The sequence below is a fragment of the Halomarinibacterium sedimenti genome (assembly GCF_019312585.1).
Taxonomy (GTDB): Bacteria; Bacteroidota; Bacteroidia; order Flavobacteriales; family Flavobacteriaceae; genus Halomarinibacterium; species Halomarinibacterium sedimenti.
Genome location: NZ_JAHWDP010000001.1, coordinates 230,687 through 288,357 on the forward strand (window position 1 = coordinate 230,687; position 57,671 = coordinate 288,357).

Annotated in this window: 54 protein-coding genes, 1 pseudogene and 2 riboswitches (2 of these 57 running past the window's edge); of the genes and pseudogenes, 9 read left to right on the forward strand and 46 right to left on the reverse strand. The window is 35.3% G+C overall.

Annotation, left to right across the window (positions count from 1 at the left end):
• The 10 genes in view from murC to mraZ are tightly spaced (at most 6 nt apart) and all read right to left on the reverse strand, a layout consistent with a single transcriptional unit that may run on beyond the window.
• On the reverse strand, window positions 1-868 hold the 5' portion of the coding sequence (gene murC / locus KXJ69_RS01150; RefSeq protein ID WP_219050503.1) for a UDP-N-acetylmuramate--L-alanine ligase. The gene continues 479 nt to the left of window position 1, outside the view; the window shows 868 of its 1,347 coding nt (coding positions 1-868); its start codon is at window positions 866-868; the stop codon falls past the left edge of the window.
• Window positions 869-870: 2 nt separating this feature from the next.
• Window positions 871-1,962, reverse strand: coding sequence for an undecaprenyldiphospho-muramoylpentapeptide beta-N-acetylglucosaminyltransferase (gene murG / locus KXJ69_RS01155; protein ID WP_219050504.1), 1,092 nt, complete (start codon window positions 1,960-1,962; stop codon window positions 871-873).
• Window positions 1,949-3,139: an FtsW/RodA/SpoVE family cell cycle protein gene (locus tag KXJ69_RS01160; RefSeq protein ID WP_219050505.1), complete on the reverse strand. Its 1,191-nt coding sequence runs from the start codon at window positions 3,137-3,139 to the stop codon at window positions 1,949-1,951. Before KXJ69_RS01160 ends, murG begins: the two co-directional genes overlap by 14 nt.
• A 6-nt stretch (window positions 3,140-3,145) precedes the next feature.
• Window positions 3,146-4,480 carry a UDP-N-acetylmuramoyl-L-alanine--D-glutamate ligase gene (murD, locus tag KXJ69_RS01165; RefSeq protein ID WP_219050506.1) on the reverse strand — a complete coding sequence of 445 codons (1,335 nt, stop codon included), beginning with the start codon at window positions 4,478-4,480 and terminating at the stop codon, window positions 3,146-3,148.
• 2 nt (window positions 4,481-4,482) lie between these two features.
• On the reverse strand, window positions 4,483-5,715 hold the full coding sequence (mraY, locus tag KXJ69_RS01170) for a phospho-N-acetylmuramoyl-pentapeptide-transferase (protein WP_219050507.1): 1,233 nt from the start codon (window positions 5,713-5,715) through the stop codon (window positions 4,483-4,485).
• Window position 5,716: 1 nt separating this feature from the next.
• Window positions 5,717-7,180 (reverse strand): UDP-N-acetylmuramoyl-L-alanyl-D-glutamate--2,6-diaminopimelate ligase, encoded by a 1,464-nt coding sequence (locus tag KXJ69_RS01175; protein ID WP_219050508.1) that lies wholly within the window; start codon window positions 7,178-7,180, stop codon window positions 5,717-5,719.
• The gene (locus KXJ69_RS01180) at window positions 7,177-9,177 is read right to left on the reverse strand and encodes a PASTA domain-containing penicillin-binding protein (RefSeq protein ID WP_219050509.1); all 2,001 of its coding nucleotides are present in this window, start codon (window positions 9,175-9,177) and stop codon (window positions 7,177-7,179) included. Before KXJ69_RS01180 ends, KXJ69_RS01175 begins: the two co-directional genes overlap by 4 nt.
• Window positions 9,178-9,180: 3 nt before the next feature.
• A complete protein-coding gene (locus KXJ69_RS01185; RefSeq protein WP_219050510.1) occupies window positions 9,181-9,498 on the reverse strand; it encodes an FtsL-like putative cell division protein in 318 nt (105 codons plus the stop codon).
• Entirely contained in the window at window positions 9,498-10,394 is an 897-nt protein-coding gene (rsmH, locus tag KXJ69_RS01190; RefSeq protein WP_219051776.1) for a 16S rRNA (cytosine(1402)-N(4))-methyltransferase RsmH, read from the reverse strand. The genes KXJ69_RS01185 and rsmH overlap by 1 nt, the downstream gene beginning before the upstream one ends.
• Complete coding sequence (gene mraZ / locus KXJ69_RS01195) at window positions 10,381-10,851, reverse strand: division/cell wall cluster transcriptional repressor MraZ (protein WP_219050511.1); 471 nt, start codon at window positions 10,849-10,851, stop codon at window positions 10,381-10,383. Before mraZ ends, rsmH begins: the two co-directional genes overlap by 14 nt.
• Before the next feature lie 244 nt (window positions 10,852-11,095).
• On the opposite strand from mraZ, the gene KXJ69_RS01200 reads away from it, so the two are divergent.
• Together KXJ69_RS01200 and yihA are read left to right on the forward strand one after the other, a co-directional pair.
• Window positions 11,096-11,860 carry an alpha/beta fold hydrolase gene (locus KXJ69_RS01200; RefSeq protein WP_219050512.1) on the forward strand — a complete coding sequence of 255 codons (765 nt, stop codon included), beginning with the start codon at window positions 11,096-11,098 and terminating at the stop codon, window positions 11,858-11,860.
• Between the two features lie 10 nt (window positions 11,861-11,870).
• On the forward strand, window positions 11,871-12,476 hold the full coding sequence (gene yihA, locus KXJ69_RS01205) for a ribosome biogenesis GTP-binding protein YihA/YsxC (RefSeq protein WP_219050513.1): 606 nt from the start codon (window positions 11,871-11,873) through the stop codon (window positions 12,474-12,476).
• Here yihA and KXJ69_RS01210 read toward each other — a convergent pair.
• The 3 genes from KXJ69_RS01210 to gldB are packed head-to-tail and all read right to left on the reverse strand — an operon-like array spanning window position 12,451 to window position 14,109.
• Window positions 12,451-12,816 carry a GTPase gene (locus tag KXJ69_RS01210; protein ID WP_219050514.1) on the reverse strand — a complete coding sequence of 122 codons (366 nt, stop codon included), beginning with the start codon at window positions 12,814-12,816 and terminating at the stop codon, window positions 12,451-12,453. The genes yihA and KXJ69_RS01210 overlap by 26 nt on opposite strands.
• A gap of 1 nt (window position 12,817) precedes the next feature.
• The gene (gene gldC / locus KXJ69_RS01215) at window positions 12,818-13,153 is read right to left on the reverse strand and encodes a gliding motility protein GldC (protein ID WP_219050515.1); all 336 of its coding nucleotides are present in this window, start codon (window positions 13,151-13,153) and stop codon (window positions 12,818-12,820) included.
• The gene (gene gldB / locus KXJ69_RS01220; protein WP_219050516.1) at window positions 13,150-14,109 is read right to left on the reverse strand and encodes a gliding motility lipoprotein GldB; all 960 of its coding nucleotides are present in this window, start codon (window positions 14,107-14,109) and stop codon (window positions 13,150-13,152) included. Before gldB ends, gldC begins: the two co-directional genes overlap by 4 nt.
• 104 nt (window positions 14,110-14,213) lie before the next feature.
• Between gldB and nadE the strand changes: the two genes are divergently transcribed.
• The gene (gene nadE / locus KXJ69_RS01225; protein WP_219050517.1) at window positions 14,214-15,005 is read left to right on the forward strand and encodes an NAD(+) synthase; all 792 of its coding nucleotides are present in this window, start codon (window positions 14,214-14,216) and stop codon (window positions 15,003-15,005) included.
• 154 nt (window positions 15,006-15,159) lie between these two features.
• Window positions 15,160-15,792 (forward strand): response regulator, encoded by a 633-nt coding sequence (locus tag KXJ69_RS01230; protein WP_219050518.1) that lies wholly within the window; start codon window positions 15,160-15,162, stop codon window positions 15,790-15,792.
• Here the strand turns inward: KXJ69_RS01230 and dnaG are convergent, their stop codons facing one another.
• From dnaG to KXJ69_RS01255, 5 genes are all read right to left on the reverse strand, one after another.
• Window positions 15,793-17,754, reverse strand: a complete 1,962-nt coding sequence (gene dnaG / locus KXJ69_RS01235) for a DNA primase (RefSeq protein ID WP_219050519.1) — start codon at window positions 17,752-17,754, stop codon at window positions 15,793-15,795.
• Window positions 17,755-17,873: 119 nt separating this feature from the next.
• On the reverse strand, window positions 17,874-18,923 hold the full coding sequence (locus tag KXJ69_RS01240; RefSeq protein ID WP_219050520.1) for a porin family protein: 1,050 nt from the start codon (window positions 18,921-18,923) through the stop codon (window positions 17,874-17,876).
• A 44-nt stretch (window positions 18,924-18,967) separates the two neighbouring features.
• A complete protein-coding gene (locus KXJ69_RS01245) occupies window positions 18,968-19,753 on the reverse strand; it encodes a hypothetical protein (protein ID WP_219050521.1) in 786 nt (261 codons plus the stop codon).
• Window positions 19,740-20,306, reverse strand: coding sequence for an RNA polymerase sigma factor (locus KXJ69_RS01250; RefSeq protein ID WP_219050522.1), 567 nt, complete (start codon window positions 20,304-20,306; stop codon window positions 19,740-19,742). The genes KXJ69_RS01245 and KXJ69_RS01250 overlap by 14 nt, the downstream gene beginning before the upstream one ends.
• A gap of 73 nt (window positions 20,307-20,379) precedes the next feature.
• Entirely contained in the window at window positions 20,380-21,357 is a 978-nt protein-coding gene (locus tag KXJ69_RS01255; protein WP_219050523.1) for a polyprenyl synthetase family protein, read from the reverse strand.
• A gap of 121 nt (window positions 21,358-21,478) precedes the next feature.
• Between KXJ69_RS01255 and KXJ69_RS01260 the strand changes: the two genes are divergently transcribed.
• On the forward strand, window positions 21,479-22,324 hold the full coding sequence (locus tag KXJ69_RS01260; RefSeq protein ID WP_219050524.1) for a T9SS-dependent choice-of-anchor J family protein: 846 nt from the start codon (window positions 21,479-21,481) through the stop codon (window positions 22,322-22,324).
• A 50-nt stretch (window positions 22,325-22,374) separates the two neighbouring features.
• Here KXJ69_RS01260 and rlmN read toward each other — a convergent pair whose 3' ends face one another.
• The 8 genes from rlmN to rsgA all read right to left on the reverse strand — a co-directional run bounded on the left by rlmN (window position 22,375) and on the right by rsgA (window position 29,595).
• On the reverse strand, window positions 22,375-23,415 hold the full coding sequence (gene rlmN / locus KXJ69_RS01265) for a dual-specificity RNA methyltransferase RlmN (protein ID WP_219050525.1): 1,041 nt from the start codon (window positions 23,413-23,415) through the stop codon (window positions 22,375-22,377).
• 86 nt (window positions 23,416-23,501) lie between these two features.
• Complete coding sequence (locus tag KXJ69_RS01270) at window positions 23,502-25,151, reverse strand: T9SS type A sorting domain-containing protein (RefSeq protein WP_219050526.1); 1,650 nt, start codon at window positions 25,149-25,151, stop codon at window positions 23,502-23,504.
• 119 nt (window positions 25,152-25,270) lie between these two features.
• Window positions 25,271-26,320, reverse strand: coding sequence for a tRNA preQ1(34) S-adenosylmethionine ribosyltransferase-isomerase QueA (queA, locus tag KXJ69_RS01275; protein WP_219050527.1), 1,050 nt, complete (start codon window positions 26,318-26,320; stop codon window positions 25,271-25,273).
• A gap of 80 nt (window positions 26,321-26,400) precedes the next feature.
• Window positions 26,401-27,633 carry a 3-phosphoshikimate 1-carboxyvinyltransferase gene (aroA, locus tag KXJ69_RS01280; protein ID WP_255571143.1) on the reverse strand — a complete coding sequence of 411 codons (1,233 nt, stop codon included), beginning with the start codon at window positions 27,631-27,633 and terminating at the stop codon, window positions 26,401-26,403.
• A 1-nt stretch (window position 27,634) separates the two neighbouring features.
• Window positions 27,635-27,868, reverse strand: a complete 234-nt coding sequence (locus KXJ69_RS01285; protein WP_219050528.1) for a hypothetical protein — start codon at window positions 27,866-27,868, stop codon at window positions 27,635-27,637.
• A gap of 1 nt (window position 27,869) precedes the next feature.
• Complete coding sequence (locus tag KXJ69_RS01290; protein ID WP_219050529.1) at window positions 27,870-28,196, reverse strand: nucleotide pyrophosphohydrolase; 327 nt, start codon at window positions 28,194-28,196, stop codon at window positions 27,870-27,872.
• On the reverse strand, window positions 28,196-28,648 hold the full coding sequence (gene dtd / locus KXJ69_RS01295; RefSeq protein WP_219050530.1) for a D-aminoacyl-tRNA deacylase: 453 nt from the start codon (window positions 28,646-28,648) through the stop codon (window positions 28,196-28,198). Before dtd ends, KXJ69_RS01290 begins: the two co-directional genes overlap by 1 nt.
• Window positions 28,645-29,595 carry a ribosome small subunit-dependent GTPase A gene (gene rsgA / locus KXJ69_RS01300; protein ID WP_219050531.1) on the reverse strand — a complete coding sequence of 317 codons (951 nt, stop codon included), beginning with the start codon at window positions 29,593-29,595 and terminating at the stop codon, window positions 28,645-28,647. Before rsgA ends, dtd begins: the two co-directional genes overlap by 4 nt.
• A gap of 82 nt (window positions 29,596-29,677) precedes the next feature.
• Here rsgA and KXJ69_RS01305 point away from each other — a divergent pair, with 82 nt between their 5' ends.
• Complete coding sequence (locus KXJ69_RS01305; protein ID WP_219050532.1) at window positions 29,678-30,130, forward strand: hypothetical protein; 453 nt, start codon at window positions 29,678-29,680, stop codon at window positions 30,128-30,130.
• A 23-nt stretch (window positions 30,131-30,153) separates the two neighbouring features.
• On the opposite strand, the gene KXJ69_RS01310 is transcribed toward KXJ69_RS01305, so the two are convergent.
• Window positions 30,154-31,254 carry a bifunctional 3-deoxy-7-phosphoheptulonate synthase/chorismate mutase type II gene (locus KXJ69_RS01310; protein ID WP_219050533.1) on the reverse strand — a complete coding sequence of 367 codons (1,101 nt, stop codon included), beginning with the start codon at window positions 31,252-31,254 and terminating at the stop codon, window positions 30,154-30,156.
• A complete protein-coding gene (locus tag KXJ69_RS01315; protein ID WP_219050534.1) occupies window positions 31,244-32,113 on the reverse strand; it encodes a prephenate dehydratase in 870 nt (289 codons plus the stop codon). The genes KXJ69_RS01310 and KXJ69_RS01315 overlap by 11 nt, the downstream gene beginning before the upstream one ends.
• A 243-nt stretch (window positions 32,114-32,356) precedes the next feature.
• Here KXJ69_RS01315 and gldA point away from each other — a divergent pair, with 243 nt between their 5' ends.
• On the forward strand, window positions 32,357-33,256 hold the full coding sequence (gldA, locus tag KXJ69_RS01320) for a gliding motility-associated ABC transporter ATP-binding subunit GldA (RefSeq protein ID WP_219050535.1): 900 nt from the start codon (window positions 32,357-32,359) through the stop codon (window positions 33,254-33,256).
• On the opposite strand, the gene KXJ69_RS01325 is transcribed toward gldA, so the two are convergent.
• The 11 genes and pseudogenes from KXJ69_RS01325 to KXJ69_RS01375 form a co-directional block, all read right to left on the reverse strand.
• Complete coding sequence (locus KXJ69_RS01325; protein WP_219050536.1) at window positions 33,243-34,004, reverse strand: GIN domain-containing protein; 762 nt, start codon at window positions 34,002-34,004, stop codon at window positions 33,243-33,245. The two genes, gldA and KXJ69_RS01325, sit on opposite strands and share 14 nt — an antisense overlap.
• A gap of 1 nt (window position 34,005) precedes the next feature.
• Window positions 34,006-35,115 carry an acyloxyacyl hydrolase gene (locus KXJ69_RS01330; RefSeq protein WP_219050537.1) on the reverse strand — a complete coding sequence of 370 codons (1,110 nt, stop codon included), beginning with the start codon at window positions 35,113-35,115 and terminating at the stop codon, window positions 34,006-34,008.
• 177 nt (window positions 35,116-35,292) lie between these two features.
• Complete coding sequence (gene metF, locus KXJ69_RS01335; protein ID WP_219050538.1) at window positions 35,293-36,249, reverse strand: methylenetetrahydrofolate reductase [NAD(P)H]; 957 nt, start codon at window positions 36,247-36,249, stop codon at window positions 35,293-35,295.
• Window positions 36,250-38,943, reverse strand: a complete 2,694-nt coding sequence (gene metH, locus KXJ69_RS01340) for a methionine synthase (protein WP_219050539.1) — start codon at window positions 38,941-38,943, stop codon at window positions 36,250-36,252.
• 1 nt (window position 38,944) lies between these two features.
• Window positions 38,945-39,886, reverse strand: a complete 942-nt coding sequence (locus KXJ69_RS01345) for a pyridoxal-phosphate dependent enzyme (protein ID WP_219050540.1) — start codon at window positions 39,884-39,886, stop codon at window positions 38,945-38,947.
• A complete protein-coding gene (locus KXJ69_RS01350) occupies window positions 39,883-40,893 on the reverse strand; it encodes a homocysteine S-methyltransferase family protein (RefSeq protein WP_219050541.1) in 1,011 nt (336 codons plus the stop codon). The genes KXJ69_RS01345 and KXJ69_RS01350 overlap by 4 nt, the downstream gene beginning before the upstream one ends.
• Before the next feature lie 65 nt (window positions 40,894-40,958).
• Window positions 40,959-41,068, reverse strand: a riboswitch (SAM riboswitch).
• A gap of 70 nt (window positions 41,069-41,138) precedes the next feature.
• Window positions 41,139-41,771, reverse strand: coding sequence for a phosphoadenosine phosphosulfate reductase domain-containing protein (locus tag KXJ69_RS01355; RefSeq protein ID WP_219050542.1), 633 nt, complete (start codon window positions 41,769-41,771; stop codon window positions 41,139-41,141).
• A 65-nt stretch (window positions 41,772-41,836) separates the two neighbouring features.
• A complete protein-coding gene (locus KXJ69_RS01360) occupies window positions 41,837-42,259 on the reverse strand; it encodes an RrF2 family transcriptional regulator (RefSeq protein WP_219050543.1) in 423 nt (140 codons plus the stop codon).
• 9 nt (window positions 42,260-42,268) lie between these two features.
• Entirely contained in the window at window positions 42,269-42,688 is a 420-nt protein-coding gene (locus tag KXJ69_RS01365; protein ID WP_219050544.1) for an OsmC family protein, read from the reverse strand.
• Window positions 42,689-42,691: 3 nt separating this feature from the next.
• Window positions 42,692-43,771 (reverse strand): annotated as a pseudogene (locus tag KXJ69_RS01370) (homoserine dehydrogenase family protein); the annotation flags it as partial.
• 71 nt (window positions 43,772-43,842) lie between these two features.
• Complete coding sequence (locus tag KXJ69_RS01375; RefSeq protein ID WP_219050546.1) at window positions 43,843-45,012, reverse strand: trans-sulfuration enzyme family protein; 1,170 nt, start codon at window positions 45,010-45,012, stop codon at window positions 43,843-43,845.
• A 124-nt stretch (window positions 45,013-45,136) separates the two neighbouring features.
• A riboswitch (SAM riboswitch) is annotated at window positions 45,137-45,246 on the reverse strand.
• A 246-nt stretch (window positions 45,247-45,492) separates the two neighbouring features.
• Here KXJ69_RS01375 and metK point away from each other — a divergent pair.
• Complete coding sequence (gene metK / locus KXJ69_RS01380) at window positions 45,493-46,749, forward strand: methionine adenosyltransferase (protein ID WP_219050547.1); 1,257 nt, start codon at window positions 45,493-45,495, stop codon at window positions 46,747-46,749.
• Between the two features lie 45 nt (window positions 46,750-46,794).
• Here the strand turns inward: metK and KXJ69_RS01385 are convergent, their stop codons facing one another.
• Window positions 46,795-47,445 (reverse strand): response regulator, encoded by a 651-nt coding sequence (locus tag KXJ69_RS01385; protein ID WP_219050548.1) that lies wholly within the window; start codon window positions 47,443-47,445, stop codon window positions 46,795-46,797.
• A gap of 73 nt (window positions 47,446-47,518) precedes the next feature.
• On the reverse strand, window positions 47,519-49,306 hold the full coding sequence (locus KXJ69_RS13760) for a tetratricopeptide repeat-containing sensor histidine kinase (protein ID WP_219050549.1): 1,788 nt from the start codon (window positions 49,304-49,306) through the stop codon (window positions 47,519-47,521).
• 416 nt (window positions 49,307-49,722) lie between these two features.
• On the opposite strand from KXJ69_RS13760, the gene KXJ69_RS01395 reads away from it, so the two are divergent.
• Window positions 49,723-50,910, forward strand: a complete 1,188-nt coding sequence (locus KXJ69_RS01395) for a T9SS type A sorting domain-containing protein (protein WP_219050550.1) — start codon at window positions 49,723-49,725, stop codon at window positions 50,908-50,910.
• On the opposite strand, the gene KXJ69_RS01400 is transcribed toward KXJ69_RS01395, so the two are convergent.
• From KXJ69_RS01400 to KXJ69_RS01420, 5 genes are all read right to left on the reverse strand, one after another.
• Window positions 50,907-52,790 (reverse strand): tetratricopeptide repeat-containing sensor histidine kinase, encoded by a 1,884-nt coding sequence (locus KXJ69_RS01400; protein WP_219050551.1) that lies wholly within the window; start codon window positions 52,788-52,790, stop codon window positions 50,907-50,909. The genes KXJ69_RS01395 and KXJ69_RS01400 overlap by 4 nt on opposite strands.
• Window positions 52,791-52,867: 77 nt before the next feature.
• Window positions 52,868-53,635: an MORN repeat-containing protein gene (locus tag KXJ69_RS01405; RefSeq protein ID WP_219050552.1), complete on the reverse strand. Its 768-nt coding sequence runs from the start codon at window positions 53,633-53,635 to the stop codon at window positions 52,868-52,870.
• An 11-nt stretch (window positions 53,636-53,646) separates the two neighbouring features.
• On the reverse strand, window positions 53,647-55,032 hold the full coding sequence (locus tag KXJ69_RS01410) for an MORN repeat-containing protein (protein WP_219050553.1): 1,386 nt from the start codon (window positions 55,030-55,032) through the stop codon (window positions 53,647-53,649).
• 447 nt (window positions 55,033-55,479) lie between these two features.
• The gene (locus KXJ69_RS01415; RefSeq protein WP_219050554.1) at window positions 55,480-56,208 is read right to left on the reverse strand and encodes a DUF6498-containing protein; all 729 of its coding nucleotides are present in this window, start codon (window positions 56,206-56,208) and stop codon (window positions 55,480-55,482) included.
• A 97-nt stretch (window positions 56,209-56,305) separates the two neighbouring features.
• Window positions 56,306-57,671, reverse strand: partial view of an outer membrane protein assembly factor BamB family protein gene (locus KXJ69_RS01420; RefSeq protein ID WP_219050555.1) — the 3' portion only. 494 nt of this gene lie beyond the right edge of the window; 1,366 of the gene's 1,860 nt are visible here — the last part of the coding sequence; the start codon falls outside the window, past its right edge; it ends in the stop codon at window positions 56,306-56,308.

Genomic DNA, 57,671 nt, shown 5'->3' on the forward strand with positions numbered 1-57,671 from the left:
CCGCAGAAATGGCCATACCCAAAGCTGTTACCGCATTATGCAGGTTATGATGACCAGGGATAATAAATTGCAAGTTTTTAATTGTTTCATTCGGTGTTTTTAGATCAAAAACATACGTTCCATTTTCAATTCGAACACGCTGTGCTTCAAAGTCGGCATCTTCTTCTATGGCCACGGTTTGACCATTTAATGGAAGTCCCTTTTTATGTAATAAATGGTCTTTGTTTTTAATTAATTTTGAAAATTCTTTGAAGGAATCTTCAATGGTGGAAGCATCTCCGTAAATATCCAAATGATCTGCATCCATCGAGGTAACACAAGCAATACTGGGTTGCAACTGAAGGAAGGAACGGTCAAATTCATCTGCTTCTACCACTGTGATTTCAGTTCCTTTGCTAATAAAATTAGAGTTGTAATTTTCGGCAATACCACCCAAAAATGCAGTCACAGGCATATTACATTCGGCCATTAAATGGCCTAAAATTGCTGAAGTTGTTGTCTTCCCATGAGTTCCTGCCACTGCTAAACACAAGGTATTTTTGGTTACTTCACCCAATAGTTTTGCTCGTTTAACAACCTCAAATCCTTCAATAGTAAAATGATTCAAAATAGCACTATCCTTTGGAATGGCTGGTGTATACACAATAAGTGAATTTTCTATCGTTAAACCTTTTGGAATTTCAGAAACAGCATCTTTAAACGTGATTTTCATTCCTTCTTTAAGTAGCTCATCCGTTAAATGGGTAGCAGTTTTATCATATCCAAATACATTTTTGCCCAATAATTTTACATATCGCGCCAAAGCACTCATTCCAATACCGCCAATGCCAACAAAAAAAACGTTCGATATGTTTTCTAAAGGTTTCAATTTTACTTTTTCAATAGTTTTTCAATTTCTTCAACAATAGCTTTTGTAGCATTAGGTTTTGCTAACTTTTTAATGTTCTCTGAAAGCTTCAATTGCAATTCTTTAGATTGAATGAGGTCTGAAAATTTAGTTTCAAAATCCGCATCCAAATCGGCTTCTTTAATAAGCATAGCAGCTTGTTGCTTTACAATGGAAAGTGCATTTTTGGTTTGATGGTCTTCTGCCACATTTGGTGATGGTATAAAAATTACTGGCTTTCCTACCAGGCATAATTCTGAAACAGATAACGCTCCGGCTCGAGAAATAATGATATCTGAAGCTGCATACGCCAAATCCATAGTATTTAAAAATGCATGTACTTGAACATTCTTGGAAGCTCTGTTTTTATAGGTTTCGTAATAATATTTACCACATTGCCAGATAACCTGCAACCGGTTCTCTTCAAAAAAAGGAAGCTCTTTTTCAATAAGTTGGTTTATTCTCCTAGCACCCAAGCTTCCACCTAACACCAAGAGGGTTTTCTTAGTTTTATCAAGTTTAAAATATGTTTGTCCTTCTTCTCTTTTTGAATGTATTTCTAATAAATCTTGTCTCACAGGATTGCCCGTTACTACGAGTTTTTCCTTCGGAAAAAATTGCTCCATTCCCTCATAGGCCACACAAATGGTTTTTACTTTTTTACTTAACCATTTATTGGTAATACCTGCGTGACTATTTTGCTCCTGAATCAATGAAGGAACTTTTCTTCGGGAAGCAACCCGAAGCAAGGGTGCACTTGCATATCCCCCAGTTCCAATGGCAACATTTGGTTTAAAGTCTTTGATGATTCTCTTTGCCCGAATAAGACTCGAAGCTAACTTTAAAGGAAACATCAAGTTGCTCACTTTCAAGTTACGCTGCAATCCTGAAATCCAAAGCCCTTCAATTTTATATCCTGCTTGTGGTACTTTCTCCATTTCCATACGGTCTTTAGCACCCACAAAAAGAAATTCGGCATTGGGATAGCGAACTTTTAATTCGTTAGCAATGGCTACAGCTGGGTAAATATGACCCCCAGTTCCTCCTCCTGATATGATAAATTTATAAGGCTTCACTTAAAATATCTAATGGATTTTCTTCTTCTTGTACTCTTATTTGAACTTCTCTTTTTGCACTTACACTTAAAATCATTCCCAATGCTAAACAGGTCATCCAAATGGACGTTCCTCCACTACTAATCAGTGGCAAGGTTTGCCCGGTTACAGGAAATAATTCCACCGCAACGCCCATATTGATAAGTGCTTGAAAAATGATGGGCAAGCCCACTCCTGCAACCAATAATTTTCCGAATAGCGATGTGCTTTTATAAATCACAATGATTAATCTGAAAAGCAACAACAAATACAAAAACAGTAATGTTAAGCCACCTGCAATGCCAAATTCTTCTACGATGACCGCATAAATAAAATCTGATGAGGACTGTGGTAAAAAATTCTTCTGTACACTTTTACCAGGTCCTAATCCTACCACACCCCCTGAAGCAATGGCAATTTTGGCTTTTTCTATTTGATAATCTGCTTCAGTATCTTCTTTATCTGCAAAGTTTTCAACTCTACTAATCCAAGTATCCACACGGTTAGGGAAAACGCCCGGAAATGCTTTCGCTGTTAAAACAAACAATGTTAAAAATAACAGACCAGCCCCAAGGATAATTCCGAGGTATCTAAGAGGATAGCCTCCTATAAAAACTAAGACAACCACCATAGCAAATAAAATTGCCGTGGTAGAGAAATTTGCCGGAAGAATAAGGGCTAAAACAATAAACACTGGCAACCAAAGAGGCACTAAAGTTTCCTTAAAGCTAACTTCTTTGTCTTTAATTCTGGATAAATATCGTGCTACATAGGTCATTAACACAACTGCTGCCAAAGCCGAAGTTTGAAACGTAACCCCAACAAAAGGAATCCGAATCCATCTACTTGCATTAGCTCCTTCTATTGTATTTCCTTGCGCTAATGTGATTAACAATAGGATAATAACGATGGGTAATGCAATAATTGAAAGCCCTCTAAAATAATGATACGGGATTTTATGCACGCCATATAAAATGGCAAATCCTAAAAGCAAATGGGCAAAATGTTTTAATAAAAACTGAATCGTATTTCCATTCCCATATAAATAAGCCAAATTACTACTGGCACTGTATACAGGTAAAAAAGAAAACAATGCTAAAAGGGCAACTACTGCCCATATAGCTTTATCTCCTTGTAAATATTGAAACACACTTTTCATTTTTAATTATAAATTTCTTACTGCTTCTTTAAATTGCCTTCCTCGGTCTTCATAATTTTCGAATAAATCGAAACTCGCACATGCTGGAGATAGTAAAACCGTATCCCCTTTTTCTGAAAGTCTATAGGCTACTTGTACTGCGTCACGCATACTTTCAGTCTCTACCATGATGTCGACCACATTTCCAAAGGCTTTTATTATTTTATCATTATCTACTCCCAAACAAATAATTGCTTTCACCTTTTCATTAACCAAGGGAAGTAATTCTTCATATTCATTGCCTTTATCTACTCCTCCCACAATCCAAACGGTAGGTGATTCCATGCTGTCTAAGGCATAAAACGTAGCATTTACATTGGTTGCTTTGGAGTCGTTGATGTACACCACATTGTTTATTTTAAGCACTTTCTCTAATCGATGCTCTACTCCCTGAAAACTCTCCAAGGATTGTCGAATTGTATCTTTACGTATTCGAAGTAGCGTAGCTACCGTAGAGGCTGCCATGGCATTTTTTAAATTATGATTTCCAGTTAATTGTAGATTTGTGATTGGCATGGTATGTGAGTTTATTTTTGTTTTTATAATGATATTTTTGTTTTCTATATATGCGCCCTCTTCAAGTTTTTTATCTATTGAAAAAGGCAATAATTGTGATTGAATTGGATATTCTGAAAGCCATTTTGTGATCACTTCATCATCTGCATCGTAAATAAAATAGTCTTCCTTTGTTTGATTCATGGCTATCCGAAATTTTGAAGCGATATACTTATTGAAATCATAGTCGTATCGATCTAAATGATCCGGTGTAATATTGGTTAAGACTGATATATGTGGTCTAAATGTTTCAATACCGTCCAACTGAAAACTACTCAATTCCAATACATAATTCTCGTATGTATCTTCAGCAACAAGTTGGGCAAAACTTTTCCCGATGTTTCCTCCCAAAGCCACATTCAACTCATCTTTCAGCAATGCATAAGTCAAACTAGCGGTAGTGGTTTTCCCATTACTCCCAGTTATTCCTATGATAGTGGCTTCAGTATATTCTGAAGCAAATTCGATTTCAGAAATTACCTTCAAGTTTGCCTCTTTCAGCTTTACTATCAAAGGTGCTTTTTCAGGAATTCCCGGACTTTTCATGACGACATCGGCCGATAGTATTTTAGCTTCGGTATGACCTTCGTCTTCCCATTCAATCTCATGATGTAAAAGAACTTTTTTATATATTTCTTTTATTTTTCCGAAGTCTGAAACAAAGACTTCAAACCCTTTTTTCTTTCCTAAAATAGCCGTTCCCACACCACTTTCTCCTCCGCCCAATATGACCAGTCTTTTCGCCATCTTTATCTAATTTTTAACGTCACAATGGTGATCACAGCGAGCACAATACCAACAATCCAAAACCGCGTAACAATCTTACTTTCGTGATATCCCTTTACTTGATAATGGTGGTGTAAGGGTGACATTCTGAAAATCCTACGCCCTTCTCCATATTTCTTCTTGGTGTATTTAAACCAACTCACTTGCATGACAACCGATAGGTTTTCCATTAAGAAAATTCCACAGAGAATAGGAATAAGCCATTCTTTTCTAATGGCAATCGCTATTACTGCAATGATTCCACCAATGGTTAAGCTTCCAGTATCTCCCATAAAAACTTGAGCTGGATAGGCATTGTACCATAAAAACCCAATAAGTGCCCCTACAAATGCCATAATAAAAATGGTTAACTCACCCGTATTGGGGATGTACATAATGTTGAGATAATCTGAAAAAATTACGTTCCCCGAAACCCATGCAAAAATGGCAAGGGTCACTCCTATGATTGCCGAAGTACCTGCAGCCAAACCGTCTATTCCATCGGTTAAGTTTGCTCCATTGGAAACGGCTGTAATAATGAAAATGACAATCGGGATAAAAACCAGCCAAGCGTAATCTTTGTATTCATCTCCTGCCCAAGTGACTAGTTTTTCATAATTGATTTCGTTGTCTTTAACAAAGGGAAGCGTTGTTAAAAGAGTTTTCTCCTCTGCATAAAAATCTTTATCTGCCTTTTGAGTAATTTCGGTTTGATTTGGGTTTTTATCTATTTTCTCTCTTCGCACGGTAATATCGTCATGAAAATACATGGTCGCCCCAATGATAATCCCTAAGCCTACTTGTCCAAAAACTTTAAATTTTCCTGGAAGTCCTGCTTTATCTTTTTTGAATTTTTTAATGTAGTCGTCAATAAACCCAATAGTTCCCATCCAAATAGTGGTAACCAATAACATGATGACATAAATATTCTCCAACTTTGCAAAAAGAAGTACTGGAATGATAGTGGCTAAAATGATAATGATACCTCCCATGGTTGGAGTTCCTGCCTTTTCATTTTGCCCCTCTAACCCCAAGTTTCTAATGGTTTCTCCTACTTGTTTTTTCTGAAGAAACGCTATGATTTTCTTACCATAGATGGTAGCGATAAACAGTGAAAGCATCACTGCTAAAGCCGCTCTAAATGTGATGAACTGAAAGAGTCCAGCACCTGGCAAGTCATAGGTTTTATCGATAAAATCAAACAAGTAATACAGCATCTTATTTATGTAAATCGGTTAGCATTTGGTTTACTATTTTAAAATCGTCAAAATCGAATCGTTCTCCTTTAATTTCTTGATAGGTTTCATGGCCTTTTCCAGCTATCAAAACAATATCTCCTTCATTGGCCATTTGACATGCCGTTTTAATGGCTTGCTTTCTATCTGTTATGGAAAGTGTTTTTTTATAATGCGCCGGGGAAACTCCTTTTTCAATGGCGTCAATGATGAGCTCGGGGTCTTCATTTCTTGGGTTATCGCTCGTAAAAATCACTTTTGTACTTAGTGTGGCAGCAATGTTTCCCATTTTAGGTCTTTTTTCAGCATCGCGATTTCCACCACATCCTACCACCGTAATTAATTCTTCATTTCCAGTTCTAATGGAATTAATGGTTTCCAATACATTTTTCAAGGCATCGGGTGTGTGCGCATAATCTACTATGGCTGTTATATTTTTTGAAGAAACAGCATATTGAAATCTCCCATCCACACTTTCCAAGGTACTTATCAACTGAAGTGCTTCCATAGTTTCCAATCCTAATAAATCGGAAGCGCCATAGATGGCTAATAAATTGTAGGCATTAAAATTACCAATGAGTTTTACCCACAATTCATGAGTGTTTATTTTGAGTAACAAACCTGTAAACTGATTTTCTAAAATCTGGGCCTTATAGTCTGCCATACTCTTCAAAGCATAGGTATATTTCTTAGCCACTGTGTTTTGAAGCATTACTGGACCATTTTTATCATCCACATTTGTTAATGCGAAAGCCGATTTTGGTAAAGCATCAAAAAAGGATTTTTTTACATCGCGGTATTCTTTAAAGTCTTTATGATAGTCTAAATGATCGTGCGAAAGATTGGTAAAAATACCTCCTTCAAAATGCAACGCCTTGGTGCGCTTTTGATGAATCCCGTGAGAACTCACCTCCATAAAACAATACTCTACCCCAGCATCGACCATTTCTCGTAAATACTTATTGATGGTAAGAGAGTCTGGTGTGGTATGCGTTGCAGGATAGGTTGTATCTCCCACTTTGATTTTTACTGTAGAAAGTAAGCCTGTTTCAAATCCTGCTTTTTTAAAAAGCTGATAAAGCAAGGTTGAAATGGTAGTTTTTCCGTTGGTTCCTGTAACTCCTACGAGCTTTAAATTTTCAGAAGGATTTTCATAAAAGTTCGCTGCCATAAAAGCAAGTGCTTGCTGAGAGTCCTTAACTTGAACATACGTGATGCCGTTAATGATCATTTCTGGTAAGATTTCACAAACAATAGCAATAGCTCCTTTTTCTGAAGCCATTTTAATAAAGTCGTGCCCGTCTGAAAGTGTTCCTTTAATCGCTACAAATACATCGTTAAGTTCCACTTTACGAGAATCGAATTCAATATTCGTGATGGCCACAGAGGTATTCCCCACAACTTTTTCGAGGGTTACTTTATACAATATGTCTTTTAACAAAATCACGATAGATTCAATATTATTTTTTTGCCTTTTTGAATTTTTTCACCCGACGGAATGGATTGTTCTTTAACCGTTCCATTGCCTTGAGTCACCACTTTTAACCCTAAATTTTCCAAAATGGATATCGCATCCATCCCCGTCATTCCAACCACATTTGGCACTTTTGAACCTCCTTTTTGTACTTTGGCATAATAGGTTTCAAAATCTTTTGAAACCAAAGGCGCTTTTGGGTTTTCTTCGTTTACTTCATCTATTAAAGGACTATCGGTAAATATTTTTTGTGCTATTCTTTTAAAAACAGGCCCTGTTACATCGGCTCCATAAAATCCCTTTTTGGTGCTAGGTTTATGAATAACGACTATGCAAGAATATTTTGGATTATCTGCTGGGAAATATCCAGAGAAAGAAGAAATATACTTTCGATCTTTATCCCAATTTGGAAGCCAGTATTCGGTTCTAGCGGTTCCTGTTTTCCCGGCCATAGAGAAATTTTCAGAATACAAGCTTTTCCCCGTTCCTCTCTTTACAATATTTTTGAGAATATCTCGAATTTCATCGAGCGTTTTATCTGAGCATATTTTAGGGTTAATAATTTCGGTATCAAAGACTTCCACTCCCTTATTCATCGTTCTTATTTCTTTGATAAATCGAGGCTTCACCATAACCCCATTATTTGCAATTGCATTGTAAAAAGTAAGGGTTTGAAGCGGTGTCATTTTTAAGTTATACCCATAAGCCATGGACGGCAATGCATTTTTACTCCATTTACTATGACCTGGCTCTGGAATCATAGGTTTCCCTTCTCCAGAAATAGGAATTCCAACCTTTTTGTTTAAATACCATTTTTTAAAATGGTCAATAAGCTTATTAGGGTTTTTAGCATAATGGTCATCTATAATGGATGCCAAGCCAATATTGGAAGATACTTCCAGTGCCTTTGCGGCAGAAATTTTTCCGTATCCACCACGCTTAGAATCGGTGATATTTCTACCGTAAAATCGTTTACTACCTTGTTTGGTATCGACTACCGTTGAAGTATCAATTGCCTTATCTTCCAAAGCTGCCATAAATGCCATCACTTTAAAAGTTGAACCTGGCTCATGGCTCTCACCCACAGCATAATTCAATTTTTCGTAATACGTCCCAACATCCGTTTTACCCAGATTTGAAATCGCTTTTATTTCGCCTGTTGTAACCTCCATGACAATAACACTTCCATGCTCCGCTTCGTAAAATTCCATTTGCTTTAACAAGGCATGATGTGCGATGTCTTGAATATTCACGTTGATTGTTGTTACAATATCATAACCATCCTGAGGTTCAATCTCATTTTCATCCGAAACTGGCTTCCATTGTCCCTGTGCTATTTTTTGTTTAAGACGTCTCCCATTTTTCCCTCTTAAAAATTCATCGAAAGCCCCTTCAAAACCTACTTCATACACTCCCTTTTCTTGATTTTTTTCATTTCCTACCAAGCGTTCACCAACTTTCCCCATAGGATGTTCTCGAACCGTGTTTTGCTCCACAATAATACCTCCGCGATAAGGTCCTTTATTAAACAATGGCATCCTTTTTACTCTTACGTAATCTGAATATCCCAATCCACGTGCAATTAGCAAGTATCTATTTTTATCGGCTCGAGCCTTTCTGAAAAGATTTTGATAATAGGCAGGAGATTTCCCAAAGAGCTTACTTAACTCTTTGGAAAGAGGAACAAGGTTTTTATCAAAGTCTTCTTTTGAAACCGTAACTGCATCGAAACGGATATCGTACTTTGGAACCGAAGTAGCTAATAAACTCCCATCATCTGCATACACATTTCCTCTATTGGCTTCAATGGTAAAGTTTTTTGTAGTGTTGTGTTCTGCAAGCTCACGGTATTTATCCCCTTCAATAAATTGAATACTCACCAACTTAAATACAATGAGAAGTCCGAAGATGAACATACCTCCGGCGATAAAGTAGAATCGGTTTAATATGTTCTTGTCCTCTACTGGCACGCGCTATTCACTTTTTTTAATGATGACTTTTTGCGGTGGGATTTCAGAAGGAAAAAGATCCCTACTTTCCATCGCTTTTATAATTTTACTTTCCATTTTAGTCTGCATTAATTGCATCCTAACATCTACATATTCACTTTTTAACTCCTTTACTTGATTACTCAATCGGGCTATTTGGTGTACTTTTTTATCGGCTTGGTGCGAGCTAGCAATCATCATTAATGCCAATGCCGAAAGAAAAATGATAAACCTCCAATTTTTAAAAGCATCGTCGCTTACTAAAAATTTTCCTTTGATGATATTGTAGAAGTTCTTTTTCATTATACTTTTTCAGCAATTCTTAATTTGGCACTTCGAGCTCTGCTATTTTTACGTATTTCTTCTTCAGATGGAATGATAAATTTCCCTACTAGCTTAAAGGGAACTTCTACCCTACCAAAAACATCTTTTTCTGGTTCTCCTTCAAAAAGCCCATTTCGCATAAATCGCTTTACAAGCCTATCCTCAAGAGAATGATAGGATATTAAACTAAGCCTACCTCCCGTTTTTAGAACTTCGGGAGTTTGTAAAAGAAATTCTTTTAAAACTTCCAATTCTTGGTTTACTTCAATTCGAATAGCCTGAAACACTTGCGCTAAAATTTTATTCTCTTTATGCTTTGGTAAAAATCTCCCCAACACTACTTTTAGTTGTTCACTGGATTTAATCGCCTCTTTGGCTCTTCCTTCTACAATTAATCGCGCCATTCCTGCCGCCGCTTTCAATTCACCATATTCCCGCAATACATTCCGAAGCATTTTTTCATCATAATCATTTACTACTTGATACGCTGAAAGCGGACTATCCTGATTCATCCGCATATCTAAATCTGCTTCAAACCTTGTAGAAAATCCACGCTCAGGAACATCAAACTGATGCGAGGAAACACCAAAGTCTCCTAAAATTCCATCAACCTTGGTATGTCCATAAAATCGTAAATACCGTTTTAAGAATCTAAAATTCTGATTGATGAGCGTAAAGCGTGGATCATCGATATCATTTTTAAGAGCGTCTTTATCTTGATCGAAAGCAAGTAGTTTTCCGTCTTCTCCAAGTCTTTCCAAAATCTCTTTAGAATGCCCCCCGCCGCCAAAAGTTACATCCACATAGACACCATTTGGCTGGATGTTGAGACCCTCTACAGTCTCTTTCAGTAAAACCGGATTATGATATTCCATTATCATCATTGGCACCTCCCATGACTTCTTCGGCTAGATCCGCAAAGTCATTGGCAGCATCATCTATTGCTTTTTCATATTTATTTTTATCCCAAATCTCCACAATACTTATTGCCGAAGACACCACAATTTCCTTATGGATACCCGCAAAATCCATTAAATCTCGCGGAATGTTTAGTCTTCCTGCTGTATCCATTTCTACGGTTCTAACCCCAGCAGTGAAACGACGAATAAAGTCATTGTTTTTTCTATTGAATCGATTTAACCCACTCACTTTCTGCATCAATTGTTGCCACTCTTCCATAGGGTACAACTCCAAACATGGCTGAAACACAGCTCGTTTAATTACAAATCCTGAAGGAGCGACAGTAGCCAATTGCTTTTTTAAATCGGCTGGCACCATAACCCTTCCTTTGGAGTCGGCTTTGCAGTGGTATGTCCCAATTAGATTGAGCATGAGTGTAAACTTGAGATTGATTTAGTAAAACCAAATATAAATGAATTTTACCACTTTTTACCACTTTTTACCACTTTGTTGATAAGTTTTACCACCCACACTATGAAATTAGCATGGTGGTTTTCTATTTATTCTGATTTACAGAGGATTAAAGACGTGCATATACAGAAGTTTTCAACAATAAAAACAAGCACATCATTTCGTTAAAATTTGTTTACTTTTGTTTTAAGTTTTAAAGCACTTTATGGCACATCGGCTTAAAAAAGAAGGTAAATACTCTTACTTAGAAATTGGCGAAGGAACTCCTATTGTAATTATGCATGGGCTTATGGGTGGTTTGAGTAATTTTGATGGAGTAGTTGATTTTTTTCCGAAAAAAGGATACAAAGTAGTTATCCCCGAGTTACCCATTTACTCCATGCCAATTCTTAAAACCAATGTAAAAAACATTGCTAAATACGTTTCGGGTTTTATCGATTTTAAAGGATATAAAGAGGTTATTCTTTTAGGGAATTCATTAGGAGGTCATATTGGTTTAATGGTCACAAAATTGTATCCAGAAAAAGTTAAAGCCCTTGTAATTACAGGGAGTTCTGGCTTATACGAAAGTGCCATGGGAGAGACCTACCCAAAAAGAGGCGACTACGATTACATAAAGCAAAAGGCAGAAAATGTTTTTTACGACCCTTCTATTGCCACCAAAGAAATTGTAGATGAAGTTTACGCTAGTGTAAACGATAGAAACAAACTTATTAGAACACTCTCTATTGCCAAAAGTGCAATTCGACACAATATGGCAAAGGATTTACCTCATATGCACAATCCAACTTGTATTATTTGGGGGAAAAATGATAATGTAACTCCTCCAGAAGTAGCCGATGAATTTCACGAATTACTTCCCGACTCCGATTTATATTGGATAGACAAATGTGGTCATGCGGCAATGATGGAGCATCCAGACACATTCAACGATTTACTCTTCGCTTGGTTACAAAAGCGAGGATTTTAACAATCTACCCATGAAAATCACCTCGGCAGAATTTGTCATGAGCAACAGTGATGTTGCAAAATGTCCTAAAAATAAATTGCCAGAATACGCTTTTATAGGTCGATCCAACGTTGGAAAATCTTCCCTTATCAATATGCTTATGCAACGAAAAAGCTTGGCAAAAACAAGTGGAAGACCTGGAAAAACTCAGTTAATTAATCACTTTTTAATTAATAAAAATTGGTACTTGGTAGATTTACCTGGTTATGGTTACGCGCGTGTTTCAAAATCCAGTAAAAAAACCTTTCAGAAATTTATTACCAATTATTTCGAAAAACGTCAACAACTTGTGTTAGGCTTCGTTTTAATTGATTGCAGACACGAACCACAACCTATCGATTTGGAGTTTATGGAATGGATGGGGCAAAGTCAGATTCCCTTTAGTATTATTTTTACAAAAGCCGATAAACTAAAACCAAACGCCCTAACTAGAAATTTAGAAGTTTACACCCAAAAGATGCTAGAAACCTGGGAAGAAATGCCACTATATTTCGTTACTTCTGCAAGTAATGGCGATGGGCGTGACGAATTGTTAGGGTACATTAATCAGATTAATTCCGATTTAACCGCTTCGTAATTAATTCAATTAAAGATTCTGGGGTTTTGAGTTCTTTTAACTCTACCGAAGAAATAAAAACCTCTAAAACTTCATTTCTTGTTACTAATATTACTGGAAAATCAAACTTTTGAAGCCACTTCGATTTATATTGCTTTTGAAACTCATCACGATGGAGAAAAATCATTTCAGTTTTTGAGTTTTCCCTAAAATCCTTCCAAATCTTTTTTTCTGAAAAAGCACCAAACGTAATGGCGCAAAGACTACAAGAGTAATTCTTTGGACTTATAATTTTATGTGCAGTATCCCAAAGTGCTTGTACTTTTCCTGAGGTTGCATGGTAAACAAAAATAAGCTTCAAATTAGTCTTTTTTCAATTCTAATTTTTCAGCAAAATAATCGCAAAAGTCAAGCATAGTAGCGGTCATTTTTTCATCATTAGTGGCGCGTTTAAAAGTGTCTGCCATTGCTGTGAGGGTTTGATGAAAAAATACCTTCATTTCGTCCAGCGGCATATCCTTTGTCCATAAATCAATACGTAAAGCTTCTTGATTTTTATGATCCCAAACCGAAAGTAACATCGCCTTTGTTTCCATATTATCTACGCCACCGTCTGGTGCTGCCCAATGCAATTTTTCTGGAATGCGATTTTCGTCCATTCCTACTGTTAATTTAATTTCTGATGTAATTTTACTCATTTCTTTGGTTTGTATTTTGAATCATTAAAAATCTCTTCAGCACGTTTATTCATTAATTGTAATACTGAAACTGCATTTTCTTCCATATACGATTGTACAATTTTCCATCCTATATATTTTCCTATCATCCCTGGCGATTCGTTATCAATTTCCAAGTTAAATTTTGAAAAGGGCGCAGGTGTAATAAAGCGTTGAAGCAATTTTACATCGGTACTGTATAATAGTTCATTTTCAATAAAATAACGCCATACTTCTACTTCATTTTCAACAGCCCAATTCATCTCATCCTCGGTGTATCCCATTTTTTCGGCATCGGGAACATTAGGCAACCATAAGTCCTTTAAATAGAGTTCCTTTCCATAATATATTATTTGCTCCAAAAACGATCGTTGTGTGGGCACTGAAATATACTTCTTAGCATAGGCAGATGCCACATCCGGCATTATCTGCGAAGGTTTCATGGTTTTTGAAATATATTTTGAAATTCCTTCATAAAAAAAGTGATCCTCCCCTAAATAGGTGTCAAGTTCTATAATCAAAAATTGGTCGTTGGCAATAACTTTGGTTCTATAATCCACATCTGAGGTAGTGGTAAAAACTTCTGGTGTTGAAAAATCTGGGAAATAGTATTTAATATGCTGAAACAGCGCTATTAAATCATCTTCAAGTTTTTCTTCGGAAGGGAATACTTTTACGACCTCATTATTTAGTTGCTTTTGAAGCGTGTCTTGCATTTTCTCAACCCAAATACTATCGTGATATTGCTCTGGAAAGAACAAAGGATACTGACTTTTAAGGTTTTCTAAATCTGATGGGCTTGACTGGGCAAAAACTTTATCAAAACGAACTAACTCAAGATTTACAGGGATTTTTTCAATTTCCTCCTCTGTTTTAGACTTCGATTGGCAACCTAAAAGCAAAAGAAGTGCGAAAAAAAATGAAACGAGGTACTTCATAAAATTTAAATTCTTCATTAATAACGGTATTCCTTTTTTTAAATTTTGTTTTCTCTATTTTTGTGATGCAAAGGTATCATTAATCTTGTTTAAATTGTCCTAAAATGAATACAGAAAAGGTTACAGACCATATTGTAAATTGGTTAAAAGAATATGCTATAAATGCCAAAATGGATGGTTTTGTCGTGGGGGTTAGTGGTGGAATAGACTCTGCTGTAACCTCAACCCTTTGTGCAATGACTGGATTACGGACCCTTTGCGTAGAAATGCCCATACATCAAGCGGCATCTCAAGTAACAAGAGCGCAAGAGCATATTTTACAATTAAAAAGCCGTTTTGCCAATGTAACCGACGTGCGAGTAGATCTTACCCCGGTTTTTGAAGAATTAAAAAAACAAGTACCTCAAACTAAAGAAGATGCTTTTCTAGATTTAAGCCTTGCAAATACTCGTGCTCGCCTACGAATGACAACACTTTATTATTTTGCAGGATTACATCGATATTTAGTAGCAGGAACAGGTAATAAGGTTGAAGATTTTGGAGTTGGTTTTTATACAAAATACGGTGATGGTGGCGTGGATTTAAGTCCCATTGCAGATTTGCTAAAAAGTGAAGTGTATAGTATTGGTAGACATGTAAATGTTCCAGATTCTATCTTAAAAGCGGCTCCTACAGATGGACTTTTTGGCGATAGTCGAACAGACGAAGATCAAATTGGAGCAAGTTATGACGAACTAGAATGGGCAATGAAAATGATTGAAGAAAACAAATCTCCCGAAGACTTTGAAGGACGCAAAAAAGAGGTACTCAAAATATACGCACGCTTAAATAAGGCCAACCAACATAAGATGAAACCCATTCCTGTTTGCGAAATTCCCCCTCATATTAAACTTTAACAGTTCTTCAACGAATTTTCTTACAGTTCGACGAAAAATAATAGACTCTCAACTTCTTTTTTATAGTTTTGATTTGTAGTATAAATATTACAAAAACCTCACACTTATTATAATCCCCTGTTTTAAGTGTTTTCTTTAATAAAATGAATAAAGAATGAAGAAAATTGTTATTGCAGATCACCATCCGGTTACCAGAAAAGGGATTGCTTGCATGTTAAAAAAGTCGAAGGATTATTCCATCGTAGGAAAAGTAAATAATGGAGATGAACTTTTTAAGAATTTGGAAGAAATCAATCCCGATATATTAATTATGGAAATTGATATGCCACAGATTAACGGCATAAATGTCTTACGAAGCATAAAAACTGAGTTTCCCCAAACAAGAGTTCTTATCTTTTCTACACATCCCGAAGAAATTTATGCGCTCCGCTCCATTAAATCTGGCGCCGCTGGATATGTACCAAAAACAGCATCTACAAAAGTATTCCTAAAAGCACTAAAACGAATTGCAAAAGGAGGAATTTTCCTTAATGAAGAACTTACCTCAACTTTTACTAGTAGAAACGTTGGAGAGTCTAGTGCTATAAGCCGTTATAAAAAATTATCTTCTCGCGAGATAGAAGTACTTAATTTATTGTCTAGTGGAAAACGCAATAAAGACATAGCCAACGCACTTGATATTAACGAAAAGACTGTTAGTACATACAAAACTAGACTGTTGAAAAAGTTAAAAGTAGATAATCTAGCAGATTTGATTAACCAATCGAGAATGTTTCAGTTTGGGTAGTTAGAGCACCCTGTTTAGTTTTTCTGAAAGGACTTTTTTCAACGTAATATAATCCATAATATTCTGGAGATTTTCTTTATCTTCAGAAACCTCTGGATTTTTTACTGCTTCACTTAAGTCCATTATTTTTTTCGACACTAAGTGCCTACGTAAATTTAAAATGGTTTCACTTACCATCTGTGAAATACCGTGTTTTTTCTCTTTTACATAAATATCCTTTCTATCCCAATGATGTAATTGGTGTTTTTCTTCATCCATCACCACATGACTGGCAACTTCTGCAATTTCTTTAGGAAGTTGATTAATTAGTTGATCAATTTTTAACTCTCCTTCTTGATTATAAGTGTTTATTACAGCGTAATATAATTGCTGAAAGGCATCATTAGTAAACTCCACTTCATCCTCCTGAAGATCTAAATAAATCTTTTCAAACACCTTTGCTGTCACCCACTCGGGTTTAAAAACAATTTCACCTTCTTCTGATGCTTCAATAATTAATTCTTCAAAACGCTCCTCCTCATTTCCATATAGCAATAACAATTCAATAATTTTTTGCTCTAATTGATATTGGGCATCTACTTTTTGAATGACCTCCTTTTCTACAGGCACCACTTCCATAGTTTCTGTATCTCTTCGAGGCCTTTTTGATGCTTCCCTTCGTTCCTTCTGAAGCATTTGAGCAAGCGTGTTAAAAAGCACTTCCTCACTAATATCCATGATACGAGAGCATTCTTTTAAATACACTTCCTGCTTTATCGAATCTGGAATTTTCGAGATACTCGTGACCATATCCCGAATAGTCTCCGCTTTTTTTATAGGATCATTCTTGGCTTCAGAAGCTAAAAGAGATGCTTTAAAATTGATAAAATCTTTAGCATTCTCTTCTAAATACAGCGTGAGATCTTCAAGGGAATTATTTTTTGCAAAGCTATCTGGGTCCTCGCCTTCTGGAAAAGTACAAATCTTAACATTAAGCCCTTGTTCCAAAATCAAATCCACCCCACGCAATGAAGCACGTAAACCAGCAGCATCTCCATCAAATAGTAAGGTGATGTTTTTTGTTAGCCGATGAATGAGTCTAATCTGTTCTGAAGTTAATGCTGTACCAGATGAAGAAACAACATTTTCAATTCCGCTTTGGTGAAACTGAATCACATCGGTATAGCCTTCCACCAAATAACAATTGTCCTCTTTGGCAATGGCTTGTTTTGCAAGGTAAATTCCGTAGAGGACTTTACTTTTATGATATACTTCACTCTCGGGTGAATTGAGGTATTTTGCAGCTTTTTTATCGCTGGTTAAAATACGTCCTCCAAATCCTAACACACGTCCGCTTAAACTGTGGATTGGAAAAATAACACGTCCTTTAAATCGGTCGAATTGTTTTTCCGTTTTTACAATGGTTAACCCTGTTTTTTCTAGGTAACTAAGTTGATATCCATTTTTTAAGGCTTCAGAGGTAAAGGCATCCCACTCATCTGGCGAATACCCAAGCTGAAACTTTTTTATAATAGCTTCAGTAAAACCTCTTTCCTTAAAATAACTATAGCCTATGGCTTTGCCAGCTTCCGTTTCGGTAAGTGTTTTAGCAAAATAGTCTCGTGCAAATTCATTCACCAAATACAAGCTTTCCCGTTCGCTTGCTTCCTCTTTGGCTTCGGCACTTTGCTCGGTTTCTTCAATTTCAATTCCGTACTTTTTTGCCAAATATTTAATGGCTTCGGGATACGAAAAATGCTCGTGTTCCATTAAAAAAGCCACTACATTACCTCCTTTTCCGCTGGAAAAATCTTTCCAAATCTGCTTAACGGGAGATACCATAAAACTTGGAGTGCGTTCTTCAGAAAAAGGACTCAATCCTTTATAGTTACTCCCCGATTTCTTTAACTGAACAAAATCACCAATAACCTCCTCAACACGGGCGGTATCAAATACTTGATCTATGGTGGTTTTTGAAATCAAAAGGAGCTAAATTTAAAACAAATATACTAAATGAAAACCTCTCGACTGCGCTCGATGATACAATAAAAAAGACACTCAAAAACCGAGTGCCTTTTCTTACTAATTATTGAAACATCTGGCTAATCCATATCGAAACGCAATCCTAAGGATACATTGTGAAGGTCTATAGTATTATCTTTAAAAATTGGGTTGAGATCATATTTTACATAAAGCGCAGTGTCTCGCCATCCAATATACCCACTCAATCCATAAATTACATTATTAGTATTGTAATTGGCCTTTAATTTTTGTTTTACACTTTCACCTTCTTCATCAAACTTTAATTTTTGACGTGCGCCTAAATTAAGTCCAACATACCCACCCAAACCTACTTTTATTTTATTATAGGTATTATACCTAAAATAGGTTTCTTTTTCAATCTTGTTTGAGGGGCCAAATTCAAAATGTACTGGAATTACAAGGTTATCCATTCGGAATTTCGATTTATCCAAATCTCCATCAAACGTTTGCAGTTCGGACATGTCTCCTGTATCCACAAAATACCTATTATCTGTTGGCTTAAGTCCGTTAAACTGAAATGAAATTCCGTATTTTACACGAAGCCAATTGCTTTCATTAAAAACTCTCGTTTTCCAAGCCCAACCAATTTCTGCAAATCGGCTTCCTCCTATTTTAAAATCGCTATCATTTAAAGATTGTCCATCGCCAATCGCATTGTTTAAGCCAAAAGCCAAAACAAAATCACTGGTGGTACGACGGTCGTATTTTCTTTCTTTATACTTTCTACCTAGGTAAATAAAGCCGTCTTTGTCTTTTCCTCCCAGTCCAAAACTCAAAACAGTTCGATCATCATCATCAATAACCTCCACAGTATTGTTGCGTTGGATTAATGCTATTTTATTATCTACAATAGCGATTCGGTTTTCAATATTGAGTGCATGCTTTTCGGCAGCGGCGTTTTTTAATTGCTCTGCTTCAGCCTCAGTAATTTGATTGTTCTCCAATCTTTTATTAATGTTCTCTACTTCCCCTTTTAACAAGTCCTTTTCTTCATTAATAATAGCTTCCTTTGAAGCTTCTAAGGTTTCTAAAGTGGTTTCTTGAGCGTGGATTTGGCACATAGTTAGTAGCCATACCGCCAAAGCGGCACTAAATGTAATAAGTCTCATAATGTTCGTGATTTGTGCTTTTTAAAGCGTGATTGATGAATTGTTTAATTGTTGCGCTCTGCAACGGCAGACCGCACTTTGTTGAATCCTTCCCCTAAGGCATCGAAAACCCGATCTCGAAAACTACGTTCTAGTTCGGTTTCTACATCCAACAGTAGGGCTGCAGCATCTACTTTTTGGGTGTTGGCCTGTAAGATTCTATTATTGGAGATGTCCCGTTGTGCTTTGGCCAAAAGCGCATCGATTTCATCTGGGGTCACTGTATTATTTTCATTTTGAATTTTCTGAACCGCAATCACTACCTCATCTACTTTCTTGTTTATAAAAAGCTCTTCTTTTGTGGGTTCTTTTTCAGTCTTAGCTTCTTTTATCGCAATGACTTCTTTGTTTTGGTTTTGAATTTCAATTAACGGATTGATAGTCTCTTTTTTAATTGAAGCTGGGTTCTTTTCAGTTTTGGCAATGTTCGATTTTGGAAGTTGAACCTCTTCTATTTTTTCGGCAGGGATATCATTATCTTTTTCTTCTGAAATATTTTCAGAAGCTATTCCTCCTTCATTTTGAAATTGTTCATTGGTATCTAACACTTCTATTGGTGTTTCATTTACTAGTTGGGTATTTACCTTTTCTTTACTAAAAAACAAGGTGGTTACCAGTAATATCCCTACAAAACTTGCTGCGACAGCAAACCAAACAAAGGTATTGTTCCTTTTTTGTGGGGCTTGCGTATCTAATTTTGCTGAAAGTTTTGCCCAAGCATCATGGCTAGGAGTAAGTTCCCTTTCCTGCAACTTTTCTCTAATATTTTCTTCAAATTTAATGGGTGCCATAACTTAATTTGTTTTCTTGATTCATCCTATTTTGAAGCGCCTTTCGTGCTTTAAACAACTGGGTTTTTGATGTGCTTTCAGAAATTTGTAACAACTCTGCTATCTCACTATGTTTATAACCCTCAACTGCATATAGCACAAAAACGGTTTTGTAGCCATCGGGAAGTTCGTCTATCATTTTTTGGATTTCATTTACTTCCAATTCTGTTTCAATATAGGCGACGTGATCTGTAGATTGCTCTAGTACTTTCTCATCTTCAAAAAATAAAGCCTTCTCTTTGCGCAATTGAGAGATAGACTCATTGACCATAATCCGGCGTATCCAACCTTCAAAACTACCTTCAAACTTATACGAGTTTAAGTAGGTAAATACTTTTAGAAATCCAGTAAGCATCACCTCTTCGGCAATATCATCTCTTTTAATATACTGCCTGCAAACACTTAGCATCTTTGGTGCAAAAAGTTCATACAATTCCTGCTGTGCTTTTCTATTACCATCTTTGGCTCGAGAAATAACACTTTTGTAATTTTTATGTAATGAAACCAATCGCATACAAGGGTTTAAAAAACGCTTCTATTATAAAGACGCAACATCGAAAGAAAAGGTTGCCTCGGGTTCAAAAAAATTATTTTTTTCTCTCTATAACGTAGTTCACCATAAGTTCTAAGGAGTCTCTATAAGGTGAGGCAGGATAACTTTGTAAAAGAGTTAGTGCTTGTTCTTGGTAGGTTGTCATTTTTGAAATAGCATAATCCAAACCTCCACTATTCTTTACAAACGCAATAACTTCTTTTACTCTTTGCTTATCATTATTATAATTCTTCACCGAATTAATAAGCCAAACACGGTCTTTTTTTGACGCATTATTGATAGCATATATTAAAGGAAGTGTCATTTTCTTTTCTTTAATATCAATTCCTGTGGGTTTCCCAATGGCAGTATCGCCATAATCAAACAAGTCATCCTTTATTTGAAACGCTATCCCTATTAATTCTCCAAATTTTCTTAAAGTTTCAACATCATTGGCTTTTGCATGAACAGATTGAGCTCCCATAGCACAGCAAGCAGCAATAAGTGTAGCGGTTTTTTGACGAATAATATTAAAATACACCTCTTCTGTGATATCAAGCCTACGAGCTTTTTCAATTTGAAGTAATTCGCCTTCGCTCATTTCACGCACAGCCACCGAAATAATTTTCAATAAATCGAAATCATCATTATCTATAGAGAGTAGTAACCCTTTTGAAAGCAGATAATCGCCTACCAGCACAGCAATTTTATTTTTCCAAAGGGCATTGATGGAAAAGAATCCTCGTCTTCGATTACTATCGTCCACTACATCATCATGCACAAGGGTTGCAGTATGTATTAACTCAATTACTGAAGCCCCACGATAGGTACGCTCATTCACTTTACCCTCGTTGCACATTTTGGCTATTAAAAAAACAAACATGGGTCGCATTTGTTTTCCCTTCCGATTTACCACATAATGTGTAATTCTATTAAAAAGTGCCACTTTTGTAGACATGGACTCAGAGAACTTTTTTTCGAAAAGTTCCATCTCTTCCTCAATGGGCAGTTTTATTTTGGAAACGACTTTCATATACTCAGAGATACAAATTACGTTAAATTAGAATTAAAATAGTAGTATATAGAATGCATTTGTTTAATTTTAAAACTTCATTAAACCTTAAAATATATTTAATATGAAAAAAATTACTTTATTGGCAGCTTTCTTTGCTGCATTTGCTATGAATGGACAAATTATCTTTTCTGAAGATTTTGAAGCAGATCCCGTTGATTCTATCCTATTTACCAATTGGGATAACCATGATGAAGACGGAGATGGAAATTTTTGGGAAGTAACTGATATGTTTGCTTTTGCGACTGGAACCAGTGGTGCGGTTAATCACCCAATGCAAACTTTAGCGGCTGATTCTGACTCTTGGGAAGGTGGTGCATTTTCACCTGATAATTATTTAGTGACAAAAACTCCATTAAATCTATCAAATTCTTCAGGGTCTTCTCTTACTTATACTGTTGGAACTTATCAAGTTAATGGAACCTTTATTAATGATAAATATTCTATTTACCTAACAGATTCAAATGCTGTATTAGATATTTTAGCGGCAACCCCTGTTGTTACAAAATTTGTTGGCGATGATTGCCCAAGCAATCAAGCAGACGGTTCTGAGTCTGCGGCAACATTAACTGTTGATATTTCAGCTTTTGATGGACAAGTTGTATACTTAACGTTTAGACATTATGACACTACAGATGAAAATTCTGTATTAATTGATGATGTTATTGTTGATGGTATTCTTGCAGTTTCAGATCAAAACTTTAATGGTTTTACTTATTTTGTAGATGCCAACAACCAACTTAATCTTTCTGCTTCTATTGCTATGGAAAAAGTGGCTTTATACAATGTATTAGGACAAGAGGTATTATCGGCTAAGCTTTCTAGCAACAGTGAAGTTATAGATATTTCTGGATTAAATTCTGGTGTTTATATAGCAACCGTATCTATTGAAGGGCAAGTAAAGTCTTTTAAAATTGTTAAGAAATAATTTAACTAATTAAGTACAATTTTAAAGAGCGGCAATTGCCGCTCTTTTTTTTATTTCTTATTTGCTAATTGTCCGCAAGCCGCATCAATATCTTTACCTCTACTTCTTCTAACAGTAACTGGAATTCTATTCGATTCTAGCTGCTGAATATACTTTTGGATTGCATCATCATCTGCTTGCTGGAAATCGCCATCATCAATAGGGTTGTACTCGATTAAATTAACCTTACAAGGCACATATTTACAGAATCTAACCAAGGCTTTTATATCTTCATCCTTATCATTGATTCCTTTCCAAACTACATACTCGTAGGTGATTTTCTTCTTGGTGTTTGAATACCAATATTCTAAAGATTCTTGTAAATCTTGAAGTGTAAAACTCTTTGCAAACGGCATGATTTGTTCGCGAGTTTCTTGAATGGCAGAATGTAATGAAACAGCTAGATTAAATTTTACCTTATCATCGGCTAGCTTTTTAATCATTTTTGGCACACCCGAGGTAGATAAGGTTATTCTCTTTGGAGACATCCCCAAACCTTCATCACTCGTTATTTTTTCAATAGATTCAAGAACATTTTTATAGTTCATAAGAGGCTCACCCATTCCCATAAAAACAATATTTGTAAGGGGTCTGTTATGGTATAGCAAACTTTCACGGTGAATTGCAACCACCTGATCGTAAATCTCATCGGGATTTAAATTACGCATACGTTTTAATCGTGCTGTGGCACAAAAATTACAATCCAGACTACAACCCACTTGTGAAGATACACAAGCGGTTGTTCTTTTTGAAGTAGGAATAAGCACTGATTCAACAATGAGACCGTCATGCAATCGTACGGCGTTTTTAATGGTACCATCTTTACTTTTTTGAAGAGTATCTACCTTTATATGATTGATTACAAAATTCTCCTCTAATTGTGTCCGAGTTTCTTTTGAAATATTTGTCATATCTTCAAAAGAATGCGCCCCTTTATTCCATAGCCATTCATAGACTTGATTCCCTCTAAATGCTTTATCCCCCTTGGAAACAAAAAAATCTCGAAGTTCTTCTTTTGAAAGTGCTCTTATGTCTTTTTTTTCGGAAATCATCTGGCAAAATTACCATATATTTTTGGGTATAATAAAAAACCTCTTAAAATTAAGAGGCTTTATTACTTTAAATAGTATAGCGTTGGTTAATGCCTAATGATAATTTTTTTTGTGATACTATCATTAGTGTTATCATCAATTAAATGCAGAAAGTAAATACCCTCTGGGTAATTTTCAACATTCATTCTATTTTCGGAATTCGACATACTTCCTCTTGACACTTCTTGCCCTAGCATATTGTAAAAACGATAACTTAAGTTAGGGTATCGCGTATTCATAACCATAAAATAGTTTGATACTGGATTAGGATAAACAAACAATTGACCCGTAAATTCAAAATCTCCAACACTTAATGAGTTTTCAATTGTATCGATTTGATTTTGTCCACTGTTAAGTGGGTCTAACCAATCACGAAGTCTGTTATCAGGCGAAGTACCTGCATTCCAAGAAATACCTATCCTTCCATAAATATCATAGTCGCCATTATTTTCAATACCATTACAATTAGATTCACCTGCATACAGCTGTCCAATAATCCTTCCAAATTCATTAAAAAGTGGCGATCCAGAAGATCCACTTTCTGTTGTTCCTATATCCCAACCATTTCCATTTCCTGCAGAAACTCCTCTAATGAGCCACACTTTTACTCCATTGGCATTTTCTTTAATAGCTGGATCGTTATCTCTACAAATTTTCATTATATCACCATTAGGATGATGAATTCCAATCTGGAACTGAGGTTGAATATCGCTTTTATCCCATCCTGCAAATGCTACATCCCATGAAGCCGGAATTGAGTTAAAAAGTTCTACCAAGGCAAAATCTGTAATTGTATTACTTGCTCTTAATTGGGCACCACTCATTGTGAAATTAGACTGGATATCTGCACTTTCTCCATCAATTCCGCAAACTGGATTGGGGCTCACCCAATTAAAACGAACCGACCATAAAGCAGGATCTGAATTATTCAAACAATGATTTGCTGTTAGCAAATATGGTTTTTTATCATGCATAGTATTGTTTACCAGAGCAGCAGAGCAAAGATGTCCGTTTCCTAAGTTTAAAAGTGCAACCGTTTTTTTAATTAAATTTTTCTTGCTTTCAAAATCACTACCCACAGAGCAATTTACATCAAAATTACAATCACCAGAATCTCCAAGACCTCTTCCATCCTCCAACATTTGCCGTACTCTTCCCATACGGTACCCGTGAATAATACTGCCAATTTCTAGTAAAGGAGGGCTTGAAACATGGGGTGGTTGAAAATATTCCACCACAATAGTTTCCCCTTCAATAAACCAAGAACCTAAAACATTAGAATTCCTATTGTTTTCCGTAGTATAAACTATAGAAAAATCAGTTTTATTAGAATTGTACATTTGCAAGGTAGCACCCTCAGGAAGTCGAAAATTATTAAAGTTAACTCCCATATTTAGTGCCTCGGGAGATTTTATTGCAACTCTCCAAAGTTTACTCCCATCATCCAAGAGTGTCCAAACACCACTACTTTCAAAATCTAGTGTGATTCTTCGTTCAACTCCATATCTCCAAGGAAGTGTTTTATCTTGGTCGTTAATACTGTCTTCAATAGCTAAAGCGACTAAATCTAAAGGAATTAATTCTATTGGGGAAATATCATCAAGCTGTAACTCCCAACTTAATGGAGTCCTGCCCTCTTGTGACGTTGCTGTGAAGAAGGAAATAAGAAAAAGCAATAGGAAGGTAGCTCTTTTCAACTTAAAATGGTTAGCTATCAACTAACTAAGATAGCTTTTTCTTTTATAATTAGAAAAAACTGAGGCACAAAAAAAGCCCTATTCAAAAAATAGAGCTTTTAATCATTATCTAGCTAATGTTATATAATTAACATCGCATCACCATAGGTATAAAAACGATATTTTTCTTTTATGGCTTCTGCATAGGCTTCCTTAATAAATTCGTGACCTGCAAAAGCAGCTACCATCATTAATAAGGTTGACTTTGGTGTATGGAAATTAGTTACCATACTATTAGCAATACTAAAATCATAAGGAGGGAAAATAAACTTATTGGTCCATCCTGTATATGCATTTAGAGTTGCTCCAGAAGAAACTGAACTTTCTAAAGCTCTCATTACCGTAGTGCCCACGGCACAAATACGTCTTTTATCCTTTATTCCACGGTTTATGGTCTCAACAGCCGCATCTTGAATAATCATCTCTTCCGAATCCATTTTGTGTTTGGAAAGGTCCTCAACCTCCACTGGGCTAAAAGTCCCTAATCCTACATGCAAAGTAACTTCAGCAAAATTTACTCCCTTAATTTCCAAACGCTTCATTAAATGTTTTGAAAAGTGTAATCCAGCGGTAGGCGCAGCAACTGCTCCTTCATTTTTAGCAAAAATAGTTTGGTAACGTTCTGCATCTTCCGGTTCTACATCTCTTTTAATATATTTTGGAAGAGGTGTTTCTCCTAGCTCAGTTAATTTACTTCTAAACTCTTCATACGAACCGTCAAAAAGAAAACGCAGTGTTCTTCCTCGAGACGTAGTATTGTCTATCACCTCTGCTACTAAAGACTCATCATCTCCAAAATACAATTTGTTTCCAATTCTAATTTTACGCGCTGGATCTACCAAAACATCCCAAAGACGAGTTTCTGGATTTAGTTCACGCAATAAAAAGACTTCTATACGAGCTCCGGTTTTTTCTTTATTTCCGAAAAGGCGTGCTGGGAAAACCTTGGTATTATTTAACACCAATACATCATCTTCCTTAAAATATTCAATTAAATCCTTGAACATTTTATGCTCAATGGTTTTCTCTTTTCTATTTAACACCATAAGACGCGCATCGTCTCTATTTGGTGCTGGGTATTCTGCAAGTAAGTCGGCTGGTAAGTCGAAGTTAAAATTGGATAATTTCATTCCCATAAGTGATGGCTTTTATTTTAGAAGCGGCAAATATACAACCTCAAGATAGGCGTTGTCAAGTAAATAGGGATTTATTATTGGAAATCGATTGAAAAGCCCACAGATTTAAGGTCTTCCCAAAAAGTTGGATAAGATTTTGAAACCACTTCACAATCATTTATCTGTAACGATGTCTTTAAAGCTAAAGGAGCAAATGCCATTGCCATACGATGGTCATTATAGGTATTGATTGAAACATTTTTAAATATAGTATTTGAAGAAGTTAGTTTAAGACTGGCTTCATTAATCTCAAGGTAAGCGCCTAATTTTTCTAATTCTACTTTTAAAGCCGTAAGCCTATCTGTCTCTTTAATTTTCAAGGTGTGAAGTCCTTGGAGTTCACAGTCAGTTCCTAAACCAAAGCATGTTACTGCAATAGTTTGTGCAATATCTGGAGTATTGACTAAATTAAAATTGACTTTATTAGGGACCTCAATTTTACTTTTTGAAAGCTTAATGGCATTTTCTTTTGGGAAAAATTCAGTTTCAACTCCTAAGCTTGTGTATATTGTTGAAAGTGCTGCATCTCCTTGTAAGCTTTGCTTTCGATAACTTTTTAAAACAATTTCAGTTGCTTTAGACAGTGCTACGATACTATAAAAATAGGATGCCGAACTCCAATCTGATTCCACAACAACCGTTTGATTCTCGATACTTTTTTTATTAGGGATATAAATATTATTTTCTGAAAAATTCCCTTCAATACCTAGCTGTTGCATCAAAGCTAACGTCATATTTATATATGGCACTGAAGTGATTTTTCCCTCTAATTGTATTGTTAAGCCGTTGGGTAAGGATGGAGCAATTAGCATTAACGCAGAAATGAACTGACTGCTTGTAGTAGCCGCTATCGACACTTTATTTTGAGTCAATTTTTTTCCTCTTATTTTTAAAGGTGGATATCCATCATTTTTTTCATATTGAATATCCGCCCCCATTTGTCGTAAAGCTTCTACTAAAATACCTATAGGACGCTCTTGCATTCTTTCACTGCCTGTGAGAATAACTTCAGAATTTTCTTTACAAGCAAAATAGGCAGTTAAAAATCGCATCGCAGTGCCCGCATGGTGAATATCAACTTCTTTCTCTTTTGAGTTTAACGCCTTTTGAAGGTATTTGGTGTCATCACTTTCTGAAAGATTTTCAATAGTGATGTTAGGATATAAAGCCTTAAGAATAAGCAAACGATTCGATTCACTTTTTGAACCCGTTATTTGGACTTCAAACGTTTTTTTGGGAAGTGTTGTATGGTGGAGAATTGCCTTCAAATTATTTCTGATTCTCTTTCAGTTTTTTCCAAAACTTTCCGTAGGTAACAAAAAAACCATACACAAAGCCCCCAAGACCAATAGAAAGTAAAAAAACAACGGGATCTCTAGAAATAAATTCGAAGCTAAAGCCTTCAATCGCCCATTTAAATATGCAGAAAAGCACTGCAAATGCAATTGCCAAAGTGACAACCGACCTCCAAAAATTTTTATGATTAACAATTTTTTTGAACATGCTATTTCAGTTTTTCGTTATTGTGGTGACGGTCGTGATCTCGTTTGGTTTTCTTCTCCATTTTTTTATCGAATGCTGCTTGTAAATCCACTCCTGTTTGGTTTGCTAAACAAAGTACTACAAAAACTACATCTGCCAACTCCTCACCTAAGTCTTTATCCTTATCGCTTTCTTTTTCACTTTGCTCACCGTATCTACGCGCAATAATGCGAGCTACTTCGCCAACCTCCTCAGAAAGCTGAGCCATATTGGTAAGCTCGTTAAAATAACGAACCCCGTGTTCTTTAATCCAGTCGTCTACTATTTTTTGAGCGTTTTGAATATCCATTACTCCCTAATTTTTGAATCTATTATAATTGTTACAGGTCCATCATTAATTAAAGCAACATCCATCATGGCACCAAATTCTCCTGTCATTACTTTTTGTTGGCTATCCATTTTAAGTTGTTTTACAAATTCTTCATATAATGGTATAGCAATTTCTGGGCGAGCGGCTTTAATAAATGAAGGCCTATTCCCTTTTTTGGTACTTGCATGTAGTGTAAACTGGCTAACCACCAATACCTCCCCTTGTATATCTAACAACGATTTGTTCATGGCATCGTTTTCATCTGAGAACACCCTTAATTGAACTATTTTTTTACTTAACCATTGAATATCTTCTAAAGAATCTTCTGTTTCAATGCCTAACAATATAAGAAACCCATTATTAATTTCTGAAATAATTTGCCTTTCAACTGTTACGGAAGCTTTTTTTACTCTTTGTACTACAACTCTCATTCTTTATTATAAATATCTTTTCGATAGGTTTCATCTTCTCCTTCCAAAATTTGTAAATAACTTTTGTAACGAGACCAAGCAAGTTCGTCTTTTTCTAAGGCCTCTTTCACTGCACATTTTGGTTCTTCAAGATGCAAACAATTATGAAATTTACAATGTACTTTTAAAGCAAAAAATTCTGGAAAATAATCGGCCAATTCTTCTTTTTCCATTTCCACAATACCAAAGCCCTTTATCCCTGGGGTATCAATAATTTGACCTTCAAAAGAAAGATCATACATCTCTGCAAAGGTAGTGGTATGTTGTCCTTGTAGATGTTGTTCGGATATTTCGGAAGTTTTTAAATTTAAATTGGGTTCAATGGTATTGATTAAAGTAGATTTCCCAACCCCACTATGGCCAGAAAACATAGATACTTTATGCTGCATTAATGTCTTTACCTTATCAATATTTTTTCCTGTTTTGGCAGATATCCCTATACATTCATAGCCAATACTTCTGTATAAATGTGCTAAGTATTTAATTTCTAAAACCTCTTCTTCAGTATAGGTGTCAATTTTATTAAATAGTAAGACGGCTTTTACATGATAAGCTTCGGCAGTTATTAAAAAACGATCTATAAAAGTGGTAAATGTGGGAGGATTATTCAATGTTACTAATAAAAAAGCAATATCGATATTTGCTGCAATAATGTGAGTTTGTTTTGAAAGATTGACCGATTTACGAATGATGTAATTTTCTCTTTCTTCAATTTCATAAATAATACCGATGGTTTCATCTCCTTTGGTCTCCACTTCAAACAACACACGGTCACCCACAGCCACTGGATTGGTACTCTTTATGCCTTCAATACGAAACTTCCCCTTTAAACGGCATTCGTAAAAAGTTCCGTTTTGAGATTTTACGGTATACCAACTTCCTGTAGATTTATAAACGGTGCCTTTCATTATCACAAAAATCTGAAAATTAAAGCAAACGACCTCACATAAATTTTATATTTGCAATTCCACAAAAATTAAACACTTAATTATGAAAAAATTTACAATTCTCCTTTTGTTACTTGTTTTCATCCCCGAAATAAATGCGCAGGTATATGAATTTAAAACCATAACGGTTATTGAATCTATTATCCCTAATGGATTGGGTCGCTCTAGAATGATCTCTGTAAATGATGAAAGAGATTATAAAGAGTTTACTTCTACCCGCTCTGAAGAGGACAACGATCGAAACAAATCTGACCGAAGCGACATTCGCGTAAAGGGATTTGACGAAACCAAACTATTAAATTTCTTTAATTTGGGCGGAATTCGTTTCCAAAACATTGCTGCCAATGATGCTATTGTAACCTCAAAACTTAATGCAATGTCTGAAGAAGGTTGGGAGCTTACTTTTGTAAACAGTGGTGTTGAAAGCTACGGAGGTAAAGGTGACGACAACGGAATTTACATTACTCGCTATATTTTTAAAAGAGTTAAACAATAATATTATTGAAAGAAAAAAGCCTGCTAATGCAGGCTTTTTTCTTGTTGTGAAACAATTTTATTTTGATGGTTAATGGATTCTTGGTGAATGGCTTTATAAATTCTAAGGATGAATTCTTCGCTCAAGCGATGTTCTTCACCTTCCAAAATCATTTTACCAAGAATTTCATTCCATCGTTTCGATTGTAAAATAGCCACATTGTTTTCTCTTTTCAATTCTCCAATGGCGTCGGCAATTTTCATTCGTTTTCCAAGCATTTCAATTAATTGATGGTCAATAACATCAATCTTCGTTCTAAGAGTAGCTAATTTGTTATTAAATTCTATTGCATCCCCTTCCTCTTTTCTTATTTTTAAATCAACCGTCATTTTATCGAGAGTTGACGGAGTAATTTGCTGCGTAGCATCGCTCCAAGCATTGTCCGGATCGTAATGGGTTTCTACCATTAATCCATCGTAATTGAGGTCTAATGCCGTTTGACATAAATCAAATATAATATCCCTTCTTCCTGCAATATGCGAAGGGTCTAAAATTAAAGGCAAATCTGGAAAGCGATTTTGCAAATCGATGGCAATTTGCCATTCAGGATTGTTACGATATCTGGTTTTCTCGTACGTTGAAAATCCTCTATGAATTACCCCTAGGTTTTTTACATTGGCACTATAAAAACGTTCTACGGCACCTAGCCAAAGGGACAAATCTGGATTTACTGGGTTTTTTATCAGGACAATTTTATCAGTTCCCTTTAAGGCATCTGCGATTTCTTGTACAATGAACGGTGACACTGTAGACCGTGCTCCAACCCATAAAATATCTACATCGTGTTCGAGGGCTAATTCCACATGGTTTGCATTAGCCACTTCGGTTGTGGTTAACAGGCCTGTTTCTTCCTTAGCTCTTTGAAGCCATTTTAAGCCTAATGCACCAACACCTTCAAAATTTCCAGGACGGGTACGTGGTTTCCAAATACCAGCTCTAAAAACAGTGGCGTCAGTATTCTTAAGCTCATGAGCAATTTTAAGCACTTGCGCTTCGGTTTCGGCACTACAAGGTCCTGCAATCACTAATGGATGCGCCAATTCCATGGCATCTAACCAATTTCTTAATTCTTTTTTATTCTCCATCTTGTATTACGTTAGTTAATTCACTGGGTACATTTTCAATGTTTTGGGCATACATACCAAGTATTTTGAAATTCTTTACAAATTGTTTTAAACTTTCAGTAGCACTATAAAAATCCTGTGGATCCAAAAATGTCACATCCACAAAAAAGGCATATTTCCACGGTGTTCCTAAAACTGGCAAGGATTGAATTTTGGTGAGATTTATATTATGCAAAGCCATAATTTGAAGTGCCTTACTCAAGGTTCCTACTTCATGACCCAATTGAAATCGTATGGAAGCTTTGTTTGGTACTTTTTTAGTAGCGGAAGTACCCTTATTCCCAATTAACACAAAACGGGTGTGATTCTCTTTAATATCTTGAATATTACTATCCAATATTTTTAAACCATAGCGTTCTGCCACTTGTTTTCCTGCAATAGCCGCTACTCCTTGAAGATTGTTTTCACGAATTCGTTTGGCTTCACTAGCCGTATCGTTCCCTTCAATAATTTTGAATTGCGGCGGGAATTTTCTTAAATAATCACGACACTGAAGCAATGCGACAGGATGTGAATGCACTTCAAAAATATCGATAATCGATTCAGTTTCAAGTGCCATTAAATACATTTGAATATTAAGAAATACCTCATCCAAAATTTCAAAATCCCCTTTTTCAACCAGATTATAGTTGGGTAAAAGCGATCCCGTAATGGTGTTTTCAATGGCAAGAACACCAAAATCCGCTTTTTTATTTTTCACGCTTTGGGTAACTCCGTCAAAAGAATCACACATGACTAAGTCTACTTTCTCGTTTGGAAATAACTTCTGGACAGCTTCATCATGGAAAGAACCTTCAATTCCTTGTATTGCAATTTTCATAATTCGAATAATTAAAATGTTCCATAAAAAAACCCGGAAATAAGCTCCGGGTTTCTAAATTTATAATTTAACATAAATTACATAGTTACCCGTTTCTTACCGTAAAAGTAAAAAAACCAAAAGTTGAAATATGTAAAAAATGTATTCATTGCGCTATTAATTGTTGCTAAAGTAAACAATACTTTATAACAACAAAATCTTTTTTGCGTTTTTTTATTTGTGTAGCTTTACCTTTTTAAAATTATGTCGATAGAAGTACAACATATTTCAAAAACCTATGGCAATCAAAAAGCCCTAGACGATGTTTCTTTCTCACTTAAAAAAGGAGAGATTGTAGGATTCCTTGGTCCAAATGGTGCTGGGAAATCTACGATGATGAAGATTTTAACTACCTATCTCGAAGCATCAAATGGAAGCGCCTCTGTAAATGGTTTTTCTGTTGAAAAAGAGGCTTCAAATGTTCAAAGAAGTATTGGCTATTTAGCGGAACACAATCCTTTATATTTGGATATGTACGTAAAAGAGTATCTTCTTTTTAATGCTGAAGTGTACGGCGTTTCTAAAAATGAAGTTGAGAATGTTATTTTAAAAACAGGTCTCACATCTGAAGCACATAAAAAAATTCAGCAACTCTCAAAAGGGTATCGACAGCGTGTGGGCTTGGCCAATGCCTTATTGCATAATCCAGATGTTTTAATTTTAGATGAGCCCACTACAGGTTTAGACCCCAACCAACTGATTGAAATACGAGAATTGATAAAAAATGTGGGTAAAGAAAAAACCGTACTTCTTTCTACCCATATTATGCAAGAAGTGGAAGCTATTTGTGATCGTGTCATTATAATAAATAAAGGAAAAATTGTTTTGGATACACCTTTTAGAGAGCTTCGGAATAATAAAACCCAAATTATTGAAGTGGAATTTGACTATAGGGTTGAAGAAGTGGCATTGCAAAATATCTCTTCAATAAAAAATATTGAAAACAAAGAAGGCTTTTTATATCATTTACATTTTAATACAGAAGAAGATATGCGAGGTAAGGTATTTGATTTTGCACATGATAATGGATTAAAAATACTTCAGTTACATCAAAAAAATACCTCCCTAGAAAAGTTATTTATTGAATTAACTACTCAAAAATAAGTCTTCCTGTGTAAAGTTCTTCAACCTTTACAAACGGAGGGCGATTTTTAGAAATAACATCTCCTATTCCTTGAATAACTCCACTAATTCTTTCTACAGGATATACAATTATTTTATTTGTACTTCTGTGGCTAACAAAAACCTTATCCGTAATCAATTCTTCAGCTTCGACTCGAACATCCCCATCCGAGAGAACATAAGACACGGAACGTGCCACTCCTTGAAGTCTAAAGGTAGATAATCCATTAGCAAGAATTTCAATTGTGGATACATCAATATTATCAAGATTGAAATCACCATCAATATGAAATTCATCTTCTTCAAATTGATCTTCAGAAATCAAGACTATTTTATGGTTTTTTAGCCTACCTATATTCTCCACCGTTAAACCAGAGCTATTTCTTATTTTCAAAGTATCGGCAAGTACAGTAACAAAGACCGTTGTTCCTTCATCAATATCTCTAACAAAGTTACAGCTGTTCCTGTCACTTACTTTTAAAATACTATCTTCTACTCGAACTCTAATCTCGTTAAATAGATTTTTTCCAGATCTAACCATGACTCTCTTTTCTGGGCCTTCTACTAAAACCAATTTTACTCTATCCCACACAATAATACTATTAAAGTCATCAACTTCATATACCTCTTCCAACATATCACCGGCGGACTGAAAGCAATCTGGAGCGTTTTCAGAATCACATCCAAAAATTAAAAACAAAATTGATATATAGAATAAATTTTTCATCATTTTACAATCTTAAACCTAAACCAAATTCAACCGCTTCCGCCTTTGCCCAATGTGCTTTAACAGTCACAGCGATAAAAACATTGTCATTAAACATATATCGTTTTAGACCCAACCTATTATAGGTGATATTCTCAAACTCATATGGCCAGTAGATATATCTTCCTAACTGTGAAACAAACGCTACTTTATTAAATCGAAGTTCATGGCCAATAAAAACTCCTACCCTTCTAAAATCCTCATCGCCTGTAAGTCCATCACCGGGATAGGCAATTTCTCTATAGCGAATTAAATTAAGTAAAAAATAAGAAAAATATACATCTACACCAGCTTGAAAAGTACTTTTATAATTAATTCTTTTATCTGCAAAAAATGAAAAAGTATAAAAGGGGAACTGACCCAATCCATTCACATCGGCTTCATTAACCCCAGTTCTAAAAACAACATTGTAATGAATTCGCTCTGCATAATTTGAACTTCTCCAAGACCCCACCGGAATTCTAACTGGGAAATTTGGGGCATCAAATTGATAGCTTAAACCTGCACTTGCAAAAAGTGTATTCGTACTATTATTAGGAGCTTTTAGATTTGCATTGGAATAGTGTAAAACTCCTAAATTAAGCTGTATTCCTAAACCATCAATAATATTTTCTTTTACAAATCCTGCCTTTATAAAAGTGGAACTTAAAAACCTACTTCCATAGGCACTATTTTCGTAATTATCATCTGGGTGATATGGGTTGGAAGCATATGCAACACCTTGACCCACTGTAACTCTTAAATATCTATTTAAAAAATACCAGTTAAAATGTCCATACAGCCCATAGTTTTCACCTAAATATGTATTCTTTAAATCTTGGTATGAAAATGTAAAGCCCCAATCTGGAAAATTATACCTTCCCTCCCATTCATTCCAACCGTATGTTTTTCGGTTATAAGAAAGCCACAAACCATTAGGAAAATCTGTGATTAAATGGGAGATATCTTGATTGTGTTCTAGAATGCTTCCATAAAAATAATCTGCTTCTATAGAAAATGGTTTCACCTCATTTTGCTGTCCTACAGTAACATGGGCAACAAACAGAAAAAAAAACAGATTAAATAAATTTCTCATAGCTTTTAAGAAGCCGTAAATATACATTAATCTTCAAATATTAACCCCTCAGGACTGAATTCTTCAATATCAATAACAGTTAACTTTTTCAATGATAAACAACCGGTTCCATGGGTAACATCACATAGTATATTAACTAACAATTCAGTCATTTTATTTCCATCAATTCGAAAAATATTAGAATATTTGAGAGGCAATAGCTTTAATATTATTACTCTTCCCCATGGAGTAGTAATGAAGTACAGGCACTCCTTTTTCAATTAACTCTTTACTTTGGGTAATACACCACTCAATTCCTATTTGGCTAGCAGCTTGATTGTCTTTGCATTTAACTACTTCCATAATTAAATCGTCTGGAAGGTCTACATTAAATCGATGCGGAATTAAATTCAATTGTTTTTTGGTGGCAATGGGTTTTAACCCTGGAATAATAGGAACGGTAATTCCCTCTTTACGACATTTTTCAACAAAACTGAAATATTTCGAATTATCAAAAAACATTTGGGTAACGACATAGGTAGCCCCCTTGGCAATTTTCTTTTTCAGAAAGTAAATATCACTGTCCATACTGGGTGCTTCAAGGTGTTTTTCAGGATATCCGGCAACTCCAATACAAAAGTTGGTTGGAGCCGTGTTTTGAAGCTCTTCCTCCAAATATTTTCCGTTATTTAAATCTGAAATTTGAGCCACTAACTGACTCGCATAACTATGACCATCTTTTTCTGGAGAAAAATAAGTTTCACTTTTTACAGCATCACCCCTAAGTGCCATCACATTATCAATCCCTAAAAAGCCTAAATCGATTAAGAAATTCTCGGTATCTTCTTTACTAAAACCTCCACACAAAATATGAGGAATGGCATCCACATCATATTTATTTTGAATGGCAGCGCAAATTCCCACAGTCCCTGGACGTTTTCGCACTACTTGCTTCTGTAGAAAACCGTTTTCCAATTCTTTATACACATATTCCTCACGATGATAAGTAACATCTATAAAGGGCGGATTAAATTCCATTAAAGGGTCAATTCCATCAAAAATGGATTGAATGTTTTGTCCTTTTAAAGGTGGAAGAATCTCAAAGGAAAATTGTGTTTTTCCGTTGGCTTGTGCTACATGTTCTGTTACTTTCATTTACTCTGCAATGTTGGGTTGAAGCCATTGAGTGGCTTCAGTTAATGATATATTTTTTCGTTGGGCAAAATCTGCCACTTGGTCTTCGCTAATCTTTCCTAGACCAAAATATCGAGCTTCAGGATTCCCAAAATAATATCCCGAAACCGAGGCCGCTGGCCACATCGCCAAACTTTCGGTTAGGGTAACACCAATGTTTTCATTTACTTGTAAAACCTCCCAAATCGTCTTTTTCTCTAAATGATCTGGACAAGCAGGATATCCTGGAGCAGGACGAATTCCTTTATATGTTTCGGCAATTAATTCCTCATTAGAAAGATTTTCATTAGCGGCATAGCCCCAATGTTTTGTACGTACTTCCTTATGAAGATATTCTGCAAATGCCTCAGCAAGTCTATCGGCCAAGGCCTTCACCATAATTGAGTTATAATCATCATGTTCTTTTTCAAACTTCGCAGCTAATTCTTGCGTTCCAAAACCCGCCGAAACACAAAAACAACCTATATAATCTTTAAGACCTGAATCTTTTGGAGCAATAAAATCGGCTAAAGCAATATTGGGTCTACCTTCGGCTTTTTTACTTTGTTGACGTAGGGTTCTAAATATTCCCCTCTTTTCCTCGGACACCTCCCTCGAAAGGGGAGGAAAATATAATTCTATGTCGTCGTTATTTATTGTATTGGCTTCAAAAAGACCAAAGATGCCTTTTGCTTTTAATAGTTTTTCTGAAATAATTTTCTGTAGCAACTGTTGTGCATCCTCAAATAATTCGGAAGCTTGTTTTCCTACCACCCCATCTTTCAAAATGTCTGGAAATCTTCCGTGGAGTTCCCAACTTCTAAAAAAAGGAGTCCAGTCTATGTACTCTTTCAGAATTTCTAAATCTAAATTTTCAATCAACTGAATTCCCAGCTGTTTGGGTTTTACAATTTCTGAAGCCTTCCAATCTATTTTAAATTTATTCTTTCGGGCTTCTTCGATAGACAAATATTCTTTAACACGTTGTCTTTTTGAAAACCCTTCTCTGAAAATTTTATATTCTTCTTTCAGCTTTATTTTATAAGCGTCTTTTCGTTCTTTCTGCAGTAAATCTCCTACTACCGTAACAGCACGCGATGCATCATTTACGTGAACCACCGTTTGTCCATATTCTGGGTCTATTTTTACTGCGGTATGCGCTTTGCTAGTCGTAGCACCTCCAATTAACAAGGGTACTTTAAAATTCTGTCGTTGCATTTCTTTGGCGAGAAACACCATCTCGTCCAAGGAAGGGGTTATTAATCCGCTTAGCCCAATAACATCTACATTTTCTTCTTTTGCGGTATCGATAATCTTTTCGGGGGGTACCATGACTCCTAAATCGATGATTTCATAATTATTACAAGCCAATACTACCGAAACAATATTTTTTCCAATGTCATGTACATCCCCTTTTACGGTCGCCATCAATATTTTACCATTTGAAGAAGACACATGATCCTTTTCAGCTTCAATATAGGGAAGCAAATAGGCAACGGCTTTTTTCATGACTCGTGCACTTTTCACCACCTGGGGAAGAAACATCTTTCCACTGCCAAAGAGGTCTCCCACCACGTTCATTCCAATCATTAAATGTCCTTCTATTACTTCAATAGGTTTTGCAACAGCTTGCCTTGCTTCTTCAATATCCTCTAAAATATAAGCATCAATTCCTTTAACTAAGGCACGAGTGATTCTATCTTGCAAAGGTTCCTCACGCCAGGATAAATCGACTTTCTTTTCTTCCCTTGTCCCTTTAACGGTTTCAGCAAAGTCTAATAACCTTTCAGTGGCATCGTCTCTTCGGTCGAGCATAACATCTTCTACTCGTTCTAGTAAATCTTTAGGGATATCATCATATACCTCCAACATCGTTGGGTTTACAATCCCCATATTCATTCCTGCCTGAATCGCGTGATACAAAAACACCGAGTGCATCGCTTCACGAACCACATCATTCCCTCGAAAACTGAAAGAAACATTGCTTACACCTCCACTCACACTACAATGTGGAAGGTTTTCTCTTACCCAACGAGTAGCTTCAATAAAATCAATGGCGTTTCGTTTATGTTCATCCATTCCCGTAGCCACCGGAAAAATGTTTAAATCGAAAATGATGTCCTCTGGAGGAAAATGAACCTTATTTACGAGTATATCGTAGGATCGTTTAGCAATTTCTATTCTTCGTTCGTAATTATCGGCTTGTCCCACTTCATCAAATGCCATGATAATTACGGCAGCGCCATATCGTTTAATGAGTTTTGCCTGACGAAGAAATTCAGTTTCACCTTCCTTTAAACTGATGGAATTCACCACACATTTTCCTTGCACCACTTGTAAACCAGCTTCAATAATCTCCCATTTAGAGCTATCAATCATAATTGGAACTCGGGAAATATCAGGTTCTGCAACCACTAAATTTAAGAACTTAACCATGGCTTCTTTTCCATCAATCAATCCATCGTCCATATTAATGTCGATAATCTGAGCACCCCCTTCTACTTGATGACGAGCGATGGTTAGGGCTTCTTCAAAATTTTCTTCCTTTATAAGCCGAAGAAATTTACGTGAACCAGCTACGTTTGTACGTTCCCCTACATTTATAAAGTTACTCTCCGGAGTTATTACCAAAGGTTCTAAACCTGAAAGCTTTAAATATCTTTTCTCGTTTTCCATTTTAAAAAGGCAAGTTTTTAACATCTACATTTCCACCAGAAAGGATTATTCCAATCTTTTGACCTTTTAATTTTTCCTTTTGTTGTAACACAGCCGCTAAAGGAACCGCACTGGAGGGTTCTACCATAATTTTCATGCGCTCCCAAATAAGTTTCATAGCTTCCACAATCTCAAGTTCTTCTACACAAATAATTTCCTTTAGTAACTTTTGAATAATAGGAAAATTAATATCTCCCAAATTGGTTCGCAATCCGTCTGCAATGGTGTTAGAAGTTTCATTGGTTTCAATGACACCCGATTTTAACGATCGGAACGCATCATTCACATTTGAAGGTTCACCTCCAATCGTCTTACAATTTTTTCCGAAGTAATAAGCCGAAAGTGCTGTGCCAGCAATCAATCCGCCACCACCCACTGGCGTTAAAACTACATCCAGCGTCGGGTACTCTTCTAGTAACTCTAAGGTTGCAGTCGCATTTCCTAAAATCACATCCAAATTATTGGATGGATGTAAAAAAGTAGCTCCTTTTTCTTGTACTATTTTTTTTGAAGTGGCTTCCCTTGCTTTAAGTGTAGACTCGCAAAAAATAACTTCGGCTCCATAACCCAGAACGGCTTCTTTTTTTACTGAAGGAGCATTTTCTGGCATTACGACATAGGCTTTTATTCCTAATTCATTTGAAGCCAAAGCAACAGCTTGACCAAAATTTCCTGAAGAATGTGTGACTACGCCTTTTTCTTTTTGAATTTCAGAAAGATTTTGAATAGCATTAACAGCACCTCTCATTTTAAAGGCACCCATTTTCTGAAAGTTCTCACATTTAAATAAAATAGATGTTCCTGCTAATTCATTAATCGCCGAGGATGAAAGCACAGGGGTTCTATGAACAAATGGCTTAACACAATTGTAAGCATTTAATATGTCTTGTTTGGAGGGAATCATATTACTGCTTCAATTTTTGGTAACGGTCTCGGAGAAAACTTTGCAGCTACCTCTGTGATGGCCTTAATATGAGGAGGTGTGGTTCCACAGCATCCTCCAATAATATTGACCAGATTCTTTTGTAGGTACTCCTCTATTTGTTTTCCCATTTGTTCTGGTGACTCATCATACTCTCCAAAGGCATTTGGTAATCCAGCATTGGGATAGGCAGATATAGCTAAATTGGTCCTACTAGAAACAGCTTCTAAATGTGGAGTCAGCTGTTTTGCACCCAAGGCACAATTAAATCCAACGCTAAGCAATGGAATATGTGAAATAGAGATTAAAAAGGCTTCGGCGGTTTGTCCAGAAAGGGTACGCCCCGAAGCATCTGTAATGGTTCCACTTACCATAATGGGAATATCGAGATTTCGTTCTTCTTTTATCTCTTCAATAGCAAACAAAGCCGCTTTGGCATTTAGAGTGTCAAAAATGGTCTCAACCAATAATAAATCAGCTCCGCCGTCGATGAGTGCTTCTGCTTGTTGTTTGTATGCTATTCGTAATTCTTCAAAAGATATTGCTCTAAACCCTGGATCGTTTACATCTGGAGATAAACTAGCTGTTTTATTGGTAGGTCCTAAAGCACCAGCCACAAAACGAGGTTTGTGTGGCTCTTTTGCTGTATATTCTTCAGCAACTTGTTTTGCTATTTTGGCACTTTCAAAATTTAATTCATAGACCAAATCTTGCATATCGTAATCTGCCATGGCAATGGTTGTACCAGAAAAAGTATTGGTTTCCACAATATCGGCTCCCGCTTCAAAATATTTTTTATGAACCTCGGCAATAGTTTGCGGCTGGGTTAACGAAAGTAAATCGTTATTTCCTTTGACCGATTTATGAAAATCTTTAAACCGTTCTCCACGGAAATCTTCTTCGGTAAATTGATAGCGTTGCAACATGGTTCCCATGGCGCCGTCGAGAACTAAAATACGTTCTCGTAATAATTTTTCAATACTATGCATAACAAACAGAGTCTATAAATTAGACTTTAAAAAATGCTATCATAAAAAGAGGAGAAATCTTCGTTTTGTTATCTATTCTGAAATTAACTTCAGATAGAATGTAGCACCTTCATTGCATGGCAAAGGGTTGCTAAGGTTTCAAAGGGTCTATTCCCTCCACCTTTCTTGATAACGTTTCAAAAAGTGTATGAACTGGCACAAAGAAAAGGCATAAAATTGTTTTTACCAATTCTTAATGTAAAAAATTAATGCTTTAAATGAATTCCACATTCGCGATTCTCTAAAGCTTTTACAGGATCGAAATAATCAAATTCTAATGGTAACTTTTTGTTTTTTATATAGGCTTCCAATGCATCATCATCATAATGATAAAAGGGGCTTACCTTTAAAATTCCATCGCGACTAAAACTAAATACATCTAATCCATTGCGATGCTCAGTTTGTCCTTTTCGAACATTGGTAAACCAAACATCGGGCTGATGCTTTTTAAACGCTCTATTAAAAGGCTCCAACTTTACCTTTTCTGAAAAAATAGGATGGTTTGGATTGTTAATATTTGGTAATCCAATTCTACTATTTATATATGCGGTAGTATATTTTGGACTGAAAATTTCGATATTAAGTTCAAGGTTTTCAATCAAGTAATTAGCATGTTTATAGGTAGCTTCAGTATTATATCCTGTGTCACACCATATCACCTGAATATCCTTTTTTACTTTGCTACAGGCCCACAATAAAGCGGCCGAATAGGAACCAAAACTTGTTGTAACTAATGGACTTTTGGCTTGTTCTAATGAAAAAGAAATAATTTCCAAAGGGTCTTCAAATCGAACATTTTCATTAAATAAATGAATATTTTGAGGAGTGATTTGGTTCATGCTATTATCCTATCGATTTAGTAGAGTTTGCAAACATACAAACTTTAATCAAAAAAAAATATGATTTATGTCAGTTGATTTTTCACAAAGTCTGAAAGGGACGTATTCTCCATAATTGAAAGTGTGTTATCTCGCACCTGAATCATAAGATTGTGAACACTACAAAGATCCTCGTCTGGGCAATCTTCACATTTTTCATAAAAATTGAGACTTACACAAGGCACCATAGCGATGGGGCCTTCAAGCACTCTATAAAACGCAGCAATGGGAGTATTTCTAGATTTTTCAAGCAAATAATACCCACCTCCTTTACCTTTTTTAGCACCCAAATAGCCTGCTTTTTTAAGGGTTAAGAGGATACTTTCTAAAAACTTTTGAGAGATATTTTCTGCTTTAGAAATAACTTCAATCTGTACTGGCTCATTGTCCTCCCTTCTTGCAAGAAAGCTCAAAGCCTTGAATCCATATTTTGTTTTTCTAGATAGCATATAGTAAAGTTATAGTTTCGTTCCGTTTAAAACAACATCGTAAGTAATTTTTACTGAATTTTCTAAAGTAATCGAAACCGAACAATATTTTTCAAAACTTAAAGAAGCGGCTCTTTTAGCTTTTTCTGGGGCAATATCACCTTCCAAATAAACGGTTACATGCATAGATTTAAAAGGTTTTGCGTTTCTTACTTCGGAACGAGTTCCTTCCACTTCTACTTTGTAAGAATCTACAACTTGACGTTGCTTTTTCAAAACATAAATGATGTCTATAGCATTACAGCCACCTACTGCCATTAATAAAAGTTCCATAGGGCTTGCCCCATTTACTTTGTTATTGTTTTTATTATCTATTAATACCGAGATATTATTATCCCCTTTTCCTTCCAAAAGGTAATCCTCATTAATTCTATTTAAAGTAACTTTCATGAATTATTTTATTTTATCACTTAATCTTAAAATATCACCCAAAACACCTCTTGCCGTTACTTTTGAACCCGCTCCAGCGCCCTGTATAATAATGGGGTGATTACCGTAATTTTCAGTATAAATTTCAAACAGTGAGTCGCTTCCTTGTAAATTTCCTAACGCACTATTTTTAGAAACTGAAACCAAGCTTACATCCAAAATAGCTCCATCTTCCTTAGACAAATCGCCATGTAAATCTCCTACGTACCGCAATACTTGACCTTTATTAAGGTTCTTCTTTTTAATTTGAAACGGAACATCCAATGCCTCTAAATTTTTTAAAAACGTTTCTTTGGATACTTTTCTTAATTCTTTCGGAATTAAATTTTGAATCGAAATATCTTCAAACTCATTATGCAAATCCAATTCTCTTGCTAAGATAAGAAGTTTTCGAGCCACATCATTACCACATAAATCTTCCCGTGGGTCAGGCTCTGTATATCCCACATATATTGCCTTTTTCAATACCGAACTGAAAGTGCCTTCTTCTTCAGAAAAGGAATTAAAAATATAGCTCAACGAACCTGAAAAAACGCCTTTTATTCGTGTAATATTCTCACCTGAAAGATGCAATAGTTTGATGGTGTCAATAAGTGGCAGCCCAGCGCCAACATTGGTTTCATATAAATATTCTTTTTCATTTTTAGCTAGTAAACCTCGTAATTCTTGATAAAATTTTAAACTGGAAGTATTGGCAATTTTATTGGATGAAACCAAATTAAATCCTGAATTTATAAACTCAGGATAATGATTTACAAATTCTGAAGAAGCGGTATTATCAATAGCGATAAGATTTTTCAGTTGATTTGTTTTAGCAAAATGAATTACCTCAGTAATGGAATAGCATTGTGTTTTTGTTGTAAACTCTTCTTTCCAATTTGCTGAAATATGTTGTCCCAAAAGAGCCGTTTTGGAATTTGCAATACAAAATATATTCAACTCCAAATCGCGACGCTTTGCAATTTCATTTTTCCTTTCAAATAGTTGGTCAATTAATACCGAACCCACATTTCCTCTTCCAAAAACCGCAATATTAATTTGCTTCTTTTTTAAGGCACCCAAATTAATGCGTGCCTTTGGTTGTTCTAAAATTTCAGTGCTCATTTTTCTGAGATTTATACAAATAAAACTTCGGCTTCTTTTTGAACACTTTTAAAAGCATTTTCTAAATCTAAAATTAGATCATCAGCTTCTTCAATACCGCAGGATAAACGAATAAGAGAATCTGTAATTCCAGCTTGCAATCGTTTCTCTCTGGGAATAGAAGCATGCGTCATCTGTGCAGGATAACACAGCAAGCTTTTCACACCCCCTAAACTTTCTGCCAATTTGAAAAACGCTGTACTTGTTACAAATTCATTTGCAGCGTCTTGAGTATCATTTTTTAAACTAAAGGAAACTACGCCTCCAAACAATCCATTTTGCTGGCTATTAGCTATTTCGTGGTTTTTATGGCTTTTTAATCCAGGATAAAATACCTGATCTACAGCATCATGCTGCTCTAAATACAAAGCCACTTTTAAGGCATTTTCACATTGCTTTCTAAAACGCAAATCCAAAGTTTCAATCCCTCGAATAGTTAAAAAGCAATCCCACGGACCTAAAACACCTCCCGAAGCATTTTGAACAAATTTTATTTTTTCGGAAAGCTCTTTTGTTTTAGTAATTACCAGACCAGCGACCAAATCGGAATGACCCCCAATGTATTTGGTGCCACTATGAATAATTATATCGGCTCCTAAATCAATTGGATTTTGCCCAATAGGGGAACCAAAAGTGTTATCAACCACCAACAAGGCATTCACACTTTTTACAATGTTTGAAATTGCTTTAATATCTGAAACTTTCAAAGTAGGATTCGTAGGTGATTCTATCCATACCAATTTGGTTTTGGAGGTAACGGCTTCGGCAACATTATCAACTTCGGTTGTATCTACATAATTTACTTTAATGCCTAATTTTTCATACACGTGGGTAAATAAACGGTACGCACCACCATAAATATCATCTACCGCTACAATTTCATCTCCAGCTGAAAGTAATTTCAGAACAGAATCGATGGCTGCCAAACCAGTGGCAAAAGCAAACCCAGAATGCCCATGTTCAAGCTTGGCCACAAGGTCTTCTAGCACTTTACGGGTGGGGTTGTTACTTCTTGCATAATCGAAACCTTTATTCACCCCTGGGGCTTCTTGAATAAATGTGGAAGTTTGGTACACAGGTACCGAGATAGCACCCGTTAATGGGTCACTTGGAATGGAATGGATAATTTTTGTTGCACTCATTTTTCTAATTTTTTTGAGTTAATAAATAGATTAAAACAAAAAATTCAAATACGTCTTGCGACGGATGTACTAGAAAAATGTTATTAAGAAATTTGAAAAACCATTTTAGAAAAAAATGGGTTTGTCGTTATCTATCAGCCGCAATTTGCGGTGTAGAATGTAGCACCTTCTTTGCAGAACAAAGGGTTGCTAAGGCTTCAGCGGGTCTAGTCCCTCCACCTTTCTTGATAACATTTCAGTAAGTTATTGAACTTTGTGAGCACAAATATTGATAAACAAAATCGACTTCTCCAAATATTTTATGAGAATTTTAAAAATTTACCAACAAAATATAGCTTTTGTATCTATATTAAAATACTTACATTTGCCCCAAATTAAGAGGAAAGATTTGACTGATTGCAACCTCGCAAAAAAATGCTAAAGGCAGTACCTACTACCTTCCTAGCTTTTAAGACAAATCTTTCTATAGAAATGTAAACTATGGCATATTTATTTACTTCCGAAAGTGTTTCGGAAGGACATCCAGACAAAGTAGCAGATCAAATTAGTGATGCACTAATTGATAATTTTTTGGCTTTCGATCCAAATTCGAAAGTAGCTTGTGAAACATTAGTTACTACCGGACAAGTTGTTTTAGCGGGTGAAGTAAAATCGAATATTTATTTAGATGTTCAGAAAATTGCACGCGATGTTATTAATAGAATTGGATACACCAAAGGAGAATACCAATTTGATGGTAATTCGTGCGGAGTGCTTTCTGCCATTCACGAGCAGAGTGATGATATTAACCGTGGAGTAGATCGTGCAAGTAAAGAAGAGCAAGGTGCTGGTGACCAAGGAATGATGTTTGGCTATGCTACTAAAGAAACTGAAGACTATATGCCTTTGGCTCTAGATTTATCACACAAAATTTTACAAGAATTAGCTACTTTGCGCAGAGAAGCAAAGGAAATTCCATATTTACGTCCAGACTCTAAAAGTCAAGTTACTATAGAATATGATGATGATAATACGCCTATTCGTATAGACTCTATAGTTGTTTCCACGCAACATGACGACTTTAATAAGGATGAGGAAGCTATGCTTGCCAAAATTAAAAGCGATATTATTCATATTCTTATTCCGCGAGTTAAAGGTCAATTAAAGCCAGAAATTCAGAAGTTATTTAACGATAAGATTAAATATCATATTAATCCTACGGGTAAGTTTGTTATTGGTGGTCCCCATGGAGATACTGGGTTAACAGGAAGAAAAATTATTGTGGATACTTATGGTGGAAAAGGTGCTCACGGAGGAGGTGCTTTTAGTGGAAAAGACCCTAGCAAAGTGGACCGTTCTGCAGCCTATGCTACCCGTCATATAGCTAAAAACTTAGTTGCTGCTGGCGTATGTGATGAAGTGTTAATACAAGTGAGTTATGCCATTGGTGTCGTGGAACCTATGGGAATTTTTGTAGACACCTATGGTACTTCAAAAGTGAATATGACTAACGGAGAAATCGCTAAAAAAGTTTCTGAAATTTTTGATATGCGTCCAGCTGCCATTGAAGAACGATTAAAGCTAAGACAGCCTATGTATTCTGAAACCGCAGCGTATGGGCATATGGGAAGAAAAAATGAAGTAGTTTCAAAAACATTTTACACGCCTGACCAAAAATCTAAAACACTTGATGTAGAATTATTTACTTGGGAAAAACTGGATTATCTGGATAAAGTTAAAAAAGCTTTTAATCTATAATTGAACTAAATTATAAAATAAAATCTCTTCATTTGAAGGGATTTTTTATATAATATTATGTCGTTTTGCTTTTTGCACCGCTTCAATTTTACTGTGTACTTGAAGTTTTTTGTAAATATTTTCAATGTGCTTTCTAACCGTACTGGGCGATAAAAATAAATTTTCAGCAATAACAGTATAACTTAAGCCAGTGCTTAACTGTTCTAGTACTTCTATTTCACGTTTGCTTAATGAAATATCTTCTTTGTCTTTTTCATTTTCAATTGAAAGAGGATTACGTAATAATTTTAATGTTTTCAAAGCAATGGAAGGATTCATAGCTGCACCTCCATTTAAGGTTTCAACAATACCTTCGTATAAATCCTTAGGATTGATTTCTTTCAGCAAATAGCCATCTGCACCCGCTTTTATAGCATTAAAAATATTCTCATCATTATCGAAGGCGGTTAGCATGATAATTTTGATTTGAGGATATTTTTGTTTTACAATTTGTGTTGTTTCAATACCGTTTAAAACTGGCATTTCAATATCCATTAAAATTAAATCGACATTATGATTATCCTCTAGTTTTCCCAATAGGTCACTTCCATTTAAAGCAGTATGTTTTACTGTAATATCTTCAAAAAAAGAAAGCTTTTCCTTTATAGCGTGAATGAGAAATGAGTTGTCATCTACAATTGCTATTTTAAGGTTCATGGAAGTAGTTGTTGGTTATACTATAAAAGTAAGTCTTTTTGGCATTTCCTCAATAAGGCATTTGTCGTATTCATTATTTTTCAGCTTTTAGAACACTAAAAAGAATTGTAGTGCCCTTCCCATTTTCTGAATTAAGCTCAAGCTCTCCTTGCAAGTCACGTACTCTTTTAGACATATTTTGTAAGCCATTCCCCATAACAACTTCTTCCTTATTAAAACCTACACCGTTATCCTGAATGGTTATCATAAAACTTTTATGAGCTTCTTTAATTTGCACCACCACTTTAGAAGCTTTAGCATATTTAATAGCGTTATTTACCCCTTCCTGGATGATACGATATATGTTCATCCCTATAATAGATGTAAAAGATTGTTGACTATCTATGGAAGGGTCAATCTGAAAATCAAATTGTATGCCTGTCGCGGCTACTTTTGCCTGATTAATAAAATTGGTTATTCGAGTTTGTAAATCCTCAAAGGAAATTTCATTTTTATTCATTGCCCAAATGGTATCTCTTAACTCATAAATTGTTTGAGTAGTAAAGGCACTTATGCCTGAAAGCTTATTAGCTAACTTCTCATTTACATCTGGAAATCCAAACTTTATATTATCGATACTTGAAATAATAAATGTAAGTTGAGAACCAATATTATCGTGCAAATCTCGAGAAATACGTAATCGTTGTTCTTGTAATTTATTTTGAGTTTCAATACGGGCAAGTGCTTCTTTAAGTTCGCCTTCTTTTTGTAATTGGCGATTCTTTAATTTTTGTTGATTGTACACTAAATACCCCAATAACCCTAAAACAATAGCCAATCCAAACCCTCCAAAAATCCATGTATTTTTACGGCGAACTTCTAAATCTTTTTCGGCTAATTGAGCACGTTGTTGAAGGATTTCATTTTCTTTTTTTTCGGTTTCAAACTCAATAGATAATGCAGCAATGTTTTCGTTTACTTTAATATTATGAATACTGTCTTTTACGGCTACGTATTGTTCAAAATAGTATAATGCCGAGTCTGTATTCTTTTGTGTTTTATAAATATCTGAAAGCAATTTATAATTGTATTGTGTAAGATTTCGGTATTGCTTTTTAATAGAGATGGGTAGTGACTTATGAACAAATGGTATGGCATTTTTCCAATCTTCTTCTGCCATATACACTTCTCCTATTTGAGTGTAGTTTTCGGCAATTCCAATGGAATCTGCTCGCCTTAATCTATCTCCAAGAGCCATAGTAAAGTACTCTCGAGATTTATTATATTTTTTTTGCAGTCCATAGACTCCGGCAATATTGCTAATACTGTAAGGAATCCCAACAGAGTCCTTCAATTTTCGCTTTAATTCTAATCCTTTATTAAAATAGTACAAAGCACTATCCAATTCATTGTTTATTTCCTTCAATACTCCATAATTATTATAAATATCCTTTAAGCTATTCTCGAGGTTATTTTCTTCTGCTAAGTTCTTTCCCATCTGCATATAATATAATGCCTTTGGCATATCACGATATTTCATTCCGTAACCCATTTCGGCATAATGATAGGAAACTTTGTCCCACCGTTGCAACTTTTCAAACATGGTAATAGACTCTAACCCATATTTTGTGCTTTCTTCATATTTCCCTTGATATCCAAATACGAGAGATAGTTTTGATAAAGCACCTGCTATACCATCTTCGTAGGAAATCTTTCTTGCATCACTTAAATTTTTTTGAAACAAACTTATAATAGAATCCTGCGGAATATTTAATCCCTGTGTATATAAATTATTAATTGAATCAATCTCTTTTTGGGTTTGTGAAAAAAGAAAGGAGCTTACTAAAAAAAGTGAAACTAAGAGGAAGTTCGTTCTGGTCACGATTAAAAATATTTACATTAAAAATACTCAAATATTTATTTCGGACTGCACGACTAAAGCTTCATCGAGATTGTATTGTAGAAAATGATATTTGTTTAACCCAGTTTCTCGAAACTGAATTTGATTTTTGTGCTTTAAAGCTTCTTCAATTAAAAAGACTTGTTGAGCAATAGCATGTTGTTTGAGGGCTTTATTTTTGTATTGAAAATACAACCCCAAAGTCCCACATATTAAAACAATTATGCAAATGGTAAACAGCACAATTAATCTACGTTTTATTTATGAAATAAAAATAGTCAATTACTCCTGAGGTAAGAATAAGGCATCTGACGTATTATGGATAATAGGAGCATAATTTTATCAAGGAAAATTTTTTTTGTATTTTACTGAATATTAGATTTTTAAATAAAAACAAAATGAAAAATATTACACTTTTCTTTTCCATAGTACTATTCACTTTTTTTTGTGACACATACGCTCAAACCGAACGTTCTTTGGATGAACTTTTAGTAATACTTTCTCAAAATCATAAGGGAAAAGTTACCGATGTTTTTAGCTTAAAAGAACTTCAGGTACTGAAAGAACATTTTAATAGTTCCATCTTTTTTGAAGAAAAATTAAGTTCCGTGGAAAACATTAGGTTATCCACAACTCAATCTGTCACTACTGTACAAGCCGCCGATATTATTCCAAGCGATTTGTCAGTCATTGAGGTACTTGGAAATTCTCCTAACACCGATTTTGAAGGAGCAGGTGTGGTAATTAGAGGTTCGACCAATCAAAGTACGGATGCCTATATTATTTTGGACACCTCTAATAGATTACAACATCGGGATCCACTAACTGGTACGTACACAGATTATGGTGAAGTTACAGGTATTCCAGCTGGAGTTTCCATTACAGGATTAACTCGAGGGGCTGCAGATCATTTACTCTTAGGAATCGCCACTAATGGAACTCCTGGTGGAAGTGCCCTGTATAGTATTAATATTAATACACTTACAGCTACTTTTATTCAAGGAAATGACTTAGTCCTACCCATCGCTTTGGCCGAGGATGGAAATGGGGAGTTAGTGACCATTGATATTGACAATGATATGGCATACCGAGTGAATCCTATTACGGGATTTGTATCCCCCATTGGTTCTATAGGATATGATGCAAATTTTGGGCAAGGGATGACTTTTTCTCCTGTTGAAGGAAAAATTTACAACACAGCCTATAATTCGACCATTGGCGATTCGTCTTTATATGAAATGAATCCAAATACAGGTAATTTAACTGCCCTAGGTATTATACAACCTGGTTTAACTCAACAATTTGGATGGTCTGGATATTACGATCAAGATCTCTTATCAATTTCAGACACTACTATTGAAGGACTTATTTTTTATCCTAATCCTACTAAAGATTTTGTGGTATTGGAAGGAAATCATCAATTACAACAAATTGAAATTTATTCTATGTTAGGAAATAAAGTATATTCAGAAAGGTTTCAAGCTAGATTAAAAAAATTGGATGTCTCATTTTTAGCAACAGGAAACTATATTTTGAAAGTATTTTCAGCAGATCAAACAGGAACTTATAAATTAAAAAAATATTAATCCATAGGAAAGGTTAGCGTGATTATCGTTCCTTTATTATCTGAATTAATATGGACCCTTCCGTTTAAATCTCGTGCTCTTTTCTTAATATTATTGAGCCCATTTCCCATTTCAGTATTCTTGAGATCAAATCCTTTACCATCGTCTAAAATTGACAGTACCAATTGATTATCCTTTTCCAAAATACTAACGATTATCGTTTTGGCATCGGCGTACTTTAAAGCATTGTTTACCCCTTCCTGTATAATACGGTAAACATTCATCCCTTTAATAGATGGCAACATAAGCTCTTTCGAAATACTTTCGGCTACTTGAAAGGTGAACTTTACTTTAGAATCTGCAACACCTGCTTTATCAATAAAGTTAGAAATTCTGGCCTGTAGATCTTCCACCGAAATATTTTCTTTATTCATTGCCCAAATGGTATCTCGAAGCTCATAGATGGTTTGAGTAGTAAATGCGCTTATTCTAGTTAGTTTATCTGAAACTTTGTCATCTTTATCTTGTAATCCATACTTTAAATTATCTACAGAGGAAGTAACAAAAGTAAGCTGTGCGCCAATATTATCGTGTAAGTCCCGGGAAATCCTTAATCGCTGTTCTTGAAGTTTATTTTGCGTTTCAATTTTTGCTAAAGCCTCCTTTAGTTCGCCTTCACGTCTTAATTGATTATTTTTCAATTTTTGCTGATTGTAAAATAGGTATCCTAAAAGTCCTAAAATTAGCCCAAACGCCATGCTACCGTATATAAACTTGTTTTTTCGCTCTACTTCAAGTTCTGTTTCTGCAAGATTAGCACGCGTTTCGGCAAGGTCCCGTTCTTTTTTCTCGGTTTCATATTTAGTCTCCATTTCGGTTACCTTTGCGGCTCTTTCGTCATTAAAAACGGAGTCTCTCAATTTATAAAATGCTTCCTGTTTTTCTAAAGCATTTTTATAATCTCCTATTTTTTTATAAAACCAAGCTTCCTGTTGGACTACATCTCTTATTTTTTCTATGCTACCACTCTCCTGCGCAAATTTGTTTGCTAGGATAAAGTTTTCTTTTGCTTCGGTATTTTTACCCTGTTCGTAAGCTATAGTAGCAAGATTGGTATAATTGGTTGCTAGGTTGTATATATTCCCTTTAAGGGTATTCATTACCAAAGATCTATTGATATATTTTTTGGCCTCAGTATAGCGCTTAGTCTTTAAAAGTGTATTTCCAATATTATTGAAAATGAAAGTAAAGTTTAAAGAATCATCTACCTTTTTGAGGAGTTCTACATTTCTATAATGGTAAAATAAGGCACTGTCTGCTTTTCCCCAATCGTCAAAATTTATGGCCGTTGCATTATTAGCAAAAATGAGGTATTTATAATTTTTATTCTTAGCCTCATCCATAATTTTATAGGCCTTTTTCCCATAGGAAACACCTTTTTCATAATCTTCGAAATCATGATACACAATAGATATGTCTGATGTATGGCGTGACACTAATCCTGTATCTTTCATTTTTTCAGCAATAGTAAGCGCTTGTTGGGTAAAACCTAAGGCTTCTTCATACTTCCCAGTTCTTAATTCTTGGTAATATAGACGTTCATATATTTTTCGGATTCGCTCTAAAGAATCCAATGATTTTAACAGTGGGATAACTTTATTTGAATAATAGGCGGTGCTATCTGTAATTCTTAGAACATCATTTCTGAAAAACCTGAAATACCAGTAGTTAGCAGTATCGGCTTTATTTTTTAGAAGTTTTTTCGATTTTGAAAAATAATATTCAGAAGAGTCGTTGCTTTTGTACGCATTTAATAATAGAGTATCCAAAGTATCTATTCCTTGAGAATGAACACTCCCAATAGAGGATAAACAAAGAAAAAAGGGAAGTATATATTTCATTAAGGCCGGTTATAGTAGGATGAAAATAGAAAAAACACGGCAATTGCCATGTTTTTTCTATAAAAATTATTCTAAAATTAATAGGCTGTAACTAATTGGCCATTACTCCATTCGCCTATTTTAGATTTGTAACTACTATCGTGATAATATCCTCTACCATGTTGTTGTCCATTACTCCATTGGCCCCCATAATAGGCATTGTCATTAAAGAAAAACCTTCCTTCACCATGAAATTGATTGTTACTGTTAAACATACCCTCGTATTTGTCTCCAGAAGCGAAGGTGTAAGTCCCCATGTACATTTTTCCGTTTTTAAAGAAGCCTGTAAATCTATCGCCATTGCTCCAAATATATCGCCCGTATTTATCTTGACAATCACCAGCGACACACCCAGTATCTACATTGTTATCGTAAAAAGTATACGCCGTATCGACTAAATAATTTTTAAAAATACCGTACTCCCACTTATCATTTTCGAGTTCATGGGTATATCCCACACCATTCATCATCCCATTGCGGTACTCACCAATCAAGTTCTTTTCCTTTCCAATATAGCAGCCATACCCGTGTAACTCGTCATTATTCCAAAACCCCATATAACTTCCGGAGGTTGTCCAATTAAAAAGTCCATATCCTTCTCGGTTTCCATTTCTAAAGAAACCTTCATAATAACCGTAATCATAGATTTTCTTTCCCCAGCCATTTGTACAATCCCCACTTTCACAATAGGGGTATTGTTTTTCTGTAGTAGTTTTAGGGGTCTTAGGTTGTGGCACTCCTTGTGCATACACCATTGAAAATAGCAAGAGCCCAATAATAGTAAATGTAATTTTTAGTGTTTTCATTATAATAACTTTTACATTTTTTTGACTAGTGTTCCATTGGACCATTCACCTATTTTTTGTTCTAAACTACTGTTGTGGTAGTAGCCTCTACCCTCATATTTTCCATTTCGCCATTCTCCTCCATAATAGGCATCATCTGCGAAGAAAAATCTTCCCATTCCGTGGAATTGATTATCACTATTAAACATTCCCGAATATTTATCGCCACTGGCAAAACTGTATGTACCCATATACAGCTTTCCATTTTTGAAAAACCCAATAAAAGTATCGCCATTACTCCATTCAAACTTTCCGTATTTGTTTTGACAATCACCGGCAGTACAACCCGAATCATTTCCTGTTGAATAGAAATCGTAATGTGTACTTATGTTTCCATCATAAAATATTCCTTGATCCCACTTATCTCCAGTAACAGTAATTCCTAATCCATTAAGTTGCCCGTTTTTGTATTCACCAATAATATTGTCATTATTATCGGCTAAATAAACACCATAGCCATTCATATTATCATTTTGCCACGTTCCAATATACTTTCCTATACCATCCCACTTATACAATCCGTAGCCTTCTTTTTTTCCATTTTTCCAAAAACCATCATAATATCCATTGTCGTATTCGTATTTTCCCCATCCGTTTTGACAATCCCCATCAACGCATCCTGAAGTATTATTGTTTGTAGGAATTGAACCCGAAGATGCCATTTTTACTGGCTTAAAAACTAAGGACGCCATGGTGTAATATCCAGGAAGAATATATTTATCTACTCCATTTACCTTAACTACTAGGTCGTTATCTCTTTTTTCGGTAGAAGCGTTAGTGTAGTCCATGGACTCCCCTTTTTCAACCACGTGATAGCTATTACTCTCTGCCACTCTACACCAATATACATTTTCTGCAGAATAGTCTAGCTTTGATGCTGTTTTAGCTCCCCAATTAGAAAATTTACGAATATCTGGAAGGTAATAGGTAGTATTTTTTTCGGCAACGTAGTAAACATAACTTCCCCCAATATTAACAAAGGGACCAGATATGTATTCATCATCGGAATAAAAAACAAAAGAGTTTGGATTTGTGAGATAGAAATTGGTTCCTACATTACGTTCCAAAAGTGTTGCTTTCCCTGAAGAGCCATTGACTGCTTCTTTAAAATCTTCTAATAAATACACATTTCTTGAGCTTTTATCCAAAACCGCAAGTGTATTGGTACTTAGGTACTTTAAATCAACAACGTTTGTTAATTGTCGACCGTTCTCCTTAAGCGAATAATTGTATTCGCTGGTTTTTGTCCAAGTTAATCCAGATGTAGAATTATTAACTCCTTGAGGTGTTGGGACTTGAGCATTTACCGCTAGATTGAAGCTAAAAATAAGGCTGAAAAATAGGGTTACTAATTTCATAATTGAAAGGTTTTTAAGTGTTTAAACAAAGTACTAAAAAAAAATTAAATTATATAATAGGGCATTTGCCCTAAAAATAAACCAAACATATTCCTACAAAAATTAATACAAGTAAAAACCCCAACCAAACCAAGGAAAGCAACCGTAACTTTGAGGTCTTTAGAAATTTAAAAACTACCCAAAGCCCCACTATACCCGTAGGAAAAGAAATATAAACAGTCTCGGTAAAAGTTCCTTGATAGAAGGTACATAGCCCTATGACACTAATAATTATCCCTAAAATTCCATAGCTATAAATTTGAGTTTTGGGCTTACTTTTAGCAATTTTCAGAATCAAAAAATCAAGAATAAGAACCAAAACTAGTAAACCTATTAAAACAAATAAAGCTGGAAAATAACTCAGGACATATCCCCAAATTCCGTAATCATTGTTTGGCACTAATGATATCATTCTGAAAATTCTTGAAATTTTTCCTTTGCTTCCAAATACTCGGCTTCGGTCTTTGTGATTTTTCTTAAAAGTTTATCCATATTGTTGGAGTCTCTGTGAATTCCGAGAATGATAAGATCTACAATTAATCTGAATAAAATTAATAAAACGGCGGCAGCAAATCCTTCCGATAGTAAAATAAAAAAGAACCCTGCCAAAATAACGGTGAACTGTTGTATAAAAATACGCACATAAGGCCTAAAAAATAATCCGCTTGGAGAATACTCTTTAAACTGGTCATTTTTCCAAAAGTTGGTGTAAAAATATTTCAGATTTGAAACAACCAATGAAGCAATTAAAATTGGCATTCCTTCTAGCCGAAGAATAACTCCGTAATTATGTATTAAATGAAACCCATCTTTTAGTTGAGATAATTCATTTTCAAAAAAAGAAAATAAAAAAATAGATTGGATAGCTACAAACATTCCATAATGGAATATAAAAAATACAATAAGCCCTATAGAAGAAGTTGGCATCTTAGCAGTTGCCTTTGAACTTTTACCATATGTATTTACCATCCACAGTTTCACACAATGAAAAACCCCAATAATGATGGTTTCCAAAAAATAGGCAAATACAACACTTATAGGGTCTGCTAACTCTAACAATAGTAGCACCAATAAAAAAAGTGCATTTCCCCAAATTAAGTAATTGTATTTGTTAGGAATAAAAATCGATTTCATCATTTTACTAGTTTAAAAGCCCCATTGCTTCCAATGGGGCTTGCTTTGCGACAAACCTAAACTCCTCATTTACATCGTCGCGATTAACTTGGCTAGTTAATTACTTTTTAAGATCATACGCATAAATAAGATCGTCTTTGGCTTTGTAATACAATACACCTCCAAAATCATCTACTTCATACTCTGGCTTTTTATCTTTTAAAATGATTTCTTTTTCTGTCTTACCCGAATCCTTGTTTACTTTAACCAGACCTACGCCGTCATCTAGTTTGGTTAAAATGAATTGTGCATTTTCGGTGGCAGCTGTAGCTTTAAATCGTTGCGACATAAACTCAAATGAAGCTGAACCAATGGCAGAGAACATTTTAGATTGCCTATCATATTCCTTTCCATATTCGTTATAATCTCCCAAGCTATTTCTGTTTGCTCCGGCTGCTGCCGCGGCAGAAACAGCCATAGTTGTGGATGCCACAGCTATAACACCCCCTACAATTTTTGCAAAGGTGCTCTTTGAAGGCGATTTATAATATTGATGATATACTTCATTACCATTAAAGTCTATTAAAGTCATATTTTGATCCGAACCTAAATAAACTCCACCATTTCTCATTTGAATTGAACTGGGTTGTTCTTTTTCATCAAAATCTGTGTTTGCAAAAGCTGAAACATTCCCTGTAGTAGGATCTACGGCCATAATTTCATCATCTGCAGAGATTAAATACCGATTGTTACTTTTATCGAATGTGGAAGCAACCGATGTTGCTCTTTTGTACTTTAGAGGTTTATCCCACACTTGGTCACCCGTTTCAAGGTTTACAATATTGGCATCTTCACTTGTAATATAAATTAACCCTTGTGGAGTATGTGCCATTACCATAATATTCTCTCCTGTTTTTAATGGCTTTTTGAAGAGGGTTTTTCCATCAAACGAAATTTTATTAATTCCGCCTTGTTGTATTCCAAAGAGAATTCCATCGTCCATAATATAAAAATGCTGCACATACCCTTTTGTTTTTGGGGCTTTTTCCCAAAGATCTTCACCGGTTTGGGCGCTTAAAAATCCTATTTCAGACTCGTCTTTTGCGGCAAATACACTATTGCTTCCACCACTGCTTTTGTTACTTACAACTGCTAAACCTTGTGGTAATATTTCAAAATTTACTACTTGTCCTTTTACTTTTGCAGCATCTTTCCAAAGTTCTGCCCCATCTGCTCCCACTTTATAAATTTCCATACTACTTCCCGAAGTGTTGCTTTCAAAAGCATAGATTTCTTTTTCAGAAGCATCCGCAGTCATCCAGTTTACATTCTTAATTTTATTTTCCCAAAGGGTTTCACCTGTAAGTGTTTTTGCAATAATTCCTTGACTGGTTGGGATAAGCATTTTGTCTTTTAACAATAATGGATCTCCTGTTACCATATAACTTTTCATAGTCGTTTTCCCAGGAGGAAATAAGTAAAAAGAG

Bases quoted from the DNA above. Each gene is read 5' to 3' on its own strand.
- KXJ69_RS01160 (WP_219050505.1), bottom strand. From the start codon at position 3,139: ATGAAAAGTGTGTTTCAATATTTACAAGGAGATAAAGCTATATGGGCA.
- murD (WP_219050506.1), bottom strand. From the start codon at position 4,480: ATGGCGAAAAGACTGGTCATATTGGGCGGAGGAGAAAGTGGTGTGGGA.
- mraY (WP_219050507.1), bottom strand. From the start codon at position 5,715: ATGCTGTATTACTTGTTTGATTTTATCGATAAAACCTATGACTTGCCA.
- KXJ69_RS01185 (WP_219050510.1), bottom strand. From the start codon at position 9,498: ATGAAAAAGAACTTCTACAATATCATCAAAGGAAAATTTTTAGTAAGC.
- rsmH (WP_219051776.1), bottom strand. From the start codon at position 10,394: ATGGAATATCATAATCCGGTTTTACTGAAAGAGACTGTAGAGGGTCTC.
- mraZ (WP_219050511.1), bottom strand. From the start codon at position 10,851: ATGCTCAATCTAATTGGGACATACCACTGCAAAGCCGACTCCAAAGGA.
- KXJ69_RS01200 (WP_219050512.1), top strand. From the start codon at position 11,096: ATGGCACATCGGCTTAAAAAAGAAGGTAAATACTCTTACTTAGAAATT.
- yihA (WP_219050513.1), top strand. From the start codon at position 11,871: ATGAAAATCACCTCGGCAGAATTTGTCATGAGCAACAGTGATGTTGCA.
- gldC (WP_219050515.1), bottom strand. From the start codon at position 13,153: ATGAGTAAAATTACATCAGAAATTAAATTAACAGTAGGAATGGACGAA.
- gldB (WP_219050516.1), bottom strand. From the start codon at position 14,109: ATGAAGTACCTCGTTTCATTTTTTTTCGCACTTCTTTTGCTTTTAGGT.
- nadE (WP_219050517.1), top strand. From the start codon at position 14,214: ATGAATACAGAAAAGGTTACAGACCATATTGTAAATTGGTTAAAAGAA.
- KXJ69_RS01230 (WP_219050518.1), top strand. From the start codon at position 15,160: ATGAAGAAAATTGTTATTGCAGATCACCATCCGGTTACCAGAAAAGGG.
- KXJ69_RS01240 (WP_219050520.1), bottom strand. From the start codon at position 18,923: ATGAGACTTATTACATTTAGTGCCGCTTTGGCGGTATGGCTACTAACT.
- KXJ69_RS01245 (WP_219050521.1), bottom strand. From the start codon at position 19,753: ATGGCACCCATTAAATTTGAAGAAAATATTAGAGAAAAGTTGCAGGAA.
- KXJ69_RS01250 (WP_219050522.1), bottom strand. From the start codon at position 20,306: ATGCGATTGGTTTCATTACATAAAAATTACAAAAGTGTTATTTCTCGA.
- KXJ69_RS01255 (WP_219050523.1), bottom strand. From the start codon at position 21,357: ATGAAAGTCGTTTCCAAAATAAAACTGCCCATTGAGGAAGAGATGGAA.
- rlmN (WP_219050525.1), bottom strand. From the start codon at position 23,415: ATGATTTCCGAAAAAAAAGACATAAGAGCACTTTCAAAAGAAGAACTT.
- queA (WP_219050527.1), bottom strand. From the start codon at position 26,320: ATGAAATTATCCAATTTTAACTTCGACTTACCAGCCGACTTACTTGCA.
- KXJ69_RS01285 (WP_219050528.1), bottom strand. From the start codon at position 27,868: ATGTTCAAAAAAATTGTTAATCATAAAAATTTTTGGAGGTCGGTTGTC.
- KXJ69_RS01290 (WP_219050529.1), bottom strand. From the start codon at position 28,196: ATGGATATTCAAAACGCTCAAAAAATAGTAGACGACTGGATTAAAGAA.
- dtd (WP_219050530.1), bottom strand. From the start codon at position 28,648: ATGAGAGTTGTAGTACAAAGAGTAAAAAAAGCTTCCGTAACAGTTGAA.
- rsgA (WP_219050531.1), bottom strand. From the start codon at position 29,595: ATGAAAGGCACCGTTTATAAATCTACAGGAAGTTGGTATACCGTAAAA.
- KXJ69_RS01305 (WP_219050532.1), top strand. From the start codon at position 29,678: ATGAAAAAATTTACAATTCTCCTTTTGTTACTTGTTTTCATCCCCGAA.
- KXJ69_RS01310 (WP_219050533.1), bottom strand. From the start codon at position 31,254: ATGGAGAATAAAAAAGAATTAAGAAATTGGTTAGATGCCATGGAATTG.
- KXJ69_RS01315 (WP_219050534.1), bottom strand. From the start codon at position 32,113: ATGAAAATTGCAATACAAGGAATTGAAGGTTCTTTCCATGATGAAGCT.
- gldA (WP_219050535.1), top strand. From the start codon at position 32,357: ATGTCGATAGAAGTACAACATATTTCAAAAACCTATGGCAATCAAAAA.
- KXJ69_RS01325 (WP_219050536.1), bottom strand. From the start codon at position 34,004: ATGATGAAAAATTTATTCTATATATCAATTTTGTTTTTAATTTTTGGA.
- KXJ69_RS01330 (WP_219050537.1), bottom strand. From the start codon at position 35,115: ATGAGAAATTTATTTAATCTGTTTTTTTTTCTGTTTGTTGCCCATGTT.
- metF (WP_219050538.1), bottom strand. From the start codon at position 36,249: ATGAAAGTAACAGAACATGTAGCACAAGCCAACGGAAAAACACAATTT.
- metH (WP_219050539.1), bottom strand. From the start codon at position 38,943: ATGGAAAACGAGAAAAGATATTTAAAGCTTTCAGGTTTAGAACCTTTG.
- KXJ69_RS01345 (WP_219050540.1), bottom strand. From the start codon at position 39,886: ATGATTCCCTCCAAACAAGACATATTAAATGCTTACAATTGTGTTAAG.
- KXJ69_RS01350 (WP_219050541.1), bottom strand. From the start codon at position 40,893: ATGCATAGTATTGAAAAATTATTACGAGAACGTATTTTAGTTCTCGAC.
- KXJ69_RS01355 (WP_219050542.1), bottom strand. From the start codon at position 41,771: ATGAACCAAATCACTCCTCAAAATATTCATTTATTTAATGAAAATGTT.
- KXJ69_RS01360 (WP_219050543.1), bottom strand. From the start codon at position 42,259: ATGCTATCTAGAAAAACAAAATATGGATTCAAGGCTTTGAGCTTTCTT.
- KXJ69_RS01365 (WP_219050544.1), bottom strand. From the start codon at position 42,688: ATGAAAGTTACTTTAAATAGAATTAATGAGGATTACCTTTTGGAAGGA.
- KXJ69_RS01375 (WP_219050546.1), bottom strand. From the start codon at position 45,012: ATGAGTGCAACAAAAATTATCCATTCCATTCCAAGTGACCCATTAACG.
- metK (WP_219050547.1), top strand. From the start codon at position 45,493: ATGGCATATTTATTTACTTCCGAAAGTGTTTCGGAAGGACATCCAGAC.
- KXJ69_RS01385 (WP_219050548.1), bottom strand. From the start codon at position 47,445: ATGAACCTTAAAATAGCAATTGTAGATGACAACTCATTTCTCATTCAC.
- KXJ69_RS01395 (WP_219050550.1), top strand. From the start codon at position 49,723: ATGAAAAATATTACACTTTTCTTTTCCATAGTACTATTCACTTTTTTT.
- KXJ69_RS01400 (WP_219050551.1), bottom strand. From the start codon at position 52,790: ATGAAATATATACTTCCCTTTTTTCTTTGTTTATCCTCTATTGGGAGT.
- KXJ69_RS01405 (WP_219050552.1), bottom strand. From the start codon at position 53,635: ATGAAAACACTAAAAATTACATTTACTATTATTGGGCTCTTGCTATTT.
- KXJ69_RS01410 (WP_219050553.1), bottom strand. From the start codon at position 55,032: ATGAAATTAGTAACCCTATTTTTCAGCCTTATTTTTAGCTTCAATCTA.
- KXJ69_RS01415 (WP_219050554.1), bottom strand. From the start codon at position 56,208: ATGATGAAATCGATTTTTATTCCTAACAAATACAATTACTTAATTTGG.